This window comes from Bavariicoccus seileri WCC 4188 (assembly GCF_000421665.1).
Classification (GTDB): Bacteria; Bacillota; Bacilli; order Lactobacillales; family Aerococcaceae; genus Bavariicoccus; species Bavariicoccus seileri.
The window spans coordinates 1-57671 of sequence record NZ_ATXL01000001.1 but is presented as its reverse complement, the minus strand read 5'-3'; the positions used below and the strand labels follow the sequence as shown (position 1 = coordinate 57671).

The 57671-nt window shown below is 37.6% G+C and carries 46 protein-coding genes, 1 tRNA gene, 1 rRNA gene, 4 pseudogenes and 1 other annotated feature (1 of these 53 running past the window's edge); of the genes and pseudogenes, 42 read left to right on the top strand and 10 right to left on the bottom strand.

The window, feature by feature from the left end:
- The 6 genes from glpK to H541_RS0100235 all read left to right on the top strand — a co-directional run.
- Positions 1-884, top strand: partial view of a glycerol kinase GlpK gene (gene glpK / locus H541_RS0100260; RefSeq protein ID WP_022795351.1) — the 3' portion only. It extends 616 nt beyond the left edge of the window; 884 of the gene's 1500 nt are visible here — the last part of the coding sequence; its start codon lies off the left edge, out of view; the stop codon is at positions 882-884.
- A gap of 20 nt (positions 885-904) precedes the next feature.
- The gene (gene glpO, locus H541_RS0100255) at positions 905-2734 is read left to right on the top strand and encodes a type 1 glycerol-3-phosphate oxidase (RefSeq protein ID WP_022795350.1); all 1830 of its coding nucleotides are present in this window, start codon (positions 905-907) and stop codon (positions 2732-2734) included.
- A gap of 5 nt (positions 2735-2739) precedes the next feature.
- A complete protein-coding gene (locus H541_RS0100250; protein ID WP_026501479.1) occupies positions 2740-3456 on the top strand; it encodes an MIP/aquaporin family protein in 717 nt (238 codons plus the stop codon).
- A gap of 754 nt (positions 3457-4210) precedes the next feature.
- Positions 4211-5506 carry an ABC transporter substrate-binding protein gene (locus H541_RS11090; protein ID WP_022795348.1) on the top strand — a complete coding sequence of 432 codons (1296 nt, stop codon included), beginning with the start codon at positions 4211-4213 and terminating at the stop codon, positions 5504-5506.
- A gap of 81 nt (positions 5507-5587) precedes the next feature.
- On the top strand, positions 5588-6454 hold the full coding sequence (locus H541_RS0100240; RefSeq protein WP_022795347.1) for a carbohydrate ABC transporter permease: 867 nt from the start codon (positions 5588-5590) through the stop codon (positions 6452-6454).
- The gene (locus tag H541_RS0100235) at positions 6451-7275 is read left to right on the top strand and encodes a carbohydrate ABC transporter permease (protein ID WP_022795346.1); all 825 of its coding nucleotides are present in this window, start codon (positions 6451-6453) and stop codon (positions 7273-7275) included. Before H541_RS0100240 ends, H541_RS0100235 begins: the two co-directional genes overlap by 4 nt.
- A 430-nt stretch (positions 7276-7705) precedes the next feature.
- Here the strand turns inward: H541_RS0100235 and H541_RS0100230 are convergent, their stop codons facing one another.
- The 3 genes from H541_RS0100230 to H541_RS0100220 all read right to left on the bottom strand — a co-directional run bounded on the left by H541_RS0100230 (position 7706) and on the right by H541_RS0100220 (position 10575).
- On the bottom strand, positions 7706-8515 hold the full coding sequence (locus tag H541_RS0100230) for an aldo/keto reductase family protein (protein WP_022795345.1): 810 nt from the start codon (positions 8513-8515) through the stop codon (positions 7706-7708).
- 285 nt (positions 8516-8800) lie between these two features.
- Positions 8801-9589 (bottom strand): SDR family oxidoreductase, encoded by a 789-nt coding sequence (locus H541_RS0100225; RefSeq protein ID WP_022795344.1) that lies wholly within the window; start codon positions 9587-9589, stop codon positions 8801-8803.
- Between the two features lie 122 nt (positions 9590-9711).
- A complete protein-coding gene (locus H541_RS0100220) occupies positions 9712-10575 on the bottom strand; it encodes an AraC family transcriptional regulator (protein WP_022795343.1) in 864 nt (287 codons plus the stop codon).
- A 215-nt stretch (positions 10576-10790) separates the two neighbouring features.
- Here H541_RS0100220 and H541_RS12450 point away from each other — a divergent pair.
- The 8 genes and pseudogenes from H541_RS12450 to H541_RS0100180 all read left to right on the top strand — a co-directional run bounded on the left by H541_RS12450 (position 10791) and on the right by H541_RS0100180 (position 25611).
- A pseudogene (locus H541_RS12450) lies at positions 10791-12533 on the top strand (ABC transporter ATP-binding protein).
- Positions 12534-14309: pseudogene (locus tag H541_RS11080) on the top strand (ABC transporter ATP-binding protein); the annotation flags it as partial.
- Between the two features lie 186 nt (positions 14310-14495).
- Positions 14496-16823, top strand: coding sequence for a glycoside hydrolase family 31 protein (locus H541_RS0100205; protein WP_022795341.1), 2328 nt, complete (start codon positions 14496-14498; stop codon positions 16821-16823).
- Between the two features lie 297 nt (positions 16824-17120).
- Complete coding sequence (locus H541_RS0100200; protein WP_026501478.1) at positions 17121-17444, top strand: PTS sugar transporter subunit IIB; 324 nt, start codon at positions 17121-17123, stop codon at positions 17442-17444.
- Between the two features lie 73 nt (positions 17445-17517).
- Positions 17518-17814 (top strand): PTS lactose/cellobiose transporter subunit IIA, encoded by a 297-nt coding sequence (locus H541_RS0100195; protein ID WP_033420673.1) that lies wholly within the window; start codon positions 17518-17520, stop codon positions 17812-17814.
- A 146-nt stretch (positions 17815-17960) separates the two neighbouring features.
- On the top strand, positions 17961-19007 hold the full coding sequence (locus H541_RS0100190; protein ID WP_022795339.1) for a MupG family TIM beta-alpha barrel fold protein: 1047 nt from the start codon (positions 17961-17963) through the stop codon (positions 19005-19007).
- A 406-nt stretch (positions 19008-19413) separates the two neighbouring features.
- Entirely contained in the window at positions 19414-24828 is a 5415-nt protein-coding gene (locus H541_RS12445; protein WP_022795338.1) for a S8 family serine peptidase, read from the top strand.
- Positions 24829-25221: 393 nt separating this feature from the next.
- Positions 25222-25611 carry an OsmC family protein gene (locus tag H541_RS0100180; protein WP_022795337.1) on the top strand — a complete coding sequence of 130 codons (390 nt, stop codon included), beginning with the start codon at positions 25222-25224 and terminating at the stop codon, positions 25609-25611.
- Positions 25612-25624: 13 nt separating this feature from the next.
- On the opposite strand, the gene H541_RS0100175 is transcribed toward H541_RS0100180, so the two are convergent.
- Positions 25625-26218, bottom strand: a complete 594-nt coding sequence (locus H541_RS0100175) for a uracil-DNA glycosylase family protein (RefSeq protein ID WP_022795336.1) — start codon at positions 26216-26218, stop codon at positions 25625-25627.
- Between the two features lie 204 nt (positions 26219-26422).
- On the opposite strand from H541_RS0100175, the gene H541_RS0100170 reads away from it, so the two are divergent.
- From H541_RS0100170 to glyA, 17 genes and pseudogenes are all read left to right on the top strand, one after another.
- Positions 26423-27181, top strand: coding sequence for a hypothetical protein (locus H541_RS0100170; protein WP_022795335.1), 759 nt, complete (start codon positions 26423-26425; stop codon positions 27179-27181).
- Between the two features lie 234 nt (positions 27182-27415).
- Positions 27416-27916 (top strand): GNAT family N-acetyltransferase, encoded by a 501-nt coding sequence (locus tag H541_RS0100165; protein ID WP_022795334.1) that lies wholly within the window; start codon positions 27416-27418, stop codon positions 27914-27916.
- 83 nt (positions 27917-27999) lie between these two features.
- Positions 28000-28632 carry a YfbR-like 5'-deoxynucleotidase gene (locus H541_RS0100160; protein WP_022795333.1) on the top strand — a complete coding sequence of 211 codons (633 nt, stop codon included), beginning with the start codon at positions 28000-28002 and terminating at the stop codon, positions 28630-28632.
- Between the two features lie 26 nt (positions 28633-28658).
- Positions 28659-29132, top strand: a complete 474-nt coding sequence (locus tag H541_RS0100155; RefSeq protein ID WP_022795332.1) for an S-ribosylhomocysteine lyase — start codon at positions 28659-28661, stop codon at positions 29130-29132.
- A gap of 72 nt (positions 29133-29204) precedes the next feature.
- Positions 29205-29987, top strand: a complete 783-nt coding sequence (locus tag H541_RS0100150; protein WP_022795331.1) for an alpha/beta fold hydrolase — start codon at positions 29205-29207, stop codon at positions 29985-29987.
- A gap of 403 nt (positions 29988-30390) precedes the next feature.
- Positions 30391-31437, top strand: coding sequence for an ABC transporter ATP-binding protein (locus tag H541_RS0100145; protein ID WP_022795330.1), 1047 nt, complete (start codon positions 30391-30393; stop codon positions 31435-31437).
- A 77-nt stretch (positions 31438-31514) separates the two neighbouring features.
- Positions 31515-31880: pseudogene (locus H541_RS11075) on the top strand (carbohydrate ABC transporter permease); the annotation flags it as partial.
- Positions 31881-31891: 11 nt separating this feature from the next.
- Complete coding sequence (locus H541_RS0100135) at positions 31892-33223, top strand: ABC transporter substrate-binding protein (protein WP_022795328.1); 1332 nt, start codon at positions 31892-31894, stop codon at positions 33221-33223.
- A gap of 32 nt (positions 33224-33255) precedes the next feature.
- Positions 33256-34617: an MBL fold metallo-hydrolase gene (locus tag H541_RS0100130; RefSeq protein ID WP_022795327.1), complete on the top strand. Its 1362-nt coding sequence runs from the start codon at positions 33256-33258 to the stop codon at positions 34615-34617.
- A 477-nt stretch (positions 34618-35094) separates the two neighbouring features.
- Positions 35095-36033: a 2-dehydropantoate 2-reductase gene (locus H541_RS0100125; RefSeq protein ID WP_022795326.1), complete on the top strand. Its 939-nt coding sequence runs from the start codon at positions 35095-35097 to the stop codon at positions 36031-36033.
- Between the two features lie 79 nt (positions 36034-36112).
- On the top strand, positions 36113-37153 hold the full coding sequence (locus tag H541_RS0100120) for a PTS sugar transporter subunit IIC (protein ID WP_022795325.1): 1041 nt from the start codon (positions 36113-36115) through the stop codon (positions 37151-37153).
- Between the two features lie 557 nt (positions 37154-37710).
- Complete coding sequence (locus H541_RS0100115) at positions 37711-38562, top strand: glycosyltransferase family 8 protein (protein ID WP_026501476.1); 852 nt, start codon at positions 37711-37713, stop codon at positions 38560-38562.
- A gap of 203 nt (positions 38563-38765) precedes the next feature.
- Positions 38766-39000, top strand: a binding site (T-box leader).
- Between the two features lie 232 nt (positions 39001-39232).
- Positions 39233-39691 (top strand): annotated as a pseudogene (locus tag H541_RS11070) (amidohydrolase); the annotation flags it as partial.
- 223 nt (positions 39692-39914) lie between these two features.
- Positions 39915-40667: a DeoR/GlpR family DNA-binding transcription regulator gene (locus tag H541_RS0100105; protein WP_022795323.1), complete on the top strand. Its 753-nt coding sequence runs from the start codon at positions 39915-39917 to the stop codon at positions 40665-40667.
- The gene (gene pfkB, locus H541_RS0100100) at positions 40668-41585 is read left to right on the top strand and encodes a 1-phosphofructokinase (RefSeq protein WP_022795322.1); all 918 of its coding nucleotides are present in this window, start codon (positions 40668-40670) and stop codon (positions 41583-41585) included.
- A gap of 39 nt (positions 41586-41624) precedes the next feature.
- On the top strand, positions 41625-43622 hold the full coding sequence (locus H541_RS0100095) for a PTS fructose transporter subunit IIABC (protein ID WP_022795321.1): 1998 nt from the start codon (positions 41625-41627) through the stop codon (positions 43620-43622).
- A gap of 139 nt (positions 43623-43761) precedes the next feature.
- The gene (glyA, locus tag H541_RS0100090; protein ID WP_022795320.1) at positions 43762-45015 is read left to right on the top strand and encodes a serine hydroxymethyltransferase; all 1254 of its coding nucleotides are present in this window, start codon (positions 43762-43764) and stop codon (positions 45013-45015) included.
- An 85-nt stretch (positions 45016-45100) separates the two neighbouring features.
- Here the strand turns inward: glyA and H541_RS0100085 are convergent, their stop codons facing one another.
- The gene (locus H541_RS0100085; protein WP_022795319.1) at positions 45101-45289 is read right to left on the bottom strand and encodes a helix-turn-helix domain-containing protein; all 189 of its coding nucleotides are present in this window, start codon (positions 45287-45289) and stop codon (positions 45101-45103) included.
- Between the two features lie 179 nt (positions 45290-45468).
- Between H541_RS0100085 and H541_RS0100080 the strand changes: the two genes are divergently transcribed.
- The 3 genes from H541_RS0100080 to H541_RS0100070 all read left to right on the top strand — a co-directional run bounded on the left by H541_RS0100080 (position 45469) and on the right by H541_RS0100070 (position 47434).
- Positions 45469-45963 carry an Lrp/AsnC family transcriptional regulator gene (locus H541_RS0100080; protein WP_022795318.1) on the top strand — a complete coding sequence of 165 codons (495 nt, stop codon included), beginning with the start codon at positions 45469-45471 and terminating at the stop codon, positions 45961-45963.
- Positions 45960-47135, top strand: coding sequence for a pyridoxal phosphate-dependent aminotransferase (locus H541_RS0100075; RefSeq protein ID WP_022795317.1), 1176 nt, complete (start codon positions 45960-45962; stop codon positions 47133-47135). Before H541_RS0100080 ends, H541_RS0100075 begins: the two co-directional genes overlap by 4 nt.
- Before the next feature lie 228 nt (positions 47136-47363).
- A tRNA-Gly gene (locus tag H541_RS0100070) sits at positions 47364-47434 on the top strand.
- A 307-nt stretch (positions 47435-47741) separates the two neighbouring features.
- On the opposite strand, the gene H541_RS13350 is transcribed toward H541_RS0100070, so the two are convergent.
- Together H541_RS13350 and H541_RS11065 are read right to left on the bottom strand one after the other, a co-directional pair.
- Positions 47742-47897 (bottom strand): hypothetical protein, encoded by a 156-nt coding sequence (locus tag H541_RS13350; RefSeq protein WP_169461091.1) that lies wholly within the window; start codon positions 47895-47897, stop codon positions 47742-47744.
- Positions 47898-48201: 304 nt separating this feature from the next.
- The gene (locus H541_RS11065) at positions 48202-49122 is read right to left on the bottom strand and encodes a D-2-hydroxyacid dehydrogenase (RefSeq protein ID WP_022795316.1); all 921 of its coding nucleotides are present in this window, start codon (positions 49120-49122) and stop codon (positions 48202-48204) included.
- A gap of 217 nt (positions 49123-49339) precedes the next feature.
- On the opposite strand from H541_RS11065, the gene ybaK reads away from it, so the two are divergent.
- From ybaK to H541_RS11055, 4 genes are read left to right on the top strand one after another with little or no spacing between them, the layout of a single operon-like run.
- Positions 49340-49840: a Cys-tRNA(Pro) deacylase gene (ybaK, locus tag H541_RS0100055; protein ID WP_022795315.1), complete on the top strand. Its 501-nt coding sequence runs from the start codon at positions 49340-49342 to the stop codon at positions 49838-49840.
- A gap of 59 nt (positions 49841-49899) precedes the next feature.
- The gene (locus tag H541_RS12640; protein ID WP_240470876.1) at positions 49900-50625 is read left to right on the top strand and encodes a YutD family protein; all 726 of its coding nucleotides are present in this window, start codon (positions 49900-49902) and stop codon (positions 50623-50625) included.
- A gap of 10 nt (positions 50626-50635) precedes the next feature.
- Positions 50636-51409 (top strand): TIGR01457 family HAD-type hydrolase, encoded by a 774-nt coding sequence (locus tag H541_RS0100045; protein ID WP_022795313.1) that lies wholly within the window; start codon positions 50636-50638, stop codon positions 51407-51409.
- Positions 51406-52035: a TIGR01906 family membrane protein gene (locus H541_RS11055; protein WP_022795312.1), complete on the top strand. Its 630-nt coding sequence runs from the start codon at positions 51406-51408 to the stop codon at positions 52033-52035. The genes H541_RS0100045 and H541_RS11055 overlap by 4 nt, the downstream gene beginning before the upstream one ends.
- A gap of 124 nt (positions 52036-52159) precedes the next feature.
- Here H541_RS11055 and H541_RS0100035 read toward each other — a convergent pair whose 3' ends face one another.
- The 3 genes from H541_RS0100035 to H541_RS0100025 form a co-directional block, all read right to left on the bottom strand.
- On the bottom strand, positions 52160-52663 hold the full coding sequence (locus tag H541_RS0100035; protein WP_022795311.1) for a phosphatidylglycerophosphatase A family protein: 504 nt from the start codon (positions 52661-52663) through the stop codon (positions 52160-52162).
- 76 nt (positions 52664-52739) lie between these two features.
- Positions 52740-53729 (bottom strand): NAD(P)/FAD-dependent oxidoreductase, encoded by a 990-nt coding sequence (locus H541_RS0100030; RefSeq protein WP_022795310.1) that lies wholly within the window; start codon positions 53727-53729, stop codon positions 52740-52742.
- A gap of 98 nt (positions 53730-53827) precedes the next feature.
- Positions 53828-54328: a divergent PAP2 family protein gene (locus H541_RS0100025; protein ID WP_022795309.1), complete on the bottom strand. Its 501-nt coding sequence runs from the start codon at positions 54326-54328 to the stop codon at positions 53828-53830.
- Between the two features lie 162 nt (positions 54329-54490).
- Between H541_RS0100025 and H541_RS0100020 the strand changes: the two genes are divergently transcribed.
- The 4 genes from H541_RS0100020 to H541_RS0100005 form a co-directional block, all read left to right on the top strand.
- A complete protein-coding gene (locus tag H541_RS0100020) occupies positions 54491-55078 on the top strand; it encodes a peptidylprolyl isomerase (RefSeq protein WP_022795308.1) in 588 nt (195 codons plus the stop codon).
- Positions 55079-55198: 120 nt separating this feature from the next.
- On the top strand, positions 55199-55561 hold the full coding sequence (locus H541_RS0100015) for a CvfD/Ygs/GSP13 family RNA-binding post-transcriptional regulator (RefSeq protein ID WP_026501474.1): 363 nt from the start codon (positions 55199-55201) through the stop codon (positions 55559-55561).
- 68 nt (positions 55562-55629) lie between these two features.
- Complete coding sequence (locus tag H541_RS0100010; RefSeq protein WP_022795307.1) at positions 55630-56985, top strand: glucose-6-phosphate isomerase; 1356 nt, start codon at positions 55630-55632, stop codon at positions 56983-56985.
- A 565-nt stretch (positions 56986-57550) separates the two neighbouring features.
- Positions 57551-57671: ribosomal RNA gene (locus H541_RS0100005) — 16S ribosomal RNA — on the top strand; the annotation flags it as partial.

Below are 57671 nucleotides of genomic sequence, written 5' to 3'. Positions count from 1 at the left end.
AACTATTGAACATTCCACGGGTGATGTTACCGGAAGTTCGTTCGAATTCAGAAGTCTATGGGACAACCAGAGGCTACCATTTCTTTGGTAGTGAAGCGCCAATCGCTGGTATGGCAGGAGACCAACAAGCAGCACTGTTTGGACAAATGGCATTTGAAGAGGGTATGGTCAAAAACACCTATGGAACAGGGTCATTTATCGTTATGAATACCGGTGAAAAGTATGAGTTATCTAAAAATAACTTATTGACAACGATAGCTTATGGTATCGATGGCAAGATCAACTATGCTTTGGAAGGATCAATCTTCATAGCAGGTTCTGCTATACAATGGTTGCGTGATGGATTACATATGTTGGTTAAAGCAAGTGACTCTGAAGAAGCTGCTAAGCGCTCAGAAAATGATGATGAAGTATACGTTGTACCAGCTTTTGTTGGGTTAGGAGCTCCATATTGGGATCAAGAAGCGCGTGGCGCGGTATTTGGTTTAACTAGAGGAACTGATCGTGACGCCTTTATCAAAGCTACTCTCCAAGCTGTGGCCTACCAAGTGAAAGATATCGTTGATACGATGCAACAAGATACTGGTATGAAGATTCCAGTTTTAAAAGTCGACGGTGGAGCTGCCAATAATGAATACTTGATGCAATTCCAATCAGACATTCTAGACACACCAATTCAAAGAGCACAAAACCTTGAAACGACTGCCCTCGGTGCAGCGTTCTTAGCCGGTTTAGCAGTAGGTTATTGGAAAGATACAGACGAAATCAGAGAGTTTTACGAAGCTGGTAAGATGTTTGAACCAGAAATGACTGACGATTATCGTACGAAACTATATGAGGGCTGGAAACGTGCCGTCAAAGCAACACAAGAATTCAAGATTTAAAGAAAGAGGAGCTGATTTAGTTGACATTTTCAATTAAAAGTAGAAAAGAAACTATAGACGAACTCAAATCACAAACCCTAGACTTGTTGATCATCGGAGGCGGGATCACAGGTGCAGGTGTAGCAGTTCAAGCAGCTGCTTCTGGCATTAAAACTGGTTTGATCGAAATGCAAGATTTTTCAGAAGGAACCTCATCGCGTTCAACAAAACTTGTCCATGGTGGTATCCGTTATTTGAAAAATTTTGATGTCGAAGTAGTAGCGGATACTGTGACCGAACGGGCTGTTATCCAAGGCATTGCTCCGCATATTCCAAAACCAGATCCTATGCTATTGCCAATCTATGACGATGAAGGCGCAACTACTTTTGATATGTTCTCTGTCAAAATTGCCATGGATTTATACGACCAATTAGCTGGTGTCAAAGGAACGAAGTATGAAAACTACACCCTGACTCCAGAGCAAGTCATTGAGAGAGAACCATACATCAAAACTGAGGGTTTACAAGGTGCTGGCGTCTATCTTGACTTTAGAAATAACGACGCCCGTTTAGTCATCGATAACATCAAGAAAGCTGTTGAAGACGGCGCTTTAGCCGCGAGTAAAGTTAAAGCAACAGGATTTGTGTATGAGGATCAGAAAATAGTAGGTGTCAAAGTCCGGGACGAGATTACGAAGGAAATCTTTGAAATTAAAGCTAAACTCGTCATCAACACGAGTGGTCCGTGGGCTGACCGTGTCAGAGAACTGAACTTCACAAGAGCAGTAGCACCTTTTATGAGACCTACTAAAGGCATCCATTTGGTGGTAGATGCGAAGAAATTGCCAGTGCCACAACCAACCTATTTTGATACAGGAAAGCATGATGGTCGTATGGTCTTTGCAATCCCACGTGAAGAGAAAACCTATTTTGGAACGACTGATACGGATTATCAAGGCGATTATAATGATCCAACCATTACGCAAGATGATGTGGATTACCTCCTAGACGTGATTAACCACCGCTTCCCAACAGCTAACATTACGATTGATGATGTGGAATCTAGTTGGGCAGGGTTAAGACCATTGATAAGTGGAAACTCTGGATCTGATTATAATGGTGGTGACAATGGGACAATCTCTGACAAGAGCTTTGAGGATGTGATCGATGTTGTCACGAAATTTAAAGAAAAACAAGCTGACCGTAATCAAGTCGAGCATGTCTTGAACAACCTTGAAAGTAGTTTAGAAGAAAAAGAACTTTCGCCATCAGCTGTTTCTCGTGGGAGCTCTTTAGAACGTGAAGAAGATGGGCTGATTACTTTAGCCGGTGGAAAGATTACAGACTATCGTAAGATGGCAACAGGTGCTATCCAACTCATCGTTCAACTCCTAAAAGAAGAGTATGGTATGGAAATCACGCCAATCGATTCTAAACATTATCCAATTTCTGGCGGAGATTTCGACCCGACAAAAGTTGAAGAAAAAGTGGAAGAGTTGACTCAGTTAGGGGTAGAAGCAGGCCTTAGTGAAGAAGAAGCTCGTTACATCGCTGATTTTTATGGGACTAATGCTGTAAAAGTATTTGATATCGCTAAAAACATGGATGCTTTTGACGGCTTGAGCCTCGCAGAATCTGCTCGCTTGAAATATGGATTAGAAGAGGAGATGGTGTTGACTCCTGCAGACTACTTAGTGAGAAGAACCAATCATTTATTGTTTGAACGTGATAGTTTAGACGAACTCGTAGCACCAGTCATCAATGCGATCGTAGAATACCTGGGATGGTCTGATGATGAGAAAGTGAAACAAACTGCTCAATTGCAACATATTATAGACGAATCAGATCTAAAAGATCTTAAGAAGGGATGATGGCTATGTCTGGAGATACAGCACAGATATTTGGTGAATTTATTGGGACGTTGATTTTGGTTTTACTTGGGGACGGTGTATGTGCCGCAGTAAACCTAAATAAGAGTAAAGCACAAAACTCAGGGTGGATTGTTATTGCATTTGGTTGGGCTCTTGCAGTTATGATGGGGGTATACATTTCAGGTTTCTTAGGACCTGGTCATTTGAATCCAGCAGTTACACTGGCAATGGCCTTAACAGGTTCTACACCATGGCATTTAGTTGTTCCATTTATCCTAGCTCAAATGCTTGGTGCAATCGTAGGAGCAGCTCTTGTCTGGTTAGCTTATCTACCTCATTGGGCTGAAACAGAAGACAGAGGAGCTATCCTTGGTACATTTGCGACAGGACCATCGATTCGTAATTATCCTGCTAATGTATTAACGGAAACCATTGGAACATTTGTATTAGTTTTGGCCTTACTGGCATTCTCTCAAAATGCTTTTGCAGATGGTGTCAACGTCTTTGCGGTCGGCGGTTTGATTTTAGCTATCGGTGTGTCTCTTGGTGGACCAACTGGATATGCGATTAACCAAGCTCGTGACTTAGGTCCAAGAATTGCGCATGCAATCTTACCAATCGCAAACAAAGGTGACTCTGACTGGGCTTATGCTTGGGTGCCAGTCGTTGGCCCTACATTAGGAAGCTTATTAGCAGTCCTAGTATATAACATTATGATTTAACCAGATTTAATCAGATTTAACCTAATTTTAACTAGAAATTCAACTTTTACTGTTTGAGTTAGAATGAAAATAGCAGTATAAGATAAAAATGACAGTTATATAATGAAGGTATCAGTATAAAAGCAATGGAAAGATCCAGGGGTTATAACCCCTGGATCTTTTTTATACAATCTAAAAATTGTAAATGGTAAATTCTAAATCGTAAAAAGCAAACAGCAAATAGTATAACTAACTTTATTAGTATGATTGTTATTATTATTCTGATATAAATATACTATAAATGTAAATTTGTTATGAAATAATACCAAAATAGCAGATGTTGTTAATTTAGGACTAACTCATCATAACTTAAGAATAATCTGCTCAAATGGGTCTAAAAAGTCATGTTGATAGCAATCTCAGTCGTGTTTGTGGTATAAATAAATCAATAACACATTATTATATTAATTGTTGATGATAAAAATAAAGTCAAATGAGTAAATCTTAATGACTCATTTGAATTTTGAATCGACAATTAAACATAATATATAAGTTAATTACGAACTAGGAGGAGTCAATATCTTTATAATGTAACATCTCTTAATTTATTTGAGTATCACCAGCAACATCACTAAATTTAGTCAATTGACTTGATTACTTCGGTGGGGTCATCAGTAAGCATTTAAAAAAGAACTACTATCAACAGATGGTAAGTGTTGTAACAGGTTAATCAGAAAGACTCGATGGACGACTATATCTAAGGGAAGTGGTAGAAATGATCGAGACCAAAGGAAAAGGTCTATACTTCACAATGCTTATTTTTTTGGCCACATTGTTACTAGTGGGGTGTCAGTCACAAGATGATGAGGTAACGATTGAGTTATTTAATCAAAAGCCAGAGATCACACAACAATTAAAGGATGTTGCAAATGCATTTTCAAAAGAGTATGGGGATGTCAGAATCAATGTGACAACGGTAGGTAATGGGAATGGTGCTGCGGCTTTACAAGCAAAATTTATTTCAGGGGATGAGCCTGACATGATGATGTTGGGTAATTTGCCAGATATCAACCATTATTCTGAGTATTTGTATGACATGACTGATTCTAGTGTTAAAGATGTCATGATTCCTAAGTTGCTTGAAGGAGCAACGGTCGATGGTCGATTATTAGGAATTCCTATGAGTATCGAGGGATTTGGATTTATGTACAATAAAAGTATTTTCTCAAAAGCAGGTATCGATCCAGAAGGTATTGAGACTTATCAGGATTTTGTGGCAGCCGTTGAATCTTTGGACCAACAGAAAGAAGAGCTTGGTTTGGATGCTGTATTTGGCTTTAGTGGGGCAGATGAGAATATCACCAACCACTTTTCGGGAAACTTTACAGCAAGTGAATTTAACAACAATATCATCGATGCTTTTGAAGCTAAAACGATTGATTGGAAGAACGGCGAACGTATGAAAATGTATGCTGATCTCATCAACAAATATAATGTTCAACCATTGATTACACTTGATTATAGTCAGTCTGTTGAAACGTTATTTGTCAATGATAGGGTTGCAATGATTCACCAAGGGAACTGGATAGTTCCGACATTGAATGGTCTTGATCCGGAATTCGTCAAGGACAAGCTTGGTATTTTACCAGTATTTGGTGATACTGATGATGAAGCTAAGTTCGTTGCTGGGGCACCGTGGTACTTTACAATCAATAAAAATTCAGATCAGAAAGTTATTGAAGCTTCAGAAGCGTTCTTGTCATTCTTATTTGATAGTGAAACAGGATTAGATCACCTTGTCAACAAATTCAATTTTGTGCCCCCAACTAAAGATTTTGATGCTAACCGTATCCAGGATGAACCTTCTCAAGTACTCTATGAGGCTTTGATGGATGAGAAAAATAACGATATGACTTACAAGCAAGCGCCATACGGCTATTTAAAATCGTCCTTACATCCTGAATTCCAAAAGTACTTGTCAAATCGTATCTCATGGGAAGAATTTGAAAAAAATACCAAGATTGATTTTGAGTCACTGAGACAGGTACAAAACGATCACCCATCAGATTAATGGTTGATCTAGTATTATGGTGATTCGGTTGTTTAACCATATCAATAGTTTGTCTAGAACAAGCGAAAGGGTGTTTAGGTTATGAAAAATCAACAGAAAGGTTTAAATTATTGGCTGTTTTTGCTGCCGAGTTTATTGGCTTTGTTACTCGTTGTTATTATCCCATTCGCATACGGGATATTCACCTCGTTTACGAATTTTGATGGGTTTAAAATGGCATGGGTCGGCATCGACAACTACTTACAACTACTAGAGGATCGTAACTTTCTAGAGAGCTTGTGGTTTACAGTGCGCTTTTCTCTGGTATCAATTGTCTTAGTGAATGTGATTGGTTTGAGTCTAGGCTTATTAGTGACGGCGCGATCAAATGCACTGACTAACTTCTTTAGAACTGCCTTCTTTGTCCCTAACTTGATTGGTGGTATTATTCTTGGATTTATTTGGCAATTTGTCTTTATCCAAGCTTTCAGTGCTATCTCACAAGTAACGGGCTGGGAGTTCTTTAATGGCTGGTTAGCCAATGAGGCGACTGGTTTTTGGGCACTAGTCATCGTATTTCTCTGGCAAATGAGTGGGTATGTGATGATTATCTATGTTGCTTTTCTAAACGATATTTCAAATGATGTTTTAGAGGCAGCAAAAATTGATGGAGCAGGGGCATGGCAGACCTTTTGGAGAGTAAAATTCCCATTAGTGGCGCCAGCCTTCACGATCAGTTTATTTATTACTTTGGCTAATGCGTTCAAAGTGTATGATTTGAATCTGACGTTAACCAATGGTGGACCATTTGGATCGACGGAAATGTTGGCGATGAATATTTTCAATACAGCATTTGAGCAATATAGCCAAGGGTATGCACAGGCTAAGGGGATTGTTTTCTTCTTGATCGTAGCTATTTTGACTGGTATTCAAATGAAGTTTACGCAAAAACGTGAGGTGGACGTATGAAAACGAAAAGAAATCTCCACTTTATCTTAGTTGCTATAATTGGAATAGCTGTATCGTTGGTTTGGTTGTATCCATTTTTATTGATTTTTATCAATAGTTTCAAAAGTCGTTCGGAAATTTTGACTAATGTGATTAACCTGCCAAAAAATCCGACATTTGTGAACTATCCGACTGCTTTTAGACAAATGAATTATTGGGGAAGTTTTCTAAACTCCCTGATCATTACGGTAATCAGTGTGGTCTTAATCATCTTATTCAGTGCGATGGCTGCTTATGCTTTATCACGAAACGATAGTAAGTTAAGTAAAATTCTCTATTTCGTGTGTGGATCAACCATGTTGATTCCATTCCAATCCGTCATGATTCCTCTAGTAGGAATGTTTGGTTCCGTCGGTATGTTGAATCGTACAGGATTGATCATTATGAATATCGGATTTTCAGTTAGTATGTCGATTTTCTTATACTATGGTTCGTTGAGAGGTGTCTCGATCTCCTTAGATGAAGCTGCATATATCGATGGCGCCAGTTATTTTAAAACCTTCTTCAAAGTTATATTGCCTACGTTACGATCTACAACAGTGACAGTAATCATCCTGAATGGTATGAAAATATGGAATGACTATCTTCTACCATCACTAGTAGTGAATAAAGATGGGATGTTTACCTTGCCACTTGAAATATACTATTTCTTCGGACAATATACGACACAGTGGGAATTAGCGTTGACCGGACTACTACTCGCAATAGTTCCAATCATCCTACTGTACATCTTCTTACAACAGTACATCGTCCAAGGAATAGCAGAAGGAGCTATAAAGTAAAGAGGTTGTATTTCGAGCGTTGAGTTTCGAGCCATAAGGCGAGCTAGCAGAAAATTTGTAATTTTCAAGCTAGATGGACTTATGGACAAGAAACTGCAAGAAATACACCGTTTCAAAAGAGGTTGTAAATCAAGCGTTCAACTTTGAGTAATAAGGAAGACCATCCGAAAATGAGAGGTTTAATTTTCGAGATGGTCTGAGTTATTACCGAAAAAGTTGCTTGAGATACACCGTTTCAAAAGAGGTTGTATTTCGAGCGTTGAGTTTCGAGCCATAAGTAGACTATACGAAAAGAAGGTGTGGCATTTTGCCACACCTTCTTCTGTTTACAGCAATATTATTTATATAAGCTTACTGTATAAACTTACTACATAAACTTATTATATAAACTTGGGTTATATTAATTAGTTTTATACAAAAGCAATTGATGTTATAGTTCAGCTATTTTGAGCCTATCTTCTGGATTCAACTCGAAGTCAAAGATATCCAAGTTTTGAGCTTGTCTCACGCGGCTATGTGATTTAGGAATCACAACAACATTTCGTTCGATTTGATATCTCAAGATAACTTGTGCCCATGTTTTATGGTAAGGTTCACCGATTTCTGTTAAAACTTTTTTCGCTTCATCACTTACCCTAGTTAATGGACCCCATGCTTCGGGAACGATGTTGTGGATTACAGCATATTGGATGGCTTCGTCGTTCCAATGTCCAGGGTGTGATTCGACTTGGTTGACTGCTGGTTTAATAGTAGCGTGCTCTATCAGGTAGTCTAATTCTTTTGTTTTGAAGTTTGAGACCCCGATAGCCTTTAATGTTTTTTCGTCCACAAATTTTTCCAGGGTCTTCCAAACGGCCACGATGCCATCAAGATCGTCCCATGGATGATGGATGAGGTAAAGATCAATATAGTCTGTTTGCAGAGCTTCTAAACTGTCATTGACCGCTTTTTTAACTTCTTCTTCATTAGAATTGTAAGGTTCGGAACCAGGAATTTTTGAAGTAATAAAGAACTTTTCACGTGGGATGCCACTTTGCGCAATCGCTTTTCCAACAACTGATTCGTTGCGGTAGGAGATAGCTGTATCAAAATGACGGTAGCCATTTTCAATAGCCCATTCTAGTTCTGTTGTATCACCATTGATGTTGCCATTGTAATCACGATTTTCTTTTCCAAATGTATTAGTACCACTGCCAATAACTGGGATTTTGTTTCCAGTAACAAGTGTAAGATAATCCATCAATAAAACCTCCATATAATGTATAGTAAAGTGCAAATTCTTTGTCATTATCACTTAGAACGTGTCATTAGAATAGTATTGTTAGAATAGTGTCATTAGATTGTTATAAAAGTTCTAATGAGCTCAAAAAATGTAATGAGATCTAAAGAGATCTAAAGAGTTCTAAAAAGATCTAAAAAGGTCTAAAAAAATCTATAAGGCTATAATAAGTAGCTCACAAAATATCTTAATACGAACAAAATAGCTTAATATGAATAAAATATCTCACTGCGAAAGCTCAAAATGTTAAATGGCTCTGACTTTTCCGCCGTCGACGAGGATGCTTGAGCCGGTTATATAGGAATTGGCACTCGAGGACAAGAATACGACAGCTTTGGCAAATTCTTCAGGATCACCAAGGCGGCGTAAAGGAATTTGTTGTTCAGCTTGTTTTCTGATTTCTTCAATGGTTTGTCCTGTTTTCTCAGCTTTGGCACTGTCTAAGAAATCAACTCTGTCCGTTAAAATGCGACCTGGAGCTACGGTGTTGACTAAAATATTGAATGGTCCAAGTTCGTTGGCTAATGATTTACTTAAGCCAACTATGCCTAAGCGGAAGGTGTTGGATAGGATTAAACCATCAATAGGTTCTTTAATAGAAGAGGAAGCAATATTGATGATGTGTCCACCTTGTTTTTTGAGATAGGGTAATGCTGTGCGAACTGTTCTAATGTAACTTAGGAGATTTAGATGAAAGGCATTTTCCCAATCGTCATCTGTAAAATCAGTAAAGGTCCCACTTGGTGGTCCTCCGGCATTATTAACTAGCACATCGATACCGCCTAATGTTTTAACAGTATACTCGACCAAGTTCGAAATTTCTTCTGCCTTTGTCACATCAGTCGGAAAGTAGTGAATTGTCCCATCAAGGTCTAGAGCTTCGACTTCAGTTTTAACACCTTCTAATTTGTGCTCGTTTCGACTGCTAATGACCACATTAGCACCTTCTTTGACGAACTCAATAGCTGAGGCTTTTCCAAGTCCCTGGCTAGATGCTAATACGAGGACATTTTTCCCTTTTAAACCTAAATCCATGTATAAATCTCCTTCCGTTTTTTTCTAAATGAGTCATTTGAATCTGTTGAAGCTAGTAATGTGTTTCTAAATTCATTCTTTCATAGACTCGTCTTAATGTAAAACAACTTACTCACCAGAATTTAGTCTGTTGGAGAGGCTTCGGTTTTAGTTGTTCTTGCTTCTTTTCTAACTTCTGTTGGGGAGTGATCAAATGCTTTCTTGAATTGTTTACTAAAATGATAGGCATCTTGATATCCAACGAGATGTGCAATTTCTTTGACAGTGTAGTCGCTCCGTTTTAGAAGGTCATAAGCTTTTTTTAAACGAAACTGGATCAAATAGGTGATGGGGGAGACGCCAATGATATCTTTAAACGCTTTTGATAAGTAGGTCGGGCTAACGTAGTAGACATCGGCTAATTGGTTTAACGAAATGTCGTTGGCATAGTTGTTTTCAATATAACTTTGTGTCACCGTGACAAGTTGACTCAATCGTTCATTGGGAACCACTTCACGGCTAAGAGGTGGCTGCTTTTTCGCAACTGACAATGATCTTAGTAATAGCATCATAATTTCAACAGCTAACGATTTCCCAATAACTTGGTAATAGTCCTTTTGCTCATTAAACTCTTTGATTAACTGCCATGCCTTATCAAACAAAGCTAGTTGGGTATCATTAATTGGTAAGACTGCTTCTTTGTTTGGAAATGTGTTGGGCGGTAAGTTTTCAAGTTGAAAGTTGTCTATCCCAATATGTAATTGATGGGAATAGCTACCCTTCAATTGTTTTTCAGCATGCTCATTAGATGGATTAAAAATGAGGATAGTCCCTGCGTTGACACTTCTCCAACGACGATCGACGAAGTATTCCACTTGTCCTTCTAATATAAAGGACGCTTCGAAGAAATCGTGACTGTGTTTGGCAGAAAAATTATCCTCGCCATTCCAAACATCAAAGGCATAGCGAATTTTGGGGTCAAATGATTCTGGGGATATCTGTGACATACGGGTTGAACCTTTCTATAAGAGGTAATAAAGATGTTGCATTCCATTACCTTGATTATACCATTGTACTGCTAGATACTGTAAACATATGAAAAATGGCTTTTAATTTTAAGATTGGAAGCTAAAGTGCAAATAATAACATCTAGATTGTGAGATTATCCATTCTTTTTCGAAATGAAAAGGGTATCATATAAAAAGTGAAGGGGGTGTTATTAGTGAACAATTTTAAGTGGATCTGGGGTTATTCACGGAAATACCGAGTCATGGTGTTTTTTGGAGCAATCTTGGTTCTTATTGGAGCATTCATTCAAATCGTTAATCCGCTATTATCTGGTCGTATTATTGATGATGTTATTGATGGTGGTAAGATTCAATTATTAATCCCGTATATTGTCATTATGATCGCTACAACAGTGATTCGTACGATTGTCCGATATAGTTACCAGATTATGTTTGAGAGTGTTGGTCAAAGGTCACTATTTGTGTTGAGACAAGATATGTATAAAAAATTACAAGAACTGGATTTTGACTACTTCAACCATACAAGGGTCGGCGATATTATGGCGCGCATGACCGGGGATACAGATGCTATTCGTCATTTTGTATCGTGGGTTGTTTATAACATTGTAGAGTGTATTCTCTATTTTCTAACGGCAGTTATCGCAATGGCAACGATTAGTGTCCCTTTGACGATAGCTATGCTCTTGGTGGCTCCAGCAATATTTGTATTGACTCAAAAAATGTCTCGTAAAGCTCATCCGGTTTTCTTTCAAATCAGAGAGAGTTTTTCTCGCTTAAACTCGATGGTGGAAGAAAATATTAGTGGAAACCGAGTCGTCAAAGCATTCACACGAGAAGATTATGAGATTGAAAAGTTTAACCGCTTTAACGACGATTATAAAGAAAAGAACATGGCATCAGCAGAAGTCTCTAGCACTTACCTGCCATGGCTTGAGTCACTCGCTGGAAGTCTGACCTTGATTTGTCTATTGGTCGGTGGACTTTTGGTGATTAATGACAACATAACTCTCGGTGACTTAATTGCTTTCAATAGCTTTGTCTGGTTATTGAATTATCCATTAAGGATGAGTGGCTGGTTGATCAATGATGTCCAACGATTTTCTGCTGCCTGTATTAAAATTAGACAAATGCTTGAGACGACACCTAGTATTGATTTAAATAATGAAGATCAAGAATACCAAATCAAGGGTGACGTAGCGTTCAATCATGTTGGTTTTCATTTTTCAGATGATCCCGATACCGAAATCCTAACAGATATAACTTTTGCTGCGAAACCAGGACAAACAATCGGGATACTGGGAGAGACCGGTTCAGGGAAAACAACCTTAACGAATTTGATTGGTCGTTTTTACGATCCTACTTCCGGTGAAGTATTAATCGATGGCAAGAATGCGAAAGATTATCCAGTTAGAAAACTGCGCGAGAATATCTCTGTCGTGATGCAAGATGTCTTCTTGTTCTCAGATACGATTCGGGACAATATATCCTTTGGGAATCCCTATGCTGATCAGAACTTTATCCATCATGTCTCCTAAATAGCGGATGCTGATACATTTATCTCTCGGATGCCTGAGGGCTATGACACTATCGTTGGTGAAAGAGGTGTTGGATTGTCTGGGGGGCAAAAGCAACGTATTTCGTTAGTACGAGCGTTAGCCAAAGATCCGACTATTTTGATTTTGGATGATACGACTTCTGCTGTTGATATGGAAACAGAAACCAAGATCCAACAAGAACTTGTAAAGCTGACGGAAAAGAAAACGACATTCATCATCGCTCATCGGATCTCATCTGTTCGAGAAGCGGATTTGATTCTATTGATGTCACATGGACGCATTACGGAACGTGGTAATCATGAAAGTTTGATGGCACAAAAAGGGGAGTATTATAACATTTACCATAAACAACTTGGCTTAACAGTAGGGGGTGACGACTAAATGGCCAGAAATACCTTCAATCAGGATGAAGAACTAGAACAGGAGTTTAATTGGTCGTATTATAAGCGACTTGCTTCTTATATTGTTCCCTACAAGAAAGAAATTGGTGTTGTATTAGGTGTGATCGTTATTGCTAATATCGCTGCAATGCTCGGTCCATATTTGATGAAAGTTACGATCGATTCAGTTATTCCTCAAGAAAATATCACGCTCCTAATGACCATTTCCGCTGTCTTTATTGTGTCGTTAGCGGTGGCCGGATGGTGTATGCATTATCGAATCATGGCAATAACGAGAATTGGCCAGGATGTCTTGAAAGACATGCGTTTTGCTATTTTCGAGCATTTACAACGCTTGCCATTTACTTATTTTGATAGTCGACCACATGGCAAGATTTTGATTAGAGTGGTCAACTATATTAATACACTGAGCGACCTTTTGAGTAATGGCTTGATTAACTTAATGTCTGATGTCATATCAGTGATTGTTACATTGGTTTTCATGTTAGTGATTGATGTGAAACTGACCTTGTATAGTTTGATATTACTACCATTATTATTGGTGATTGTGTTAGTGATCAAAACGAAACAACGAAAAGCCTTTCAACAATTAAGCAATAAACAATCAAATTTGAATGCCTATATCCATGAGAGTATTGCAGGCATAAAAATTACGCAGTCATTTGCTCGGGAACGTGAAAACTATCATATCTTCAATGAAGTCAGTAACGAGTATAAAAGTTCATGGATGCACGCTGTCAAAATCCAATTTCTCTTGTGGCCAGGGGTTCAAAATATCGCCGTATTGACAACTTGTTTGATATATTTTATCGGTATCAGACAAATAGGCGTTTCTGTTTCAACAGGAACATTGATTGCTTTTATCGGTTACATCGGGAACTTTTGGAATCCAGTCATCAATATCGGCAATTTCTATAATTCACTTATTACTGCAACGGCTTATTTGGAACGTATCTTTGAAACCATGGATGAAGTGCCAGATATTCAGGATGCCCCAGCTGCGACACTATTACCATCAATTACTGGTGATGTCAAATTTGATCATGCCGATTTTCGTTATGAAGAAGGTAAGAACGTCCTGACCGATATTAATTTTGAGATATCTCCTGGGGAATCTGTAGCATTAGTTGGGCCCACTGGTGCTGGGAAGACGACGATTATCAACTTACTAAGTCGCTTTTATGACGTCAGTGAAGGGTCAGTCAAAATCGATGGACATGATGTACGATCCGTAACACTGAAATCCTTGCGATCTCAGATGGGGGTGATGCTCCAAGATACGTTTATCTTCTCTGGAACAATCATCGATAATATTCGATATGGTAAATTAGATGCGACAAGAGAAGAAATCTTTGCAGCAAGTAGGGCCGTACGAGCTCATGAGTTTATCGTATCATTAAAAGATGGTTATGATACAGTGGTAGAAGAGAGAGGAAGCACCCTTTCTGCTGGTCAACGACAATTAATCTCATTTGCGCGGGCATTGTTAGCTGATCCGAAAATACTCATACTAGATGAAGCAACATCAAGTATTGATACGAAAACGGAAGAGCTATTACAAGTTGGATTAAAACGGTTACTGAAGGGGAGGACATCGTTCATCATTGCCCATCGTTTATCAACTATCAAAAATAGTTCTGAGATTTTTTACATCAATGATGGTCGGATTGTTGAAAGAGGGTCACATGACGAATTGATGGCGCAAAAAGGCAATTATTACCATCTTTATCAATCCCAATATGATATCATTAGAAGTGATCGAGATGATGATCGTATAGTTGAATCAGAATCACAAGCAGAATTGCAAGTAGAAACACAAGAGTAATACGGGTAGTTAGTGACCATTTAAGGTCACTAACTGTGTAATGAGTAAACGTTTAACTAACTAATTGAATGCTCTATAATATTGGCACGTTAAACAAAAGAAAGGAATGTCACAGTAATGATAGAAGCTAAGAATAATCAAGTTATCGGGGAAAAATATAGATTTACAATCTTAACAGATCGAATGATCAGAATGGAGTACAACGAGCAAGGCGATTTTTTAGATGCTCCGACTCAAGTGGTTGTCAATCGTAATTTTGGAGAGGCTGATTTTAAAGTTAACGAAACAGATAGTGACTTGGAAATCATCACGGAGGCGGTTCATCTTTACTACAAAAAAGGCGAAAAATTTACGGAGCATACATTATTTGCGGATGTCAAGTATAGTTTTTCGGTTTTTAGCAATCGTTGGTACTATGGTCATGTCGGGGAAAATCTTTTAGGAACCTTGAGGACATTAGACGGGGTAGATGGCGACGCAAAACTCGATAATGGAATATTAGGAAAATCTGGCTATGCTACGTTAGATGATTCTAATTCTTTCTTATTGAGTGACGACGGTGAACCGCTCCCAAGGTCTAGTCAGGGTACAGATATTTATTTGTTTGCTTATGGTAGAAGTTATTTGGATGCATTGAAAGACTTTTTCAAATTGACTGGTGAAACGCCACTATTACCGCGATATGCGCTTGGAAACTGGTGGAGTCGCTATTGGAAATACGATGAAGAGGGTTACTTAGCCTTGATGGATAAATTTCACGCTAAAAAGGTGCCTTTATCGGTTAGTGTGATTGATATGGATTGGCATTTAACTGAAGTTCCTTCACGGTTTGGGAGTGGTTGGACAGGCTATACGTGGAATAAAACACTCTTTCCTGACCCTGAAAGATTTTTGAAAGCTCTCCATGATAGAGGGTTAGCGGTGACGCTTAACGTTCACCCAGCTGATGGGATAAGAGCATTTGAAGAATGCTACCCACGTGTGGCAGAACGTTTAGGCTTAGATGTTACAGCAGAAGAACCTGCAATCTTTGATTTTACAGATACAAGTTTTAGAGAGGTCTACTTTGAAGAAGTTCATCGTCCTCTAGAAAAAGAAGGCACAGACTTTTGGTGGATAGATTGGCAGCAAGGCACAACTAGTTCAAAAGCCGGACTAGATCCCCTATGGCAGTTAAATCATTTTCATTTTGAAGATATTCGAAAGAAGGATCCTTTAGGTATTATTCTATCCCGTTATGCTGGCCCTGGTAGTCACCGTTACCCAATTGGATTTTCGGGAGATGCTATCATTAGTTGGAAGTCTCTTGATTTTCAACCTTACATGACAGCAACAGCTTCTAATGTGGGATATGCATGGTGGAGTCACGATATTGGTGGTCACATGTTAGGGTATAAGGATGAAGAACTGTCATTGCGTTGGCTACAATTTGGTGTGTTTAGCCCTATCAATCGTCTCCATAGTTCTTCAAGTGCCTTCACTAGCAAAGAACCTTGGGAATATAATTTTGTGGTTGAGAACATTATGGAAGATTTCTTACGACTACGCCATGCCTTTTTGCCGTACTTGTACTCTAAAAACGTTTCACTACACGAGCAGGGCATCCCATTAATCAAACCAATGTATTATGATTATCCTGAAGACGAAGCAGCTTACCATGTGCCAAATGAATACTTGTTTGGAGATCAACTTTTAGTATTGCCAATCACAAAGCCATCTAATAAGACTTTAGAACTTTCCAAAGCCAATCTTTGGTTACCTGAAGGGGATTGGTATGATTTCTTTAGCTCAGATCACTACGTAGGAGGAACACAATTAGCGATTTATCGACCAATCGAAAAAATGCCAGTATTTGCTAAAAGTGGCGCAATTATTCCACTAGATGCTGACCCTGTAGCTACAAAGACTACCGAACTGCCAGAAACGATTGAATGGCGAATCTATCCAGGAGAAAGCAATCAATTTAAACTTGTGGAAGATAAGGATGGACAACGCGTCGAGACAAGTCTATCTATAGATGAAGAACGTGGGCAACTTGAATTGATTACTGAAGGTGCTACAGAAATCTTACCAGCAAAGAGAAATCATGTGCTTAAGTTCATGAGTTCAACAGCTGTTAAAGTGACCAATTCGGATGATAACGACTCCAAAATAGCCGAAATCACCTATGATTCAGAGCATAAGGTGACAGAAGTAACTCTCGTCCCATCTGCTTTCAGTTTTAATGCTGATCTAGTAGACTTTCAGGCCGTTAAGGTTACGGATGGGCTAGGGACTTATCAAGAGATTCTCAAGAGAGCCAATATTGAGAATCAATTGAAAGACTACTTGTGGGACAGAATCTCACACACAGATGATAGAGACAAACTGTTTAATGTCTTCAATCGACTTGATGATCGTGAGTTAGCTTCAGCTCTCTTTGAAGTCTTATATACACAAAAGTAAGATCCAAGCACAACCCATTACACTCTAAATTTATGAGCTTCATTTAAGCGTGATTATAGTGTCATACTAAGAAATAAGGATTTATTTCAAAATGTATAGACATGTGGTTGCGCTTTATTTTAATTTAGAGAAAACTGTAGTATAATAACTATATTAGAATGGTTATATCACTTAAAAGCACTATTGACTTAGACGCTAGTCAAATATTTTTAGCAACCTTATGTGCTTAGCATAAGCGTTTGCTGTTTAATGTCTTAAGATATATCCTAGTAGATGTTTGTCCGAAGGGAGGTGTACATGGTGTCAAAAACCATTATGTTAGTCTGCTCTGCAGGTATGAGCACTAGTTTATTAGTTTCGAAAATGCAAAAAGCTGCCGCTGCTGATGGGGTTGAAGCTAATATTTTTGCTGTTTCTGCTTCTGAAGCTGATGCAAAAATCCAAGATGATAGCAATCCAGTCGACGTTTTATTACTGGGACCTCAAGTTCGGTTCATGGAAGGTCAATTCAAACAAAAAGTGGCCGGAAAAGATATTCCAGTTGAAGTCATCAATATGTCTGATTATGGCATGATGAATGGTGAAAAAGTGTTGAAAAGAGCCTTAGAATTGATTAAGTAAAAGATTAAGGATAAGTGGGATAAATAGTTAAGGGGTGTGCTTTTTAGTGGACGAAAATAACTTAGAAACTATCATGGGACTCATTATCAATGCCGGAAACGCAAAGAGTGATGCTATGGAAGCTATCCAAGCTGCCAAAAAAGGTGACTTTAAAGTCGCTGATGAAAAGTTAGCATCAGCAAATGAGTTCTTAGTCAAGGCGCACCATTCGCAAACTGGTTTGTTGACAGCTGAAGCAGGTGGCGAAAAAATCGACATTTCTTTGTTGATGGTACATGGTCAAGATCACCTCATGACAAGCATAGCATTCAATGACCTTGCTAAAGAAGTTGTGGATGTTTACCGCAAAATTTATGAGGATGAAAAGTAAAAAATTAGTGAACAGAAAGGGGACTAGGTCCTCTTTTTTGTTTGGAGAAAAACTGTTGTGATATAATTTTATGTAAGCAGTTTTTGATACAAATATGTAAGTAGTTTTTGATATAAATCCGATCTCGGCTATTCAGGAGGAGACATATGTTAGGTATTTCTGTTTATTTTTCCACCCTTGATAATGACTATCTCGATCAGGCCATTGCTCATGGCGTCACTGTTATTTTTACATCATTGCACATTCCCGAAGAAGAATTGGTGGACTTAGATCATAGTGTCAAAAAGCTTCTTGCTTATCAGTCCAACAATAAGTTGAAGATTGTGACGGATGTCTCGCCAGTTACATTTCAGAAATTAGGACTTAAACCTAATGATTTTAAGCGTTTAAAGAAAATGGGTTTTACGGCCTTACGGCTAGATTTTGGTTTTGATAATCTGATGCTCGTGAAGTCTTTACTAGATGACTTTGAGATTTTTTTGAATGCAAGTGTTATCTCTAAGCAATACTTAGAGGATTGCGTGGCACAAGGAATCGACCCTAGTCGTTTAAATGTTTGTCATAACTTTTATCCAAAAAAAGAAACGGGGCTATCGGACGATTATTATTGTGAAATCAACGAGAAATTTAAGGCATATGGTCTCCCTATTTACACCTTTGTGCCAGGAGACCGATTAAAACGATTCCCGCTATATGAAGGATTACCGACACTTGAAAGTCAGCGTGGTAAAAACACTTACATTGCTGGGTTAGAACTTTATAAACGCTTTGGGATCAAAGATATCATCGTTGGAGATACCATGGCACTCGACAGTTCTATTCGCTACCTCAATGATTTTTTTGAAACCCATATTATGACCTTGCCAGTCTCCATGCTAGAACCTACTGAAGATGAAAAAAAGATGATCCCTGTCAGAAAAGATTTGTCTGCAAAGGTGATCCGTCTAGAAAGCGATAGAATCAAGGAATTGCCAATTAAAACCACTCAGTCGCGTCAAAAAGGAACAATCACCCAAGAAAACACGTTGAGCGGCCGATATAGTGGTGAGATCCAAATCGCCAAGGAAGATTTACCATTTTCAGCCACTTCAAATACGATAGGCTTTGTTCATCCGGCGTATAGCGAGGCCTTGAACTATGTTGATTCAGAAACTATCATCAAATTCGTTCCGTTCTCAGATATCCTGTTGTAGACTAATATCGTCTTAAAAAACATCTAATAACGTCTAATAACGTTTAATATGGTCTAATGTCCTTTTGTGTATCTGTTGTCACTGACTGAAGAAAATCCAATCAAAAATAAAAGTTTAGGCACTGATAGCTCAGTGCTTTTTTTGTGGTTAAAAAATTTATGGGGATATTTTTTGTATTTTCTGGCAAAGTATAATATGATTTTAATATTGTTAGTTATTGATGAGAAAAAGAGGTGGAAATGAGTATGGAAATGAGTATGGAAATGTATATGAATACTTGGTAAGTCATTATAATTGCTAATCATGCTTGTTTTACAAGATTACAAAACGATTAGTATTAGACAGGTGGTAGCTAACGATTTGGAGTTAACGATACGTTTTAGGATGAAAAGAGGATAACGAATATATGATTGGAAAATCCCAAAAGAATAAAGCATTTCTATTAGTAGTGACACTTTTATTGTCACTAATACTTAATATGGTTGTTCCTATAACGGCATTTGCTGATGATAGCAAAAAAGATCCAGCAGATACTGGTGAAAATTATGAGAAACTAGTTGATGCATTTACGAAGGCCGAAGATGACAACAAAAAAGAAAATAAGGAAAAATTCCGAGAAAGAGCTTTGGAACAACTGAAAGCTTTAGGTATCGATATCAGTACTATCGATACTGATGGCAATTTTGATCAAGAAATTAGAGCAATTATTCAGTTAGAAAGTAAAGCAGCTGTTGAATCGACTAGTAAGGCATCGGGAACTAATAAGTCTGTGTCATCGATTGAAAAGGCAACAGATAGTGTTATTGAAAGCCAATCTAGTATTAAAAAGAAAGTTGAAAAAATAACTGGTAATAAGGTTAAAAAATCATTCGGATATTTAGTGAATGGGTTTTCTATTGATGTTAAATTGACTGATATCAGTGAAATTACTGCGATAAAAGGTATTAAATCAGTGACACCTGCAAATGTCTATTCTCCTACTGAGGACGATGGTAGTAATGTAGAGATGTTTAAAAACTCTTCTGCTGGAATAAAAGTCAGCGAAAGTGGGAGTAATGGCGAAGGAATTGTTGTTGCAATTGTTGATAGCGGGATTGATCCGACTCATAAGGACCTCCGTTTATCGCAATCTACTAATGAAAAATTAACCCAATCAAATGCAACCGCTGTCGTTAAAAATCTTGGCTATGGCAAGTGGTTCACTCGCAAAGTCCCTTATGGACATAATTATGCAGATAATAATGACAACATTGTCGACCAGAACCCAGGAACCTCAATGCACGGGATGCATGTGGCCGGAATAGTTGGAGCCAATGGTGAGGGGGATCCACAAAGTGTGGGTGAATACGTGGTTGGTGTTGCCCCTGAAGCACAGTTACTAGCCATGAAGGGTTTCCCAAATAATGATAAGATTGCTACTGCTCTAGATGATGATATCATCTCTGCCATTGAGGATTCTGTCAAACTAGGCGCAGATGTTATTAACATGAGTTTGGGGTCAGTTTCAGGGACTGTGGACAGCAACGACCCATCACAAGTTGCTATCAAAAAGGCAGCGGATGCTGGCGTTTTAACCGTTATTTCAGCCGGTAATAGTGGTGTAAGTACTAGTGCCGGGACTAGCACTGATCCGCAAAATCTATTTGATACCAAGGATACTAGCACAGTTGGTGCCCCTGGTGTCGCCAAAGAAGCTCTAACAGTTGCATCTTATGAAAGTGATGAAGTGATTGCGGATGCCTTATCTCCTATACTAGTGGATGGTGCTGGCAATGAAGAGCCAGTCAGGTTGGCTAATGGCACCGAATCTGGTGTGGCCTTTTATGCCAATACAGTTACTGGAGTCGGTTTAGAGGTGTTTAGTGAGCCTAGTGAATTAGTTTCTGTGCCCTTAGGTGAAAAGGGTATTGGAGATTATACAGATCTGGATGTTAAGGGTAAAATAGTTTTGATCCAAAGAGGACTAGCGACATTTTCTGATAAACAGGCAGCTGCTAAGGAACAAGGCGCAAAGGCTGCTATTGTTTACGATAATGCTCCGGGGACATCTCTGATTAGTATGGCATTGGATGATAACAATTTCTTAGCTATTTTTGTTTCTCAACAAGATGGCGAATTGTTAATCAAGCTAGCTGAAGAAAATAAGGATAAAAAAATAAAATTTGCTCAAACTAAAGGGTCATACCATAACAGTGAGAGCGGTCAAATGTCTAAATTCTCTTCTTGGGGTCCAACACCTGATTTGGAATTGAAACCAGAAATCGCAGGACCAGGTGGACAGATCTACTCGACGGCCAATAATAATAACTACCAAACTATGAGTGGAACCTCTATGTCCTCACCGTATGTTGCAGGGACTGCGGCATTGCTATATCAAAGCATCAAAACGAAAGGCTTATCGTTATCTGGTGCTGATTTGATTAATTTCGCTAAGGTCTCACTCATGACGACATCTCAACCAATGACAGATGTTACTAATGGCAATATCATCTCTCCTAGAAGACAAGGAGCTGGTAGTGTAGATATTAATCAAGCTATTGCTAATAGCACATCATTAGTAGATGCTGCAGATGGTGATGCAACGATTGCTTTGAAGAATATCGGGCAATCCTCTTCATTTGGTGTGATACTTACAAATAATGGCAAAGAAAAAGTAACTTATTCTTTAAATGACTACAACGGTCCGTATACCGAGACAACAGATAGTAGCAGCTTTATTTCTTCTGTCAATATTGATGGTGCTACTCTAAAAGCTGATAATACTGAAGTAAGCCTTGAACCAGGTGAATCAAAAACAGTTGGCATTACAATCAACTTGCCTGCTTCCTTCTCAGCAAACCAATTTGTCGAAGGCTTTATAGGTTTTGAAAGCGATACAGCACCAGCTATATCCATTCCATATGTTGGCTTTTATGGGAATTATGGTGATGGTCAAATTATCGATGCTCCTATCTATGATGACAATACAATCCTAGGATCAGGGTATTTGTTAGATGAAGAGAACTACTACCTTGGTTTTGATTTTAATACGATAAACCCTGATAAGATTGCTATATCACCAAATGGTGACGGTCGTTTTGACTCAGCATATCCTGTTTTATTCTTCTTAAGGAATACGAAGACACTTACCTATGAAATTGTAGATAACGACAATAAAACACTTCTTAAGCTAAATGAGGATAAGCAAGGAGGAAAAGGCTATTTCAATCCTCAAATCAATAACTTCACCGAGTCTTATGTTACAAATGCTACTTGGGATGGAACAGTCTATGACACTAACACAGGAGATTCTAAACTCGTTGAAGATGGGCAATACGGCTTGAAGATAACAGCAACAAGCTACTTTGAAGGGTCGTCCGAGCAATCTCTTACAATTCCAATCAAGGTCGACACGGTGGCACCAGAGTTTAGCAATGTTCTACTAACAGATAGTACAATTTCATTTGAACTGAGTGATAATCTAAGTGATGTTACTTTAGATTCAGTTGCTATTGCCATAAACGGGAATGTTGCTACTTATGATTTATCCGAGCAATTGTCTGATAATAAACCAAATACACCAGAGAAGGTAGAACTGAAGCTAGATGAACGGCAGTTACCTGAAAATGGTGTAAACTCTATTGAACTTTTAGCTAGTGATAATGCCGGAAATCTTGGCTATACTAGCGACCTAAAAGAGCTTGGGGAGTCTGACAATGTAGTCTTGTTTAACATTAAGGACAAAGATATTATCACTTCAAATTCTCAATACTATGACGAAGAGAGCCAAACGCTAGCTGTAATAGGGTCATATATTGGAACTGATCCATTGACGATAAACGATCAAGCAGTTGAAGTAGACGCAGAAAGCAAAACGTTTAGTGCCTCATTACCAATCGATGATCAAACTAATGCTATCGTCGTAAAAGTCGGGGAAGAACAAGTTAGAAACGTGCCAATTGAGGTTCACGTTACAAAACCGACTCTATCGGTTGACACACCAGCCGAGGAATCAAGCGAGTTATCAACGGATACAATTCGAATCGCAGGTCAAACGGGAGAATCAACGACTAAGTTGACCCTCTCAAACTCGTCGACTGAAGATCCGATAGATGCAACGACAGCAATTCAAGAAGACGGTTCTTATGCAGTTGATGTGCCACTTGAAAATGGTCAAAACTTGATTACTGTATCAGCAACTGACCAGTATGAGAATACCTCATCGGTACAAAAGTTAGTTACTACAAGTGCCTACCGTCAAAGTGATTTGTTAGTATTGGAAAATATTTTAACAGATGACATCACAATTGTTGGTGTCGGAAATCCTGATTACGATAGCGACAGTAATATCTACCAAATAAAAGGAAGATTGCGTGAGAAAGTCGATAACTTCACTATTAATGGTGATCCTGTAGACTATGATCCGACTAATCTGACATTTACTTATGACTTAGCATTAAAACAAGGTAAACAAAGTGTCGCCTTTTATGTCGAAGGTTCAACTGGTGATAAAGAAGTCATCGATGAAGGGTATTATGTTTTCGTAGATACTGTTTTACCGACGCTTCAAATAGAAGGTTTGACTGTTTCAGATGACGGACAGTATAGTGTTTACACCAATCAAAATCCATTCCATTTAACTGGTTTGATTTCTGATAACTTTGCTGGCTACCGCTTATATATCAATAACAACAATGTATACAGCGACATTGATTATGGCTTATATGATGAAGATTTTTTTGCTGGTAGACCAGCTCAAAACTTCGATTATGAGGTGCCAGTAACTGAAGGCGAAAATCACTTGACAGTCAGTCTTGCTGATAGCCTTGGAAATGAACAATCAAAAAATATTTTGGTCAATTATAGTGCAGCAGTTCCGAACGCTCCAACAATTACTGCCGACACAACAGAGTTAACCAACAAATCAGTTGTCGTTAGTGCAACAGCTGACGAAGGTGATACGATTCTTTATAGCTTTGATGGAGAAAACTATCAACTATATAGTGAACCATTGGCTGTAGCGGTTAATCAAACAGTCTACTTCAAGTCTGTTAATCAGTTCAAATCAGAATCTGAAGTTACTACCTATGATGTCACAAATATTGTTCCTAAAATTGTAGCCAATCCGACTATAACGCTTAGTGAGTACGGCGAAGCGAAAGAACCAGTTACCGTCACCCTTGGCTATTCGAAAGAATTGTCTGAGACAGAAGCGAGCTACACTCATTTGAGATATAGCTTGGATGAAGGCAAAACCTTTACGGATTATACAGAACCATTTACAGTAGAAAAAACGACAGTTATTACTGCTCAAACTTATGATGATGCTGGCAATGAAAGTAGCCTGATCAAAGCAAATGTCATTGTAAAAGATGAGTCTGATAAAGATGAGTCTGATAAAGATGATCCGGATAAAGGTGATCCAGATAAAGATGATCAGGATAAAGATGATTCAGATAAAGAAGATCCGGATAAAGAAGATCCAGATAAAGATGATCCAGATAAAGATGATCAGGATAAAGACAATCAAGATAAAGATGATACAGATAAAGAAGAACAAAAAGGTGGATCAACTGGTGGTGGATCAACTAACAATACTGACAATGGATCAGGTAATGGTGGATCAACTAATAAGGGGTCGGGCAAACCTAATGGGAATAACCATAAGGCATCGACTAATAAAGGAGGAAATAACGGACAAAGTAATACTAGGAAAAAATCGACACAGTTACTACCACAAACAGGGGAAAGTTCTTCTACGGTACTCATGTACACAGGAGTTGGTCTGATTTTGGCAGGTGTCATCTTGGTTACTGTCAAAAAAAGAAAAATAAATAAATAAAAATAAAAAATGAACAATAAAAGGTAACTAAAAAAGTAAATCGGGAATATAAGTGATATTCTTAAGTTGAGGTTCAATCAATAGCAGTTCAATCAAAAGGCTGTCACTTATAAGACATAAAAATAATTAAAAACTGTGATAGGTGTAAAGTGCTTTAGCGGAAAACGTTATAAAGTTACTAAGCACTTCTCACAGTTTTTTTATGTTGATGAATAGGTTAGGGTTAAAATTTAGGATAATCAAAAATAAATAGTCTTCGATAGATTGAAGAGTGATAATACGATAAAATGATGATATAAAATGATAGTATAAATAGAAAGTATGTTGAAAGTATGTTGAAACTATAATGAAGTTAAAGAACACCATACTAAAAAGAGATTAGAGGTTGTCATAATGACAAATGAGCAAGTCACGGTTTTTGGAAAGGAAGAACAGTTTGAATTGGCGTTGGATCAAATGAATTTAGTCATGACTAAAGAAGCAGGTTATTCACCGATTCAACTTCTTGCGTCAGCTGTTGGGGGTTGTGAGGGCTACGTGTTGAAGTCTTTATTGCTAAACTCAAAGGTACCAGCTGAAGTGACGAAAATCCAAGTTGACTATCAAAGGGCTGATACGAGGCCTCAATTCTTTCAATCGATTGATCTTACATTTGAAATAGTTGCAGATCCTAAATGGCATCATCGTATCGAAAGTATTATGAAATTGGTTGAGAAGTATTGCCCAGTTGTCCAATCTCTGAGCCCAGATATAGAAATCACTGAAACGATTATATTCCTATAATTCTTTGTGACTTTTATGGTTCTGGCTGTAAGATTTCTGCTACTTTTTGTCTCAATATGGGCAGGACTTCTGTAGAAAACCAAGGATTTTTCTTGAGCCACCTTTGGTTTAAAGGGGAAGGGTGGACGATGGGGAAGTAAGTGGGCAAATAGGTTTGAAAGTTCTTGACGGTTTGAGTCAGTGTGATGTTATTTTTTTGATGAAGATAGTATTTTTGGGCATACCTACCCACTAATAGAGTCATCTCGACGTTAGGCATCAGCTTTAATAGTTGAGGATGCCACTTTGAGGCAAAGTCTTTACGAGGTGAGAGGTCGCCACTTTTACCTTTTCCAGGATAGTAAAAATCCATTGGTAAAATAGCTAATTTATCTGTTGAGTAGAAGAAGTCGCTAGTCACACCTAACCAATCACGTAAACGGTCACCACTTTTATCATTAAAGAATCGTTTCGATTGTTCTGCTTTGATGCCTGGGGCTTGACCTACAATGACGATTTTGGCATTCTCATGAGCACTATATAGGGGATCGATGTGTTTAGCAGTATAACTCTTATTCTCTGCGTCTTTCTTGATGGCTTCATAGATAGCTTGAAATGACTGTTCCATTTTTTGACTCCTTTCGTATGACAATCGGGTTTGTATAAGGTTACTTGAATCTCTGCTACTGATTATAGCACTTTCTTATGAGAACGTCTTGTTAGGCCTTATCAGTTTGCGGTAGAGATAAGGGAGATCGTAGATTGTTAGACATAAAGAGTTAGGCATAAAGAGTTACTTATAAAGAGGGAAAAGTAGAGAGGTTAATGAGCAATGATTAAATCAATCGTTGAAGAGTCTAGTTTGGGTAGTCCGTATAAGAGTATCAATTTAAAGCGAATTGAACCACACTTTGCCAATGAGATTAGTGAACGTTTGCTTTTATTACATCACGAATTTGATTTACCAAAAGGACTTATCAGAATCACTGACCGCAAGAGTAAACGTAATCTCGCTTATCAAGCAACAAATGTTGTCTCGCGAATGCGTAAAGGGAAACAGTATGGATTGTTCGATAGCAATTTAAACTTTAGCCATAATATGTTTCAAACTAAGGTGAGGTCGGTTACTATTCATCACCGTGTCTACCAGTTGAGAAACTCACCCTTAATTGCAGATCAATCAGGATTAACGACAATCGACCACGAATTTGCACACTTATTGAACTCTTTTTATATGCTAAAAACAAATAAGAATCTACAAGCGATAGCTGAACAATATGAGAATTTACGAGAAATCGATAAGCGTGATGTAAAAACCTTAAAGGCATTTAATCATGCGTTGATCTATCATCCTAATTCCCTAAACGAAACTGTCTATCAGTCTCTATTAAAACAAAGTGGATTGAATCGCTTGCATTTTAAACGTCTTATTAAGGAAACAATGGGTACTTACGCAGCACAATCTACACGAGAGTTTTTTGCTGAAGCATTTACTATATCTCAGTATCTACCAAATTACCAAAAACCATTCATGTCCTTGTTTCGTGAGGCCTTATCAAAGTCATTAGAGTGTTCAACATTTTGGGATTGAAATCATTAACAGCATTCAAAACAGTCACCTCAGTCATTTCAGTCACATCATTTAAATCAGTCACTTCACTCTATTGACACGGAAAAGCAGACTGTTTTGATAACTGTTGATATTTTTAACAGTCGATAATATGTGATATTAAGGCAATAAGGCAATATAAGCAACAAGACCAACAGGAGCAACAGGAGAAAGAAACCGATATCTAAAAGGAAAAGAATTTAGGAGCGTTAAATGATGCAAATTAGAGCACTGGAACGAGAAGATTTAAAGTTTATCCATGAGATCAATAATGAAAGAAATACAATGGCTTATTGGTTCGAAGAGCCATATGAGTCGTTAGATGAGTTAATCAGTCTTTACGATAAACATATTCATGATACTCATGAAAGGCGTTTTGTGATTGATGTAGAGGGTAATTTTGCGGGTGTTGTTGAGTTAGTTTGGATCGACTTCATCCATCGTAATTGTGAGATCCAGATTATCATCTTAGAACATTTTAGAGGATTGGGTTATGCGCAACAAGCATTGAAAAAGGGAATTGAATATGCATTTTCAATTTTAAATATGCATAAAGTCTATCTATATGTTGATACGAGTAATGCCCCAGCGGTCCATATCTATAAAAAAATTGGTTTTGAGATTGAAGGCAATATGAAAGAGCAATTTTTCTCGAATGGCACTTATCGTGATAGTTACTTTATGGGGTTATTAAGATCTGATTATATCAAAATATGATTGTTGAACGATTAATGGAGAGCTTGTTGATTAATCACTGAAGAACGCTTATGATAGAGAATAAAAAAATTGGAGGAGATAGGATGGGGTTAAACGAGTATATTGTGGGACTTAGCAATTTAGAAAAGATATCTAGGGCACCAGGATTTTTTAAGTTCACAGAACACACGGTTGCAGCGCATTCATTTAGAGTAGCATCAATCGCACAAGTGTTGGGGGATATTGAGGAATTAAACGGTGTTGAAATCAACTGGAAATTACTCTATGAAAAGTCTTTGAATCACGATTATACTGAAAGGTTTATTGGGGATATTAAGACACCAGTAAAATATGCCAACAAACAATTACGGGGAATGCTACATACAGTGGAGGAACGAATGACGATCGAGTTTATCGACCAGGAAATTCCAGAAGAGTTTCAAATGATTTATCGTAGGCGACTCTTTGAGGCGAAGGATAATTCGGTAGAGGGACAGCTACTGGCAATCGCTGACAAGGTTGATTTATTGTATGAATCTTTTGAAGAAATTGTGAACAGCAATCCAGAACCGGTCTATCAAGAGATGTTTTTAGAAGCGTCAACCACTATTCAATCCTTTAAAGAAAGACCCTCTGTCAAATATTTTTTTGCACATATATTTCCAGAATTACTCAATAAAGACTTTTTTGGCAAAGACGATTTTTTAAATCGCGTGGATGAAGTTCTGGCAAATTAATAATCTCAAAGAAACGGAGACCTATAATGGCAAAAGTTGAAAGTTTTACCTTAGATCACACGAAAGTCTTGGCACCATATGTTCGATTGATTGGTACGGAAAAGGGAACACAAGGCGACATCATTTGTAATTTTGATCTACGATTAATTCAACCAAATGTGAGTGCAATCCCTACTGCTGGGATACACACCATCGAGCATCTACTAGCTTCTTTACTAAGAGACCGCTTACCAGGTGTGATTGATTGTTCGCCGTTTGGCTGTCGGACGGGTTTTCATTTGATTATGTGGGGTGAGCCAACTGCTCATGATGTAGCAGTAGCACTAAAGGCCTCACTAGAAGAAATTGTTTCTTCAATCGAATGGTCAGATGTTCAAGGTACTACCGCGGTTAGTTGTGGCAACTATGTCGATCATTCCTTATTTTCGGCTAAAGAAGTTTCAAAGCATGTCCTAGAGAAGGGTATCAGTGACGATCCATTCAAACGTCATGTCGTTTAGAGAAAGCTTATGACCGATATATTTAACCGATATAGTTAGTTGTCATCAGATAAAAGTAGAGGTGTAGCCATAGTGATTACTATCGAAAAAAAGACAACTAAAAATATCCCATTTTTAGTTGTGGAAGACAAGGATATTGTCAAATCATCCGCACCCGTTATGGTTTTTTACCATGGTTGGACAAATGCTAAGGAATCTTTAATGACGCAAGCCTATGTATTTGCATTAGATGGTTATGCTGTCTTTGTGCCCGATGCATTGTTGCATGGTGAGCGGAAACAGGAGAATAGAGCATTAGAGGGGACAACTGATTTTTATCGTATTTTGTTTCAAAATGTCAAAGAGTTGCCTACTTTAAGAGAATATATGGAAGAAAATGGTTATGACGGCACTGATATAACGGTTGGTGGGATATCGATGGGTGGCTTTACCACCTCCATGCTTTTGACAACTTATGATTGGGTAACAGCTGGAGCTAGTTTTATAGGCTGTCCAGATCCAGTCTCGTTCGGTAAAGATATGCTAGTCTGGCAATATGAAAATGGTGGAAAAGAGAAGTATCCGAAAGAAATTTGGGACGATTATTTTGACCAAATGGACCGATTAGCCAGTGACTTGAGACATTATTCGTTAGCAGAAAACTTGAATAAAATACTAGAAAAACCTTACTTCATTTTTCATGGTGGCAAAGATGAGGTTGTTCCAGTTAAATATGATCGATTACTGGCCGAAGATTTGAAAAAATCTCATGGAAAACATTTTCGTTATAGCGAGCAACCTTCAGGAGGACATCACGTACCTTACCGCAGTTTATTAGAGGCTATAGATTTCTTAAATAACGAACGAAATCAATAATAATCTCTCAAAACGTTTACTATTTTGTGACATGAGATGCTATGACTCAAGAACTCAACAGTTGAGTTCTTTTTTTATTGGCCATTAATTTAATAAAGAAGCAAAGAAATAAAAGATCTTAATCCTATTTAGTAAGGGATGATAAGGGTAAAACATAGAGAGAGAAAGGCGATAAAATACCGCTAATAAAACAGAATTGAGAGACTTACAATTGGAAACACATATAGCATTATAACATAGCATAAAAAGGGCTAAAACTCTATATTATCGCCAAAAAATTTACATTAAATTTACAAACAAAAAGGATTTTGAATACTTTTTTAAGGCTTAATGTGCCAAACTTTAACCAATGAACAATGCAGCATTCGTTGTTTTCTACAAAATATCTTAAGAGGTGAATCGCGTGCAAGTTAGATTTGAAAATGTCACCATGGACTATGGTGATAAAGAAGTACTACATGAGCTAAATTTCACGATTTCCGAACATTCCTTGATGTCGATACTTGGTCCTAGTGGCTGTGGGAAGTCGACAACCTTGATGTTGATTTCAGGGTTGATCAAACCGAATAGTGGTCATATTTACTTTGATGATAAGGATGTTACAGTATTAGATGCTGTTAAACGAAAAGTGGGAATGGTGTTTCAAAACTATGCCTTATATCCTCATTTAACTGTCTTAGAGAATATTATGTTTCCGCTTAAGATGGCACATGTCAAAAAAGCAGATCGTCTCAAAAGAGCTACTGAATTGGCTGACCTCGTGCAAATTTCAGAACATATTCATAAGAAGCCGAAACAATTATCAGGTGGTCAGCAACAACGGGTAGCAATTGCTCGGGCTTTAGCTAAAAAACCACAGATTCTATTGATGGATGAACCGTTATCAAATCTTGATGCGAGATTACGGATCGAGATGAGAGAAGAAATTCGAAGAATTCAACAAGAAACTAATATTACTACCGTGTTTGTGACTCATGATCAGGAAGAAGCCATGAGTATTTCTGACCAAGTAATGGTGCTTAATGATGGGCATATACAGCAAAATAGTGAACCACAAACGTTATATGATTTCCCTGAAAATCAGTTTGTAGCACAATTTTTGGGAAATCCTGTTATCAATATATTACCTACTACTAATGATGTCATTAATACTTCAAGTTTGAATTTTCCACCTTCTGACTTAGTTAAAGCAGTTAGTATAGGGGTTAGACCTGAAAATTTAAGAGCAGTTACTAATGATGAGCAAGCACTCTTTAGTGGAACAGTGAAACACCTGGAAAGATTTGGTAAGAAGAGTACCTTGAAACTAATTAATGGTGACTTAGAGGTGACAATCAGCGACGTTTTAAACCATTACGAATTAGGAAATAAAGTCAGCGTAGTAGCTGATAGCGAAGATACTCATTTGTTTGACCAAGCTGGTCAGTCGATCGCTATCAAGGAGGCGTAACATTATCCAAAAACCCACTTTAAAAAGTTCCGGTTCTAAGTCAAATAGTGTTGTTACCGTTAAATCACTTAAGGAAAACGCTTCGGCAAACATTTCAATCCGTTCCAAACGAAATTTATTATGCTGCAAAAGTGGATGGGGCGAGTGATTTTAGGTTCTTATGGGAGGTGATGGTACCCTTAGGTAAATCTAGTATTGTAGCGATTGCAGTTCTAAAAATCATTGGAAGTTGGAACTCGTTTGTTTGGCCACTTATTGTGACAAACGAACAAAGCATGCGGACACTTCCAGTCGGATTACAAGCTTTTACGACAGAAGCAAGAACAAAATTTCAGTTATTGATGGCAGCATCAACAATAGTGATCATTCCTATGGTAGTGATCTACATTTTCTTACAAAAGTATATTATTGCTGGGATTTCCAAAAGTGGCATTAAAGGATAAGGAGCGGAATAATGACAAATCTTTCAGGATACAAAAAAGTCGTAGGCGGCGCACTTGTATTAGCAAGTTCCTTCACATTAGTAGCGTGTAGCAATAATGGTAATAATTCATCTAACGGTGGGGACTCTGGTTCAAATGACGATAATAAAGCACCGGTTGAATTAACTTTTTGGCATGCTATGAATGGCCCCCACCAAGAGGAAATTACTAAATTAGTGGCGGCATTCAATGATTCTCAAGAGGATTATAAAGTTGTAGAACAAAATCAAGGAGATTACGATACCCTTCAACAATCAATCATGGCAGCAGGTGCTTCCGGAGATTTACCAACATTAGCACAAATTACACCTGGTAATGCACCAGACTATGCAAAAAATAGTTTATTGGTTGCTTTAGATGATTTGATGACTGGGGATACAGGGTTTAGTCAAGAAAAATTGGACGATATTTATCCAGGCTTTTTGGATAGTTCAAAGTATGACGGTAAAACCTATGCTTTTCCTTTCTCAAAATCTACTCGGATTATGTATTACAACCAATCTTTTCTAGATGAATATGATGTCGAAGTGCCTAAAACGTGGGGTGAAGTTGTTGCATTAGGAGAAAAGATGACTTCTAACAGTGATGACAGAGTTGCAATGGGATTTGAGAATTCTTTTGAAATGGAATATGAAACGATTGCCAAGCAAGCTGGGGCTAAATTCATAGAACCAGAAACCTTGGAAACTGATATTGCTGGCGATAAAAGTGTCGAAGCATTGCAATTTGTGATGGATCTCATCGATAAAGGTTATGCGCGTACTGCCGGAGAAGATGGTTACTTCTCAGGACCGTTTGCTCGTGGTGAAAGTTCCCTTTATATTGGATCTAGTGCGGGAGTATCTCATGTTGCAGAACCTGCTGAAGAAAGTGGCATAGAATGGAGAACTGCTGAAATTCCTACCTATAATGACTCACAATTAACGCTCTTTGCTGGTAATGATCTGGGGATATTCTCTTCGGCTTCTGAAGAACAACAAGCCGGTGGTATGGCATTTATCAAGTTCTTATTGGAACCTGCAAATACTGCAGAATGGGCTATGGCTACAGGATATGTTCCAATCAGAAAGTCTGCTCAAGATGAACAAGATTACAAGGATTACATTGCAGAACATCCTGAATACGAAGCAGCAAACAAAGAACTTGCCTATGGACAATCTGAAACATCATTTGTTGGGTTTGGACAATTCAGAAATGTCTTGTTAGAAACACTCGACAATGTATTATCTAATAATGCTGATGTTAAAGAATCACTACAATCTCTAGAAGATCAAACCAAAACGATTATTACAGACAATAACTAAAAAACGATAATAACTAGAAACATGGTGTAAAAATGACTAAAATCAAGTTTTGGAATGGGCTTGATACGATTGGTGGAAATATTGTAGAAGTTGCGACCGAAACAAGTAGAGTCATTTGTGATTTTGGGGCTGCCGGGGATTTATCGGCAGCCTCTCTTGACAATGATTATACGCCACTAGAAGCAGGTATAGTAACGGGCCTTATTCCCGCAATTCCAAACCTATTCGAGACAAGTAAATTTGAACATATTGTATTATCTGATGTTTCAGAGAGTACAAAAAACACTGCGATTTTCATTTCTCATCTGCATTTAGATCATATGGCTTTATTACGGTTTTTACCAAAGGGTACGGATGTCTATCTATCTGAGGACTCGGTAAAATTGTTTGAACAGTTAATCAAAGTTGGTGAAGATGAGAAAGTTCTTGCTTCAATTAAGCCTTTCTCTTATGAAAAACCAGTTAATGTCGGTGATATTTCGGTATCAGCTTACGAGAGTGATCACGATGTGATTGGTATTAGTGCCTTGTTTATAGCAACTCCTGATTTTAAAATTATTCATTCAGGCGATTTAAGACTCAATGGTGACCATCCACAAGCCGTCATAAATTGGGTCGAAAAAGCAAAAGAATGGCAACCTGATCTGTTATTGATTGAAGGCACTAGCTTTAGTTTTGACGATTCAGATGATACCACCGATAGTGACAGTAAAACCGATAGTGACGGTAAAGAAGAACAAGAAGAACTAGATGACATAATTCCAGTAACAGAGAAAGACTTAATGAAACGTTTTGAAAAGCTCTTGCTAACGAGTAAAGAGTCGTTGGTTTTAAATCCTTATATTCGAAATGTTGAGAGATTAAAGAACTTTGTCGATATAGCAAATATGACCCATCGACCACTTATTTTGGAGAAACCATATGCTACTGTGTTAAGAACCTTTTATCCAGACCTATTCCTGTATGTGTTAAAAGAAGCGTTAGAAGATAGTCAGTTGAATGACTCGTTTACTAGGGGAGTTTCTCTTGATGAAATCTGTCAAGAACCATCTCATTATGTTCTTCAGAATAGTTTTAAACATCTCAATCGATTGATGAAACTACCTGGTGGCATATATTTACATTCAAATGGGGAACCTCTAGGTGATTATGATCCAAGGTTCTTGGTCTTGATGGAGATCTTAGAAAAATACCAATTTACATTTAAATCATTTGGAGCTAGTGGGCATGCAAGCCAAGAGGATTTGATCAAAGTAGCAACAGCTATCCATGCAACCGTGACTGTTCCATGGCATACCTTTAAACCTGGTCACTATGGTAAAGTTTTAGAACAGAATGGTTTAAGAGTCTTTGTGCCTCAAAAAAATACTTGGTATGAGACGGAAGAATTATGAATAAAATAAAAAGGCACTATAAACAAAGAAAGTAAAAAGAAAGTAAAAAGAGAAAATAATTCTATTAACATTATAAAAATAAGTGACCACTCATAATGGCTAAACAATCATGAATCTTTTCTGAATGTTTATCGATTGGTGTTTGAAAATTAGTTTGGGAGTACTGTAACAAATTCTTTGTAACAGTGCTCTTTTTTTGTTCAATTTTTAGCGTAGTGTTTGTAGGATTGGACTTAAAAAAGGTGATCGAAAATCATATGGCTAGTAATAGTTTTTAAATTTTAGAACTTGTTTAGAATAGCACTTTTAATAATATGTAAATGTGATACAATGTGTTTGTGATACAATAAACAAAAAGGGCGCGGTGAGGCAAAAGTTCTAGAACATTCTTGTTACTAATCAGAACTAGTTAAGTGAAATATAGCAAGAATGGTCGTTAGGATAAGACTGTTACTTATTGCGCAAAGGAGGAAAATAATGAAAATTACTATTGCTGGTGCAGGTGCTATGGGTAGTCGTTTCGGATTAATGCTTCATAAAGCAGGGAATGAGGTTGTTTTAGTTGATGGGTGGCCAGAGCATGTTGAGGCAATCAACCGTGATGGACTTAAGGCAAACTTTAACGGCAAAGATATTGTGGAACATATTCCAGCTGTTTTGCAAAGTGATATTCCAACCGATTTTAAAACTGATCTAATCATTTTATTTACTAAAGCGCTTCAGTTGGATGACATGATGCAAGCATTGAAACCGGTGATTCATGATAAAACAAATGTTTTGTGTCTCTTAAATGGTATTGGCCATGAAGAAATTATTGAAAAGTATGTCGGGTTAGAGAATATTTTTATTGGTAATACCATGTGGACTGCAGGTCTTGAAGGACCAGGCAAGGCTAAACTGTTTGGGACTGGTTCAGTTGAACTCGAAAATCTAGGCGAAGGTCAAAGTGAGAAAGCAAAAGAGATCGCTAAAGTCTTAACCGAAGCGGGGCTAAATGCTAGTTATTCAGACAATATTCGTTATTCGATCTACCGGAAAGCCTGTGTTAATGGGACTTTAAATGGTCTATGTACGATCTTAGATTGCAATATCACAGGATTTGGTACTTGCAAATATGCTCACGAGATTGTAACCACCATCGTTTTAGAGTTTGCAGCAGTTGCAAAACATGAGAATGTTACATTAGATGTAGCAGAGGTTATTCAACATATTGAAGAAACCTACGATCCTGAAACCATTGGATTACATTATCCGTCAATGTATCAAGATCTCATCAAAAATAATCGTTTAACAGAAATAGACTTCATCAATGGTGCGGTTGCAAATAAAGGTGAAAAATATGGTATTAGTACTCCTTATTGTAAATTCTTGACAGAATTAATTCACTGTAAAGAAGAAATTTTGAAAGCAAAATAAGGTAGTATTTGAGTAGTTTAAATCATAACTAGAGAAAGAAAATCTAACAAATTTATTTAATAGAAAGTCGGGCGAGCAAATGACAGATGAAAAGATAACGCCAAAGATATTTATGAATAAAGTATTGGGAGGAACTGCATTAGGTATTATTATCGGTTTGATTTCAAATGCAGTTTTATCTGGGATTTTAAAACTATTTGGGGATAATGTTTTTGCGGTAACGTTAACGCAAGTAGCCGTTATTTTCCAATTAGGGACACCGTTGATCATAGGGACATTGATTGCGCATCAATTCGGGTTTAAACCATTGACAATGATGGTAACTGGGGCTGCTGCATTTATTGGTAGTGGTGTCATTAAATTCAATGCTGAGGCAAATGCTTATGTCGGTGCTGGTACAGGGGATATCATCAATACGATGTTAACTGCTTCTATTGCCGTTTTATTGATTCTTTGGATTAAAGATAGTTTTGGTTCAGTTGCTATTGTATTAACACCTATTGTTGTTGGTTGTGGGGCTGGACTAATTGGTGTCTTCCTCTTGCCATATGTGACGTTTATTACGACTGGTATTGGTTCGATCATCAATACTTTCACAGAATTACAACCAATATTGATGAGTATTTTGATTAGTTGTTCTTTTGCATTTTTGATTATTTCGCCAATTTCGACCGTTGCAATCGGTGTTGCCATCCAATTGAATGCCGTTTCAGCCGGAGCAGCCGCAATGGGTGTAGCCGCAACAACGCTTGTACTCGTGATAAACTCTTGGAAGATCAATAAATCTGGTGTTACTATTGCCATTGCATTAGGTGCGATGAAGATGATGATGCCTAACTTATTCAGAAAACCAATCATTCTACTACCTTGTTTCTTTACAGCGATTATATCGGCAATTCCTGTTGCCTTGTTCTCAGTATCAGGTACTCCCGCATCTGCAGGTTTTGGATTAGTAGGTATTGTCGGACCGTTAGCATCAATTGATGCTGGCTTAAACGTCCTAGTTGCTGTCATTGTATGGTTTGTTGTACCAGCAGCAGCTAGTCTATTAGGTCAATTCTTATTTGAAAAAGTATTTAAATTATATGATCGCAAAGACGTATTTGAATTCTTAGGATAATGGATTCAGAGCGTCGGACGTGTAATGGATAAGCTCTTTAATCAAATTACCAGTAGTAATCAGAAGAAATGAGAAAAGTTGGACGTACAACAGAAAATAATTAGTGCTGATGATTTCTAACTATCAGTGTGTAAAAAGGTATCTCAAACTGAGATGCCTTTTATTCTGATCAAAAACTAACTCATAAGTGAACTAATATTTAATTTATATCAGGATGACTGATGACTAATAGCTGGTTAATACCAGGGTGATATATGACCAATATCAAACTAATATCAGAATGATAGTTGATTATTTGCAATAGGCTTAATAGGGGAGGATCTTCTTAGAGCGTTAAAAATTGAAGGATTGAAATGTGCGGGTCTGAGTGTGACCATTGAAATTAGATGCTCAGTTGGATAATATATTAAGCATACAAGTGTTTACAATCCGTCATATTGTTAGACACACAAAGAGAAAGAGAAACGTTCAAATAACTAAATGGACAAAGAGGGACGTTATATTAAAAAGATGACTATGAGATATCATTGAGAAAGAGTGGGTTAAATTTGGAAGAAATCAATTTACTGTTTGCCATCGATTCAAGTTTTTTGAGACCGTTGGAAACGACCTTATTGTCGATCAAAATGAATACATCACGTCAGGCATCCCTTCATATTTATGTTATCCACGGAGGAAGCTTGGGTCTAGATAGTGTAGATGGACGCTCCTTAAGTCGTTATTGTGAGGCATTAGATATCATATACACACCCATACTAGCTAATAGTGATGAATTTTCTGATGCTCCTGTGTCTGAAAGGTATCCTGAAACCATATATTATAGACTACTAGCACACCGTTATTTACCGAACGATTTGGATCGTGTCTTATATCTAGATGCGGATATATTATGTATCAATGATCTTTCAAAACTGTATAACATGGTTATTGATGGTGATTATTATGCTGCTGCAAGTCATAGTAGGTTGACGGAATTGACCACCGTTGTCAATAAAGTCAGGCTTAGAAGTTATGAATCAGAGGGCTATTTCAATTCAGGAGTTCTATTGATTAATTTGAACCTTGTTCGTCAAAGGGTTCATGCTAATGATATCTATAATTACATCACTACGAACAAGTACAACTTACTGCTACCAGACCAAGATGTTTTGAACGGATTATACGGTGATAAAATCAAGGATATTCCGGACGAAATCTATAATTTTGATGTGAGGAAAATTATGACTTACCAACTCATTAGTAATGGAGAATGGGATCTTGATTGGACGATCGATCATACGGTATTTCTTCATTTTTGTGGCAAAGAAAAACCATGGTTCAAAAAGTATCGTGGACGGTTTGATAGTCTGTACAAACACTATGAACACCAATCTTATCGATTGAATGAAAAGCTGAATTTAGAGTTATAAGTGTTAAATACAAGATAATTTTTCGTAAATAACGAAGGGCTTTCTTAGCCTCATCTACTATTATCATTAGTCTATTATCATCAAGCTGTAGCTAAAATTCCATAGAATGTTTAGAAAAAATTCATTTTATGGTTGACAGATATAGTAATTTCCTGTAAATCTATGTCATTGCACGAGCTTAAGTGCAAATATTAGAAAAATAGAAATGTTCTATGATGAGTAGAGTAATTGTTTAGTTATGGCATAGAGAGACTTTGGTTGGTGGAAAAAGTCGTATAACAACAATGAAAATGATCTCTGAGAATCACCTTCGATATGTAGAAAGGTGCGTGTTGTTGACACGTTACAATCAGCTCCAACTAGAAATTGTTTCTGCTTGGAAAGAGTGGAGTGTTTTGCTCCGAAATAAGGTGGTACCGCGATAATGTCGCCCTCAAATGTTTTTATAACATTTGAGGGCTTTTTTTATGCCTCGAACATCTCTACATATTTTTCAAGGATGTACAAAGTGCCACGTTAATTTGAATAATTTTTGAATGCACTGCTAATTTAGCAGTCACTACCATACAAAGAGGAGTTGAGAGCAATGATCAGGTTGAAAAACATCAATGTCATGTTTCAGCAAGGTAAATCAACTATTCATGCCGTAAAGGACGTTGATTTGACTATAGATAAGGAAACATTAGACCAAGTCTATGATAAAGTCGAAAATATTGTAAAAGGGGCTGCTCTGGCAACAGGAGCAACTTATGAATTTGGACTTTTTCAAAATGCTGTCGATAATACGGTTACTACACCTTCTTTTGATAAAGTATTTTTTAAAGAACTTGAAAAAACAGATGTTCCTGCAAAGGATATTGATTTTAGTGAACCCAAAAGTGTCGGGTCGTCTGATGTTGGAAATATTAGTCAGGTAGTGCCAACTATTCAACCAACACTTTCAATTTCAGATGACTATATAGCAGGTCATAGCGTCGAATTTAGGGAAGCTGCAAAGAGTGACAAAGGGTTTGCCGCTATTGGTATAACAGCCGCATTGTTAGCAAAGACTGCTTTAGATGTTATCAGCGATCCGGAGTTGCTCCATAAAATAAAGGCTGAACATAAAGAACGAGTGGAAAAGCAATAACAGTCATTGAAAAGTCATGAGCAAAGAGATTCAATCGATAAAGCTATTAGGCATAAAGGAGTAGTTAGACACTTCTAAATGCCTAATAGCTTTTTAGTTAGTTTGCAATATGAGAGTTTGCTAATAATTGATCATAATATGATGTAAAATGATTGAATATGATTGAAAATGAAGGGACGTGAATATATACTGACTTTGTAAGCGTAGATAGGGAGATGAGTAAATGTTTGCAAATGAACGCCGATCTTCTATATTAAAATGGTTGAATGATCGTAGGCAATTATCTGTTAAAGAATTAGTGCGATTAACGCATGCTTCTCCAGCGACTGTTCGTCGCGATTTAGATTATCTTGCTGAGGCAGGAAAGATTATCCGAGTTCATGGTGGAGCAAGTTTAAAACAAGACGCAACTTCTTTATTCTCAGAAAATGAGTTTGAACAAAAAGTTCAAGAGTTTTCATCCGAGAAGCAACGAATTGGTCATGCAATTGCTCAATTGATTAATGAAAATGACTATAACGCCATATATTTTGATGCAGGGACCTCAGTCTTAGCAGTCATTCCTTATTTGGATCGTACAGATTTATTTGTTATTACGAACGGACTTCACCACGTTTTTCCGTTGATCAGTAAGGGTGCTCATGTCATTTTATTAGGTGGGACGGTCAAGCCAACGACTCAGGCTGTTGTCGGTCCGCAAGCGATTTCGCAATTATCACATTATAATTTAGATCTTAGTGTTATAGGCGTTAATGCTATAGATGAAGAAAACGGATTGATGACTCCAGATGTCAATGAAGCTGAATTGAAGAGAGTGGCCATCACACAAGCTGAACGAACAATTGTAGCTGCTGACCATTCTAAATTTAATCAACGTTCACTTCATTCGTTTGCTTCATTACCTGAGGTAACTATCATGACTGATGATGTGTTGCCTGAGTATAAGGCTTTTAAAAATATTAAGGAGGCGCGATAGGTGTTATATACGATTACATTTAATCCAGCGATAGATTTAGTTTTAAAAGTACCAGATTTTAAGTTGGGTGATTTGAACCGAGTTAAGCAAACGGATTACGTCGCAGGTGGTAAAGGGATCAATATGGCTATTATCTTAAAAGAACTAGGGAACGATGTTGTTGCTAGCGGCTTTTTAGGTGGATTTAGTCAATCATTCATTGTTGATGAGTTAGCTAAGTTATCAGTATCTAGTCACTTTATTGAGGTCGATGGTGTTACGAGGATCAATGTCAAATTAAAAACTGGGGTTGAGACTGAAATAAATGGCTCAGGACCTGTGATTTCTACTGATAAGCAACAAGAATTGAATCAGTGGTTGAAGGATTCGATTAAACCAAATGATGTCATTTTGCTAGCAGGTAATGTCGCAACAGGTATGTCTGCCGAGAACTATCGTCAAATCGCTAAAATTGCTCAAGATAATGGCGTCGATTTTGTTGTCGATACAATTGGAGAGCAATTAAAAGTGTGTTTGCCATATCGGCCACTATTGATTAAGCCTAACAAAGAAGAGTTAGAAGACCTATTGTCTGTAACGATTCATTCGGATGACGAGTTGGTTCAGCATGCAAAAGAGCTTCAACATAAGGGAGCACAAAACGTCATCATTTCGCTTGGTAAAGACGGTGCTATCTTAGTATCTGCATCTGGTAAGGTTTTAAAAGCCTCTTCACCTAAGGGAATATTAGTGAATTCTGTAGGCGCTGGGGACTCGATGGTTGCTGGATTTACAAGTGCTCTAAATGACGGTAAAAGCGAAGAAGAAGCTTTCAAACAAGCCGTTGCCTGTGGGAGTGCTACTGCATTCTCAACAGGAATTGCCAATAGAGTGATGATCGATAAACTTTTACCAGAAGTGTCGATTACCCCGTTTTAAACACAGCTTAACAGCTTATTAGTAAAGGAGAATGATATCATGGAAGTATATGAACTGTTTCACCCGGAATTGATTCAATTAGATTTTAATGCCTCAAATAAGGCAGATGCCCTGCATCAATTGGCAGAATTATTGAAGAAATCTGGCCGTTTGAGCAATGTAGAAGATTTTGAAAAAGCTTTACAAAAAAGAGAAGATCAATCAACAACTGGTGTTGGTGATGAGATTGCAATTCCACATGCACAAGATAAATCTGTTACTGAACCTGTTATTGTTTTTGCTCGTCAAAATAATGGCGTAGAGTGGGAATCATTTGATGGTCAACCTGCCAAATTAATTTTTATGATTGCAGCATCAACTGGCGCCGGGGATGCCCATTTAAAGGCTCTAGCTCATTTGTCAGGGATACTGATGAAACCCGAGGCTAAGAAGGCTCTACTAGAAGCACAAACTCCTACGGACGTCATTGCTATATTAAAACAATATAGTCAAAAGGCAGATGAAACGGAAAAAGCTGAAGATAAAGCGGAAGCAGCAGTGGAAGCCGATTTGACTGCTAAGGAAGCGTCAAAAGACGAAACTCCTTATATTTTAGCTGTCACAGCTTGTCCAACTGGTATTGCCCATACTTTTATGGCAGCTGAAAAACTTAAAAGTGCTGCAGAAGCTAAGGGTTATCATGTAAAAGTTGAAACAAATGGTCAAGCGGGTGTGGAGCACAAACTGACTAAGAAAGATATCGATGCTGCTGATGGTATCATTGTGGCTGCTGATAAAAATGTTCCAATGGCAAGATTTGATGGCCACAGAGTTGTGATCACAAAAGTTGCTGATGGTATCAACATTCCAGATCAGTTAATCGAACGAGCTCTAAAAGGTGAAGCACCAATTTATCACGCTGAAGGTAGTAGTGAAGAGAGTGATGATGAATCAGGCGAAGGCGAATCTATTGGTCGTAAGATTTATAAGCATTTAATGAATGGTGTATCTCACATGTTACCGTTTGTTGTGGCTGGTGGTTTGCTAATCGCATTATCATTCTTCTGGGGAATTAATTCAGCTAACCCTGACAGTGATAGCTATAATCAAATTGCAGCAATGTTAAATACTGTCGGTGGCTTTTCTTTTAGCATGATGTTGCCAGTTTTAGCAGGGTTCATTGGTCAATCAATGGCCGACCGTCCCGGATTAGTCGTAGGTTTTATTGGTGGGTTATTAGCTAATCCAACCGTACTTTCTGGTCAAGGAATCTTAGCTGATAGTCAACCTTCAGGCTTCTTGGGTGCACTAGTAGCTGGGTTCTTATCAGGCGGTATTATCTATGCCTTGAGACTCGCATTCAAGTGGTTACCTAAATCTCTTGAAGGTTTGAAACCAATCTTACTATACCCAGTCTTTGGTGTTTTATTAATGGGAATTTTGATGATTTATATCGTTAATGCTCCAATGGCAGCAATTATGACTGGTTTAACAGATTTCTTAACAAACATGAATGAAGGCAGCAAAATTTTGGTTGGAATCTTTGCTGGTGGGATGATGGCAATCGATATGGGTGGTCCATTCAACAAAGCAGCTTATGTTACCGGAACTGGTTTATTAGCAACAGCTATGCAAACACCTGGATCACATGGATCAGATATTATGGCAGCTGTTATGATCGGTGGTATGGTTCCACCAGTAGCAATTGCATTGTCTGCTACGATTGATCGTAATCTCTGGCCTAAAGCACAAGCTGATTCAGCCCTAGTCAACTATGTCATGGGAGCGGCCTTCATCACTGAAGGAGCAATTCCATTTGCTGCATCTAACCCACTAAAAGTTATTCCTTCAATGGTTGTGGGTAGTGCCTTAGCTGGCGCAATCAGCATGGGATTAGGTGTTTACAGTGCTGCTCCTCATGGCGGTATATTCGCACTATTATTTGGAGGAATCACTAATCCATTAGGCTTCTTAATTGCATGGGCTGCAGGTAGTATTGTTGGCGCTTTGCTATTGATCATCTTACTCAGAAATGGCAAAACAAAAGAAGAAAAGTAAAGAAGGATTATTTAAAACTATTCAATAGTTGATCACTAATTATTTTTTGAAAAGTCACTAGTTGTTAGTGACTTTTTTTTGTAGGTAAAGTAAAGTTAGGATATGACAAATTGATCAGAATTTTAAAAGGGGTGCTAGAATGATAAAGATACCGGTTGATATTTATCAAGCTGACGAAGAATTGTGGGACGCTGTTTATAAAGAGGAAGAGCGACAAATTGAAAATATAGAGTTGATTGCTTCTGAAAACTATGTCTCTAAAGCGGTGATGGCAGCCCAAGGTAGTATATTGACGAATAAATATGCAGAAGGTTATCCAGGTAAACGATACTATGGTGGTTGTGAATACATCGATGTGATTGAAAACCTAGCCATCAATCGTGTTAAGGAGCTTTTTGGTGCAAAATACGCCAATGTACAACCACATTCGGGTTCTCAGGCCAATACTGCAGCCTACATGGCATTAATTAATCCGGGTGACAAAGTATTAGGGATGGACCTGACACATGGCGGCCATCTAACGCATGGCTCTCCAGTGAATTTTAGTGGTAAAACATACGAAATTCATAGTTATGGGGTCGATAAGGAAACTGAACAGATCGATTATGATCATATCAGAGCTATCGCAAAAGAAGTTTCGCCTAAATTGATTGTAGCTGGCGCAAGTGCTTATGGTAGAAAAATTGATTTTGAAAAATTCAAAGAAATTGCTGATGAAGTAGGCGCTAAGTTGATGGTGGACATGGCCCACATAGCAGGATTGGTTGCCAGTGGTTTGCACCAAAATCCAGTTCCTTATGCCGATGTAGTGACTAGTACCACACATAAGACTCTAAGAGGTCCTCGTGGTGGAATTATTTTAACGAATGACAAGGATTTAGCTAAGAAAATCAACAGTGCTATCTTCCCGGGAATTCAAGGTGGTCCATTAGAGCATGTCATAGCAGGCAAAGCGGTCGCATTTAAAGAGGATCTAAATCCTGATTTTAAGGTTTACAGCGAGCAAATTATAAAAAATGCAAAAGCTATGGCTAAGATATTTAATAGTGTTGAAGATATCAGAATAGTCAGTGGTGGAACAGATAACCATTTACTACTGCTAGAAGTGACCGATTTAGGGATGACTGGTAAAGAAGCTGAGGCAATATTAGATAGTGTGAAAATAACCGTTAATAAAAATACGATCCCATTTGAGACACTATCTCCATTTAAAACCTCTGGTATTCGGATAGGAACGCCAGCCATCACGACAAGAGGGTTTAAAGAAGATGATGCAGCTAAAGTCGCAGAATTAATTGTACGAGCTTTAACGCATAAGGACGATGCTGATGCCTTAGCTCAAATCCGCAATGAAGTCCATGAGTTAACGTCTAAACATCCGATTTATCAATGAGTTTGATTGAGCTTGATGTAGTGTGATGTAGCTCTTGGTAAAGGGATAAGGATTGTCTTAAGAAAAAATTTAACGATTTTGACGGTTATTCTAGTAGATAATCTGTTGAAACGTCGTATAATTGAGCTAGTTTCAACAGTGTAGAAACGCTGAGTTCATTTCTGCCTGTCTCGATGTGAGAATACTGTGATCGACTTAATCCAAGTTGCTTGGCAACTTGGTCTTGCGTCAGATGGTGTTTATGTCTGAGTTTTGCTATATTCTTAAAAATCATGCTTCTCCTTTAAACTGTATATTGTCAATTGTGTGATGCTATTTGGTATTTATAGGTTAACATGGGGAAATGGTTTTTTGAATAGGAATACACAAAATTAAGAGTATCAGATGATCAGAATTATTAGAATGACTAAGCGTTCTAGACGAGTATGAACGGTAGAGGAAATGAGGGATAAGATGGTGTCTAAGTTTAAAGACGATATCTTGAAAGTAATAGAAAAGAATAGCAGATTAACAGTCGAAGAGATTGCTGTAATGCTAGCGACAACGGAAGAAACAGTCGCTAAAACTTTGGCTGAGTTAGAGGCGGACAGTATTATTTGTGGTTATCACACCTTAATTAATTGGGAAAAAGCAGATAGTGACAATGTGTCAGCTATTATTGAATTAAAAGTTAATCCTCAAAGAGGCGTTGGTTTTGACCGCATCGCTGAAAAAATGTTTCAATATCCAGAGGTTGATGATTTATTTTTAATGTCTGGTAGTTTCGACTTTTTAGTACAACTAAAAAAAGCTCCAATGCGTGAAATTGCAATGTTTGTCTCTCAGCGTCTTTCTACTATTGAAGAAGTCCAATCAACGACAACTCATGTTGTGTTGAAAAGATACAAGGACCACGGGACTTTATTCGAACCAAAGGGCGACGATCGTAGGATGGTGGTTTCTCCATGAAGAACCGTTTAAGTCGCAAAGCTGTTTCTTTAAAACAAAGTGGTATTAGACGTTTTTTTGAAGTTGCTAGCACGATTGAAGGGGTCATTTCTTTAGGAGTGGGAGAACCTGATTTCGAAACGCCTTGGCGTATTCGAGATGAAGGGATCTACTCGTTACAACAAGGACAAACATTTTATACAGCAAATGCTGGGATGATCGAATTAAGACAAGCTTTAGTTGATTTCGTGGATCGACATTATCAACTCAAGTATGATCCAGAGACAGAGGTAGTGGTGACAGTTGGGGGCAGTGAAGCAATCGATTTAGCGATGCGAGCTATTGTAAATCCTGGTGATGAGATTCTTTATACAGAACCGAATTACGTTTCCTACCTGCCATGTATCGAGTTATCAGATGGTATTCCAGTTCCTATTTCATTATCCGAAGAGAACGGCTTCAAGTTAACAGCTGAAGAGTTGTTGGCGAAAATAACACCAAAAACCAAAGCCTTGGTCCTTTCATATCCGAATAACCCAACAGGGGCTATTATGACACAGGAAGAATTCGACAAAATAGCGGAAGTTGTTATTGAAAAAGATATTTTAGTCATCACTGATGAAATGTATAGTGAATTAAATTATGAAACCCAACAAAGTGTGTCAATCGCTAGTTTTAAGGGTATGAAAGAGCGTACAATTTACATTAATGGTTTTTCAAAAACATTTTCAATGACAGGCTGGCGTTTAGGTTATGCCATGGCACCAATTGATATCATGGAACAAATGGTAAAAATCCATCAATTTACGGTGACCTCTGCTTCAACAACGAGTCAGTTAGCAGGAATAGAAGCTTTAAAGAATTGTGATTCATTAGTGGCAGAAATGAGAGATAGTTATAATATGAGACGCCGTTATTTAGTGAATGAGTTCAAGAAAATGGGGATTCAACTGTTTGAACCATTAGGTGCTTTTTATATCTTTCCAAATATTTCTGAATTTGGCTTGACGAGTGAAGAGTTTGCGAATGAATTACTCAACAGAGAAAAAGTAGCGGTGATACCTGGAACTGCTTTTGGAGATTCTGGAGAAGGCTATATCAGGATTTCGTATGCATATTCAATCGCTGATTTACAAAGAGCAATGGTGAGATTTAAGCATTTTGTGACTGAGTTAAGAGCCGAACAAAAATAACGTGATAAACAACCTAATAGTTACAGTGAATCTAAAGTAGGCAAATAGTTGATTATCTCACTATCCTTGTAGCGCCGATAGCCTAGCACTGATACTATAGGAGTAAACTTGTAGGACTATTGTTGGGCATGATAGCGTTAAACTTTGAGGGCTATGGAGGACTAGAAACTGTCTATTAACTCTTGAAATCTAAATGATAGAAGTGTAAAGTATACTATGTTGATATTAGCGGTCTTAGTTTAATGGTAGAATGCGACCTTCCCAAGGTCATGACGCGGGTTCGATTCCCGTAGACCGCTTATAACAGGTTAGTATAGTAGTCTTTTTTAATGTGTTTTCGTTAGTTTCAGACTCTCGAATGACATGCGTATACGTTTTGTGTGAAGCACCTAAGTCTTTATGACCTAGGTGTTTTTTTGTTATTAGTATGAAAACTCTAGGATGGACGAAAGTAGTATGCAAGTAGTGTGAAACTAAAAGAAAGATTGAAACTAAAAGGTGCTTACAATAATAGTGAAAATTGGCTAAAAATTAAAAATAGCTTTTGCCAATATATATTGGCAAAAGCTATTCGATACTACCACTTAGAGTATCCATGAAAGAGTGTCACTCCTTATTTTTTTTAATTAAATCCTGTACAGCTTGTTCAATAGTAGCGGCACTTGCTGTAACTTTATCGTTGTTAGCAAGATAGACCACAAACAGATTTGTATCGGTATTGAGTGTCACTCTATATTTTACTTCTTGGTTACTATAAGTCATATGCATTCTCCTTTCTTAAAAAAATACGATGAAAGGCACCATAGACGTTCATAACGAAACTCCGGTGAATAGTGTAACATCATTTTCAGAAAAAGGCAAGAAGAGGGCTTCAAGTGGGCCTCCATGTTTTCCTGTGGGGACATTTCAAAAAGCCGCGACATACTTGTCGCAGCTTTTTGATGGATAAATCTAGCGTATTTAAACATTCTTTTTTGTTAATTTATTGTTGCATGTTTCTGTCCTAGTGTGCGATTAGGAGTACGATTAAGTAGAATCAAGAATGGATACTACGACGTGAGATATATTAGACGATTACATGGTCGAATTCAGTATTGTCCTTTAAATGATCTATTTGCTTTAACAGTATGGTCCATACAGCAGTCAGGTATCCTTCAGAGGACCCTGCGATGTGAGGAGTCACCAAGATATTAGGGTGATGGTAAAAAGGGTGGTCTTCGGGCAATGGTTCCTGATGAAAGACATCTAGGATTGCATAGTCCAGCTGTTTGTTGTCTAATGCAGCAATCAAATCGTTATCCACAACGGCGTTGCCACGACCAACATTTACAAAGATTGCTGAGCTTTTGAAACGGTTAAAAAGAGATTTATTGAATAGATCATTACTCGTTTCGTTGGATGGGAGTATGTTAACCACGTAATCGCTCGTTGGGAGTTCATCAGCTAATTCATCCAGTGTGATCATCTTAGTGAAATGGGGTTTCAGGTCGTGACTTCTTCTGACCCCAACAATTTCTACACCGAATGGTTCAGCGCGTTTGGCAATCGCCTCACCGATATCTCCAGCACCCACAATCAATAGTTTTTTACCGTCTAAGTTTTGGTAATGATCGAATCTTTCCCATGAATGGTCAATAACACTATCTAATAGTAATCGAGCTTTAGCCAAGATTGCTCCCATGACATATTCGGCGACACCAACTGTAGGGACACCATGCGCATTACATAATTTGATATGGTGGTCTTTCAGAAGGTCTAGGTCTATGCCATCAAACCCTGCTGAGGCAAGTTGAATTAGCTTTAATGATTTTGGGTAGTGAGTCACATTTTTCAAGTTAAGGGTCTTTGCCAAGATGACTGTAATGTCATCAGGAGTGTTATCAATTGTTTGGGAAGGCTCCGCTTCTATCAACTCTATCTCAGGGTGCTTCTCTTTTATAAGTTCTAGTATCTCAGGTTTGGTTGGATAAAATGTCAAGACTTTCATAATGGTTTGCCTCCTAATTTCCCTATATTTTTTAGGTGAGATGATAGGAATAGTAGCATCCTATCTAAAGTTCATTAGCGTAAAAGTATCATTCCTATTAAACTTTATAGATAGGGTATGATATGATAAGTTTACAAAAAAAGTGTTTATAATAAAAGTAAAGTGTATTTTTATTAGTCAGTTTAAGAGTCTACAGAATAGGAAAGGCAGTTATATAATGAGTAAAAAAAATAAGAGAAGCAAAGTTTCTAAGACGAATGCAATGAGATTTTTAGATAACTTAGGCATCTCCTATGTCACCCATCAATATGAATTCGACCCAGACAATGTCGGAGCTGGATCTGTCATTGCAGAGACTGGTCTTGATCCGAATAACGTTTTTAAGACTTTAGTGCTTCGGACGTCAGATGATAGCTATTTAGTGTGCGTTATACCTGGTTTAAGTACGTTAGACTTAAAAAAAGTTGCACAAGTTACAGGGCATAAAAGTGTTCATATGATACACGTTAAGGAATTAGAACCTTTGACCGGTTACAAAAGAGGGGGCTGTTCGCCTTTTGGGCTAAAACACTCCTTTCCAATTGTATTATCTTCGCAAGCAAAAAGTGTTGATAGCCTTATCGTATCTGGTGGTAAAAGAGGCGTACAAATTGAATTGTCAGTTTCCGACTTTTTAAAAAGTGCCAATTTAGAAGAAGTGAACGATATTACACAATAAAGTTACATTTGGGAGATCAAAAGACAGATCAATCGTACTATTGGAATCGAGGTAATGGAATGAATAAGGATTTTACCCAAGAAATGACAGATGTCTTAAATGAATTAACGCAAGAACCTGCCATTGATGATGCAGTCGTCAAACTAGATGATACACATTTTAAAGTAGAAAATACTATTTATGAATTGATATTTGAAAATCATGAAAAGGAGTCTTTTAATCTAGAAAGCTTTAACTCACGCTTTTCAGACGTCTTATTGAAGTACGACTATATTGTAGGCGACTGGGGTTTTGAACAACTTCGACTTCGTGGATTCTATTCTGACGAGTCAAATAATGGGTCGTTTGATAAAAAAATAGGTAATTTACAAGACTATTTAGAACAATATTGTAATTTTGGTTGTCGGTTTTTTGTTCTTGAAAAAGATGAAGATTTGACTGGTGGGCCTGTAACACGAAAAAGACAGGAAGGCCGTTCAAGAAATAATAATTCAAAAAATAATCGAAGAAGAAACAGAAATAGAAACAAGGAGTCATCACGTTCGCATGAGGGAAGAACTAACGTCAAAGCGAACACGACTAAGCAATCAACCTTTAAAATAAATGATAACGGAAAATCGGAGGCTACTAGTCACGAGAGAGTTGGCAATAAGGGAGAACGTTCTTCTCAAAAAAATCAGAATTACAAAACACAAACCGCAAAGAAAACAACAGAAAAGAAAACGAGAGAAGAAGTTGCGAAAACAAGTAGTTTCAAGATTGTTAAACGTAAAAAAGAGAATTAGGAGATAATAAATGCAGAAAGCTTACAAAGGCTATTTGATAGATTTAGATGGAACTGTATATATGGGGAAAAATAGAATACCAACAGCGGAAGTTTTTATTGAAGAGTTGAAGTGTAAAGGGGTTCCCTTTTTATTTTTGACTAACAATGCTACAAGAACGGCACCTGAGCAAGTAAAACACTTGGCATCTCCCTATGGTATAACAGTGGGGGAAAAAGCAATTTATACAAGTGGGATGGCGACGGTCGACTATCTATTGACCCATTATGCTGGTCAAACCTTGTTTGTGATATCTGAACCTGCTTTGAAAGAGCAGCTTTTATCAGCCGGGTTCACATTGACTGATCAGTTGGCAGAAATAGATGTGGTAGTCCAATCTTACTGTAAGACTTTGATTTATGAGGATTTGGCTAAGGCAACCCTAGCAATCCATAATGGGGCCGGTTTTATTGTAACAAATGAAGACTCCAATTTACCAAGTGAACGTGGAATGCTCCCAGGTTCTGGTGCTACGACCGCTTATTTGAAAGCTGCAACAGGCAAAGAACCAATTATTATTGGAAAGCCACATCATATTATTATGGATGGGGCGCTCGAAAAAATGGGATTATTAAAAGAAGAGGTCGCTCTGATTGGCGACAACTACACAACCGATATACTGGCTGGTATAAATTATGGGATGGATACGATCATGGTATTAACAGGTTTTTCTTCACGTGAATCGATTGTTGGAAAAGAACAACCTACCTATATTATCAATGATCTATCAGAGTGGACATTATGAGGTTTGGTCGGTTGCGATTCTATAGTGGAGCGATTTGTTTTTCCGTTTTCTCGGTCCTTTTTGGTTTACTAGTTGTGATGTGGTTTATCCCCTTATATCGGATTTCCATTCCATTATTTGATATTCCAGCTGAAACGGGACTATCTCCTAATGCTCTTATGATTAACTATCGAGCGTTAATGGAATATTTATTAAATCCGTTTGTTAAAGAGCTACAAATGCCGGATTTCCCGAGCTCTGGGAATGCTTTAATCCATTTTTTTGAAGTCAAGCAACTATTCATGATTTCACATGTCGCATTTGTACTATCACTTCCGATTACATATTGGTGGCTAAAGAAAATTAAACAACACCAAATATGGTTATTAACTGAAAGTTACATTAAATGGTTTTCTGGGATAGCAAGTATTTTAGTGGTTGTCTGTCTTTTGTATTTTGAACAAGCCTTTATCATGTTCCACCATTTGTTCTTTAATAACGATTACTGGCTGTTTGACCCCACAACAGATCCCATTATTACAGCCTTACCTGAAGGCTTTTTTGCCTTAATGGGGGCCATTGTTGTTCTAGTAGTTGTGGCATGCCACCTAGTCCTTTATTGGTATTGTAAGCGTAAAGCCGTCTAGGCCAAAATAAAACCGTTTGGTAGCCCTACGGATTGGACTGCCAAACGGTTTTTGATGTTTTTTAGAAGACCTTGTTGTATATGACCATTTTTTGAATGCAAGCAACTATCAAAAAGGGTAAACTTTAATGGGTAATTGATCGTTTCGATTTGTCGCTATGCGCGATACGGCTTGCAGCAGAGGCAGCAATAGCACCGACAATATCATCCAAAAAGGTATGGCAACGGTTAGAATCTTTTTCGTTTAACTTTTCAAGTATTCCAGGTTTAACTTTATCAATATAACCATAATTGGTAAACCCAATCGAACCATAGACATTGACAATTGCCAGAGCCAAAATTTCATCTAAGCCATATAGCGGTTCGTCATTCATTAGCAAGTCGTTCAATGGCTTAATAAATTGAGCGTTTTCAGCTTGTCGATCCAGTTCTATACCAGTGATGACGGCCATTTGGACTTCACGCTTGGTCAACACTTGCTTCACATTTTCAAGGCATTCTTCTTGTGTTAAGCCTACGACATATTTGTTTTGAAGATACATGACTAAATCAGCAATATCTTCTAAACGGATGCCACGTTCGTTCAATAAATTAAGAGCGACTTCGTTATAATTAACAGAATTGTTCATATTAGTTTCTCCTCGTAAAAATTAGTAGTAATAGATTTTTTAGTTAAGTCTGTTTATAAGATTGTTTAAAAGCTTATTAAAATAAACTCGTCGAGTGCATAGGTTGTACTCGTTCATTTGGATTGATAAATGCCATAGCATTATTAACTGCAGTCGGTGCTTCACCAAATCCTGTTGCAATAATTTTTACTTTTCCAGAATAAGTGGCAATATCGCCAACCGCAAAAACTCCCGGAATGGAAGTTTCCATTTTAGAATTCACTTGTATAGCATTATGGGAAACTTTAAATCCCCAATTTTTGAGATTTCCGATTGAGGATGAAAAGCCATAGTTAACAATGAAGTCATCTACCTGAAGGGTGGTGGACTCTTCACTTCGCGTCTTTTGTAAGGTAACAGAATCTAACTTTTCCCCATTACCATTAATTTTGATAGGAACGTATGGCGTGACAGTTTCAACAGTTGAAGCCCTGAGGCGTTCAACGCTATGCTCTTGAGCTCTGAATTTTTCACGTCTATGAATGAGATAAACTTTTTTTGCAATAGGTTCTAGGGTCAATGCCCAGTCAACAGCTGAATCACCACCACCGCAAACAGCAACATTTTTGTTAGAAAATTGTTCAATATTATTTACAAAATAGTGGAGTTGTTTATCTTCGTAATCAATGGCATTTTCAATATCCAAGCGTCTCGGACGAAAAGCACCATTCCCAGCAGCAATTATGACAGCCTTTGAATAGTGCTTATTTTTTGAGGTTTGAATTTCAAAAATACCATCATTATCGCGGTTTAGTTCAAAAGCTTCTTCATTTAATATGACAGTAGGCTTAAACTTCGATAATTGTTTAATCAAGTTTTGAGTCAACTCACTTGCGGAAACTTCTGGAAAGCCAGCAATATCGTAAATCAATTTTTCGGGATAAAGAGTCCCTGGCTGACCACCCAATTGTGGTAAACTCTCAATGATCTTGACCTTTGCTTGTCTTAAACCAGCGTAAAAGGAAGAAAAAAGACCAACAGGCCCACCACCAATAATTGTTACATCATAAATTTCTTTATTCAACATCTTAACTCCTTGGAATGAAAAATAAGTCAGTCATCACTATAGATATTCTTCAGATATTCTTCGACGTCATTCAGGTCATCATTCTATTTAAAGTAGAATCAGAAAATTTGAAATAGCCACCTTATAAAGAAGGCGACAAAAATCCCCGTTACGACGCCACCGGCAATCTCAATTGGTTCATGACCCAGATATTTATCGATGATTGATTCATCTGTAATCAAAGATTCTCCCTGCTGATCATCCTCATTTTCAGGCAATTGTTTAGCAGAAGATTTCTTTTCAATCAAGGCAACTAAGTGCCGTAAAAGTATACCTTGATAGCCACTTTGCCTTCTGACACCCATGGCATCAAACATTACGATAACACCAAAGGTAGTTGCAATCGCAACCAACGGTGAGCCAAAACCATAGTCTAACCCTAACGAGGTAATTAGAGAAGCCACTGCCGCAGTATGAGAGCTTGGCATTCCACCTGTAGAAGTCAACAGTTTTAGGCTCGTTCTTTTATGAATCCAATAGGCAATTGGAAATTTTATCAATTGAGCAATCAAAATGGCGCTCATAGCACAAATTAATGGAAAATTAGTTAGTAAGCCCAAGGTATCACTCCTATAATCTCAACTAGTCTTATCATAACATGAAAAGCGATAAAGCAAACAATATTATCGTTTAGCATGGGTTACTTGATGATAAATATCTAAAAAGAAGGTATACTACAACTAGTAGATTCTATCATTATTATAAACTAGAGGAGACTAACAGTGCTAAAACAAAAAGAAGTTACTAAAGAGGATAGTATCAAGAAAGCAACAATCAAAACGAATGTCGGCGATATCACTGTCGCTCTATTTCCTGAAGAAGCTCCTAAGGCAGTTGAAAACTTCGTGACTCTTGCCAAAAAAGGTTACTACAATGGTGTGGTTTTCCATAGAGTGATACCAAACTTCATGATTCAATCAGGGGATCCAACCGGGACAGGAGCAGGCGGAGAATCCATTTACGGACAATCGTTTGAAGATGAGTTTTCAACCAAGCTGTTTAATTTTTATGGAGCCTTATCTATGGCAAATGCTGGACCAAATACTAATGGCAGCCAATTTTTTATAGTGGGGGCAAAAACCGTTGATCCAACTATGTTAAAACAATTAGCTGCTAATGGTTGGCCTGAAGAGAGTGTGTCTCACTACAAGGAAGTTGGAGGGACACCTTGGCTTGATGGAAAGCATACGGTATTTGGACAAGTAGTCAACGGTGCTGATGTTGTTGATACTATAGAAGAAACGAAAACAGACTTCCGTGATAAACCGATTAAAGACATTGTTATTGATACGATTGACATTGACGCGTGAAGTAACAGATAAAAATTGATAACTCTTTATTGATAACTCTTTAAGGTGACAGAAAAAAAGTGTAAAATAAGGACGAGTAGCTAGTAATTTGTTAATGACTATAGAAATTGGTGTGAGAAAATGACTTATAAAATCGGAATGGTTGTTGAAGGTATAATAACGGGGGTTCAACCCTATGGTGTTTTCGTCTCGTTAGGGGATGGCATCCAAGGACTTATTCACATCTCTGAGTGTGACCACGGCTTCATTAAGGATCTTTCAGATTACTTTAAATTAAACGAAAAGGTTAAAGTAAAAGTCATAGATGTTGATGAATATAGCGGAAAGATAAGTTTATCGGTCAGAGCTCTAAAGGCAATAGATACCCCCGAAAAACCAAAAAGATTGAAAAAAAAGCATCGTTATCATAAAAATGGAGACGGATTTCTAGCTCTTGAAAAAGCAATGCCTAAATGGATTAATGTTGCATTGAAAGATTTTTAGCTTATCAAAGTAAGCAAGAAGTATTTATCTCGTCCACTAAATTGATATTAAAATATAGGAGGATATTTATGAGTAAAGCAGTAACATTCGATTATAGCACCGCGTCATCTTTTTTTGAACAACATGAACTGGACTATCTTAAACGACAAGTAGCATTTTTAGATAGTGAATTAAGAAGTAAAAAAGGTGTAGGTAACGATTTCTTAGGATGGATAGAATTACCAACTGAATATGATAAGGAAGAGTTTTCTCGCATTAAGAAAGCTGCTGAAACTATCAAGAGCAATTCAGAAGTTTTAGTTGTTATCGGTATTGGTGGTTCTTACCTTGGAGCACGTGCGGCTATTGAATTTCTTAGTGGAAATTTCCATAATTTTGGATCAAAAAAGGAAAAAGCTGCTCCACAAGTCGTTTTTGCTGGGAATAGTATTAGTTCTACTTATCTACATGATCTGATTGAGTATCTAGAAGATAAAGATTTTTCGATTAATGTTATCTCCAAGTCAGGGACGACAACAGAACCAGCACTTGCCTTTCGTGTGCTGAAAGATCAATTGATCAAAAAATATGGTAAGAAGGATGCTATCAAACGTATATATGCGACAACCGATAGACAAAAAGGTGCTTTGAAAGAAGAAGCAACAGCAGAAGGATATGAAAGGTTTGTGATTCCTGATGATGTAGGTGGTCGATTTACTGTATTGACTCCTGTAGGTCTCTTACCAATTGCTGTTGCCGGATTTGATATAGATGCCCTATTAGCAGGGGCTCAAGAAGGACAAAGTGCCTATGCTTCATCTGATCTCTCAACAAACGAGGCTTATCAATATGCAGCTATCCGTAATATTTTGTATAGAAAAGGTAAGACAACAGAATTATTGATTAACTATGAACCAAATATGATGTATTTTGGTGAATGGTGGAAACAATTATATGGTGAATCTGAGGGTAAAGATTTTAAAGGTGTTTATCCTTCAAGTGCTAACTTCTCGACTGACCTTCATTCTCTAGGTCAATATATCCAAGATGGGCAAAGAAATCTTTTTGAAACAGTTGTGAAAGTTAAAACACCACGTTTTGATTTAGATGTTCCTTCAGCAGATGAAGACTTAGATGGGTTACGTTATTTAGAAGGAAGAACAGTTGATTTTGTCAATACCAAGGCTTTTCAAGGAACTTTGTTAGCACATACTGACGGGTTCGTTCCCAATCTACTGGTTACTATTGAAGATATGGGTGAAAAAACACTTGGACAATTAATTTATTTCTTTGAGATTGCTGTTGCCATCTCTGGATACTTGAACGGCGTTAATCCATTTAATCAACCTGGTGTTGAAGCATACAAGAAGAATATGTTTGCTTTATTAGGAAAACCGGGATTCGAAGCACTTGCCGAAGAGTTGAATAAAAGATTAGAAGAATGATTCAATACATCTAACGAGTTGAATTTAACCATTGAATGAATGAACTCTAATCACGAATTAACCTTCAGTAATCTTTGCTTTTTGGATTACTGAAGGTTTTTGCTTTTTTAGGGTAGACTATTATTTTAGACTATCGTAGCTGGATTACAGTGAACGGTTATGGAGTAGCGTTATTATTAGCAAGTTCTTTTACGACTTTGAAACGATAAAAAGGAAGTAGAAGAAAAAATCTATTGACCCAATCTGTGTTCCATGATATTATTACTTTCGTCGTGTTGAGTGCCAACCGATTATCGAGTCAAAATAATGAAAAATATTTCATTAAAATGTTGACAAGCTTATAGCTCAAATGATAATATATAGAAGTTGTCACGAAAGACATCGACAACTTGTTTTTAAGACTTGATCTTTGAAAATTGAACAAAAAGACGAACCAAATGTGTAGGGTCATTAAGATTTAGCCTCGGCTAGGTCTTAATGAAAACTAACAATTCTGTTATCGGAATTAAAAATAAGGATAACAAATACAAGCCAGAAATGGTTTGAAATGAGCAATCAAACAATCTTTCATGAGAGTTTGATCCTGGCTCAGGACGAACGCTGGCGGCGTGCCTAATACATGCAAGTCGTACGCAATTGATCCATCGAGTGCTTGCACTCACCGGATCGTTGAGTGGCGCACGGGT

Coding starts and splice junctions, on each gene's coding strand:
- H541_RS0100225 (WP_022795344.1), bottom strand. CDS start 9,589: ATGGATTTAGGTTTAAAAGGGAAAAATGTCCTCGTATTAGCATCTAGC.
- H541_RS13350 (WP_169461091.1), bottom strand. CDS start 47,897: ATGACTTATAGTAACCAAGAAGTAAAATATAGAGTGACACTCAATACC.
- H541_RS0100240 (WP_022795347.1), top strand. CDS start 5,588: ATGAAAAATCAACAGAAAGGTTTAAATTATTGGCTGTTTTTGCTGCCG.
- H541_RS0100045 (WP_022795313.1), top strand. CDS start 50,636: ATGCAGAAAGCTTACAAAGGCTATTTGATAGATTTAGATGGAACTGTA.
- H541_RS0100015 (WP_026501474.1), top strand. CDS start 55,199: ATGACTTATAAAATCGGAATGGTTGTTGAAGGTATAATAACGGGGGTT.
- H541_RS0100170 (WP_022795335.1), top strand. CDS start 26,423: ATGATTAAATCAATCGTTGAAGAGTCTAGTTTGGGTAGTCCGTATAAG.
- H541_RS0100105 (WP_022795323.1), top strand. CDS start 39,915: ATGTTTGCAAATGAACGCCGATCTTCTATATTAAAATGGTTGAATGAT.
- H541_RS0100135 (WP_022795328.1), top strand. CDS start 31,892: ATGACAAATCTTTCAGGATACAAAAAAGTCGTAGGCGGCGCACTTGTA.
- H541_RS0100195 (WP_033420673.1), top strand. CDS start 17,518: ATGGGACTCATTATCAATGCCGGAAACGCAAAGAGTGATGCTATGGAA.
- glyA (WP_022795320.1), top strand. CDS start 43,762: ATGATAAAGATACCGGTTGATATTTATCAAGCTGACGAAGAATTGTGG.
- H541_RS0100180 (WP_022795337.1), top strand. CDS start 25,222: ATGACAAATGAGCAAGTCACGGTTTTTGGAAAGGAAGAACAGTTTGAA.
- H541_RS0100220 (WP_022795343.1), bottom strand. CDS start 10,575: ATGTCACAGATATCCCCAGAATCATTTGACCCCAAAATTCGCTATGCC.
- H541_RS0100080 (WP_022795318.1), top strand. CDS start 45,469: ATGGTGTCTAAGTTTAAAGACGATATCTTGAAAGTAATAGAAAAGAAT.
- H541_RS0100030 (WP_022795310.1), bottom strand. CDS start 53,729: ATGTTGAATAAAGAAATTTATGATGTAACAATTATTGGTGGTGGGCCT.
- H541_RS0100130 (WP_022795327.1), top strand. CDS start 33,256: ATGACTAAAATCAAGTTTTGGAATGGGCTTGATACGATTGGTGGAAAT.
- H541_RS0100235 (WP_022795346.1), top strand. CDS start 6,451: ATGAAAACGAAAAGAAATCTCCACTTTATCTTAGTTGCTATAATTGGA.
- H541_RS0100205 (WP_022795341.1), top strand. CDS start 14,496: ATGATAGAAGCTAAGAATAATCAAGTTATCGGGGAAAAATATAGATTT.
- H541_RS0100095 (WP_022795321.1), top strand. CDS start 41,625: ATGGAAGTATATGAACTGTTTCACCCGGAATTGATTCAATTAGATTTT.
- H541_RS0100200 (WP_026501478.1), top strand. CDS start 17,121: ATGGTGTCAAAAACCATTATGTTAGTCTGCTCTGCAGGTATGAGCACT.
- H541_RS0100075 (WP_022795317.1), top strand. CDS start 45,960: ATGAAGAACCGTTTAAGTCGCAAAGCTGTTTCTTTAAAACAAAGTGGT.
- H541_RS0100175 (WP_022795336.1), bottom strand. CDS start 26,218: ATGGAACAGTCATTTCAAGCTATCTATGAAGCCATCAAGAAAGACGCA.
- H541_RS0100155 (WP_022795332.1), top strand. CDS start 28,659: ATGGCAAAAGTTGAAAGTTTTACCTTAGATCACACGAAAGTCTTGGCA.
- H541_RS0100165 (WP_022795334.1), top strand. CDS start 27,416: ATGCAAATTAGAGCACTGGAACGAGAAGATTTAAAGTTTATCCATGAG.
- H541_RS11065 (WP_022795316.1), bottom strand. CDS start 49,122: ATGAAAGTCTTGACATTTTATCCAACCAAACCTGAGATACTAGAACTT.
- H541_RS0100250 (WP_026501479.1), top strand. CDS start 2,740: ATGTCTGGAGATACAGCACAGATATTTGGTGAATTTATTGGGACGTTG.
- H541_RS0100120 (WP_022795325.1), top strand. CDS start 36,113: ATGACAGATGAAAAGATAACGCCAAAGATATTTATGAATAAAGTATTG.
- ybaK (WP_022795315.1), top strand. CDS start 49,340: ATGAGTAAAAAAAATAAGAGAAGCAAAGTTTCTAAGACGAATGCAATG.
- H541_RS0100190 (WP_022795339.1), top strand. CDS start 17,961: ATGTTAGGTATTTCTGTTTATTTTTCCACCCTTGATAATGACTATCTC.
- H541_RS11090 (WP_022795348.1), top strand. CDS start 4,211: ATGATCGAGACCAAAGGAAAAGGTCTATACTTCACAATGCTTATTTTT.
- H541_RS0100035 (WP_022795311.1), bottom strand. CDS start 52,663: ATGAACAATTCTGTTAATTATAACGAAGTCGCTCTTAATTTATTGAAC.
- H541_RS12445 (WP_022795338.1), top strand. CDS start 19,414: ATGATTGGAAAATCCCAAAAGAATAAAGCATTTCTATTAGTAGTGACA.
- H541_RS11055 (WP_022795312.1), top strand. CDS start 51,406: ATGAGGTTTGGTCGGTTGCGATTCTATAGTGGAGCGATTTGTTTTTCC.
- H541_RS12640 (WP_240470876.1), top strand. CDS start 49,900: ATGAATAAGGATTTTACCCAAGAAATGACAGATGTCTTAAATGAATTA.
- H541_RS0100010 (WP_022795307.1), top strand. CDS start 55,630: ATGAGTAAAGCAGTAACATTCGATTATAGCACCGCGTCATCTTTTTTT.
- H541_RS0100230 (WP_022795345.1), bottom strand. CDS start 8,515: ATGGATTATCTTACACTTGTTACTGGAAACAAAATCCCAGTTATTGGC.
- H541_RS0100125 (WP_022795326.1), top strand. CDS start 35,095: ATGAAAATTACTATTGCTGGTGCAGGTGCTATGGGTAGTCGTTTCGGA.
- H541_RS0100085 (WP_022795319.1), bottom strand. CDS start 45,289: ATGATTTTTAAGAATATAGCAAAACTCAGACATAAACACCATCTGACG.
- H541_RS0100160 (WP_022795333.1), top strand. CDS start 28,000: ATGGGGTTAAACGAGTATATTGTGGGACTTAGCAATTTAGAAAAGATA.